Genomic DNA, 57,065 nt, shown 5'->3' on the forward strand with positions numbered 1-57,065 from the left:
TGTCGAAGGAGATTTTAAAATTGATACATTATATAAAATAAAGCTTATCTATGATGAATCAAGTAAGGAATATAAAAAAGATGATAAGGGGAAACTTGCAATTACTTATTTTAAAACCCTAGAATATAACGATAAATTTTCTCTTATAGAATGTGATATAAAAACAGGTAAAACACATCAAATTAGGGCAAGTCTTAAAAATTTAGGGCACCCTATAGTAGGTGATAAGCTTTATGGATCAGATTATGAATTTGATAGATTTCTTCTTCACTCATATTATTTGAAATTTACTGAATTTATCAGTCAGGAAAGTATTATCCTTAAGAATATTCCTGATTTCAAGCCTTTTTTGTCGGATTTATGAAAAGATTTATCTTGCAAATTCATGAAAAATATATTATAATTAAGGTATCCTAAGGTACAGGTCCAATTTAAACCTACAAACTTTATAAGGGATTGCGGAGTTTCAACTTTGATGACAAGCCTCCATTGAGTGGAAGTCAGAGATTTTGGACAGCTTGCCCACCTTCACATACGGGAAGGTCTTAAGTTAAGGACCACCTTAGGATTAAATTAAGTTTTAAAAAAATATTTTTGGGTAATAATTAGTAAGACTAAAATAAAAGGAGATTATATATATGTCACTATCAGATTATATTGAAAGCAAAGCAAAAGCAAAACAAAGAGAAATCAAATATGAAATTTGGAAAGCGAAAAATCATGATTCAAGAATGAGAGGTCAAGGCCTTTTAATAGGTGCTTTAGCTGGAGCGGCAGCAGGTATCTTACTTGCACCAAAATCAGGAAAACAAACTAGAGAAGACTTAAAAGAAGCTTTTAATGATACAGTAGAAACTGTAAGAGATACTACAAATGACGTAATTGACCAAGCTAAAGATGGTTATGAAGACTTAAAATACAGAGCTTATACAGATCTTCAACCAATCAAAGATGGTATTGAATATGGATCAGAAGTAGCAAAAGATACAGGCATACAAATCAAAGATGCTTCTAAAGGAGTAAAAGATTCACTAGCTGATGGCGCTAAAGACGTTAAAGAAATAGTAAAAGAAAGTGCCGGAGAAATATCTAAAGTTGCTGATGAAAAGAAAGAAGAAGTTTCAGCTGAAGCTAAAGATGCAAAAAAAGATGTAAAAGCAGGTGCTAAAGAAGTTAAAAAAGAAGCAAAAGATACAAAAGAGAAGGTAAAAGAGAACGATTTAAAAGTTAAACATAAAAATATTTAGTCAAGGAGATATAAATGAGTGTAACCATAGATTTTGATCTTCTGGGCAATATTATTATGACAGTCTTAGCTATACTAGCCCTTGTATTTTTAGTGCTAGTATTAGTTAAGGTGAACAAATTGTTGGGAAGCGTTCAAGGAATACTTGATAAAAATTCAAGTAACATTGATAATGTAATTACAAAATTGCCACATCTTACAAATGAAGCAAGTAGTTTAGTTGAGAATGTGAATAATGTAGTAACAGATCCAAACTTAAAGATGGCAATAGCAAAGGTAAACGACACTATGACAAGCGTAAATTCTATAGCTGACGATGTAAAAGATACAGTCAACTATGTAGGTATAACTGCTGTTGACAGTGTTGATACTTTCGGAGCTGGAGTTGCATCAATTACTGACTATTCATCATTAATCATAGATGTAATAGATATTGTGAAAAACGTAATTGCAGGTTAAGCTAAGGCCATCTATATGATGGTCTTTTCTATAATGGAGGAAATATGGGACAACCAACAATTAAAGACGTTGCTAAGCTTGCAGGCGTATCAATATCTACAGTTTCAAGGGTTATGAACAATTCAAAACCTGTAAGTCCAGAAGCAAGAAGAAAAGTAGTAGATGCAATTAACAAGCTTGACTTTAAACCTAATGAATTAGCTAGGTCTTTGGTAATGAGAAAATCAAACCTAGTAGGTGTCATTGTTAAGGATATCGGTATAGAATATATGGCTCAATTGATAAGAGGCATTGAAGAGATAGGTAGGGTTTATAAGTATGATATTTTACTTACAAGCTCCTATGGTGATGATAAACAAGTAGAAAATTCTATTGACTTTTTGGCTACCAAGCAAGTTGAAGGACTTGTAATCATTACTGAAGATATTTCTACAGAAATTCTAGTAAAACTAAGAGAAACTAGGATTCCTTTCGTCTTACTTGACAAATATCATAATTATAAAAATATAAAAACAGTAAAAGTTGACTATGAAAGTGAAGAATATAAGCTAGTAAATAGTTTAACCGAAGCTGGCCATGAAGACATTTTACTAATAGCTGGTAGCGAGCAAAATGTTATAAATGAATCAATGATTAAAGGATACGAGAAGGCTGTGGGAGAAGATAAGTCCCATATCCTTAGAATAGATGGCATGCTAAGCGATGATGGATATACTAACGCAGATAAGGCTATTGAAATTATTAAGAAAGAAAAAATAAGTGCAGTAGCTTGTGTTAATGATGAGCTAGCAATTGGGTTTATGAATTATTGTGTCGATCACGGAATAAAGGTTCCTGACGATCTTTCAGTCGTCGGTTTTGGAGATAATAAAATTGCAAGTATTTACAGACCAAAGCTAACAACAGTATCTATTCCATATTATGATATCGGCGCTATTTCAATAAGAGCTTTGATTAAAAGAATCAAGCATGAAGCAGAAATCTTAGAAAATGATTGGATTATTGAAGCGCAAATTCATGAACGAGAATCTAGTAAAGTTATTAGTTAAAGTATTGTTAAATTTCTAAAATATAGTAAAATATAAGTATAAATATAAATCAATTAGGAGGATTTTATGGCAGAAAGAACAGTAGTAGTTACAAATGAGACAGGTTTACACGCTAGACCAGCAGCATCATTAGTACAATTTGTAAAAAATTACCCAGGTGAAGTTACAATTATTAAAGATGAAAAAGAAGCAAACGCTAAGAGCATCTTCAATGTTATGAGCCTTGGAATTGCTAAAGGAACAGAAATTAAACTAATCGTTGAAGGCGATGATGAAGAAAAATTCGCTGATGAATTAGTTGAATTTGTTGAGAATTTAGCTGAATAAAATCAAGTCTATAAAGGATACTTTTACAGTATCCTTTTTTTAAAACATAATTATAAAGGAGAATAAGTTATATGACTGAAAGATATGAAGGAATTAAGGCTAGTAATGGTTATGCTATAGGTAATATTTATTTATTTACCAGAGAAAAAATAGATATTAACCAAGCTAAAATAAAGCCAGAAGTTGCTGATAGTGAATATAAAAAGGTAAAAGACGCTATTGACGCTTATTTCAACGATTTAAGCAATCTTGATAACCCAACTGAAGCTCAACAAAATATAGCAAATGCCCATAAAGAATTACTCCAAGACCCATACTTTTCAGATACCATTGAAGGCAAAATCAAAAATGAAAACAAAAATAGTGAACTTGCCTTAGATGAAACTATTAAGGAAATGGTAGAAATAATGAGTGCTCTAGACGATGAGTACCTAAAAGAAAGAGCAAGCGATTATCAAGATATCGGTTTCCAAGTAATGTATAAACTAAAGGGAATAAAACCAAAAGATCTATCAAATCTTGATAAGGGAAGCATAATTATATCAAAGGAACTTACTCCATCTGATACAGCTAACATGGATAAGAAAGCTGTTGTAGGTTTTGCAACCGACTTAGGTGGTAAAACAAGCCATACATCAATAATAGCTCAAACACTTGATATGCCAGCACTCGTAGGTATGGCGGATGTATCTACTAAACTAAAAGGTGGAGAAAAAGCTATTATAGATGGTTACGAGGGTATATTAATTATTGATCCAAGTGAAGAAGAACTTGCTAAATACGAGAAACTAATCGTTGAACAAAGAGAAAAGAAAGAAAGACTCAAAACTATAAAAGATAAAGAAGCTGTAACTAAAGATGGCAAAAAAATAGAAGTATCAGCCAATATAGGAAACATTGAAGATTTAAGACTTGCCATAGAAAATGGTTGTGACGGTGTTGGTTTATTTAGAACTGAATTCCTATACATGGAGAGTTCAGAATTCCCAAGTGAAGAAGTACAGTTTGAAGTTTATAAAGAAGCTACAGAAATGTTAGGTGAAAAACCACTAATCATAAGAACACTTGATATAGGTGGGGATAAGGGACTTGATTATTTTAAATTCCCAGAAGAAGAAAACCCATTCTTAGGATACAGAGCAATACGTCTTTGCTTAGATAAAGAAGATATCTTTAAAACCCAGTTAAGGGCCTTAGTAAGAGCTTCTGCCTTCGGTAACTTAAAGATAATGATCCCATTTGTAGTAAATATAGATGAACTGAAAAAATCTATCGACCTTATTGAGGAAATTAAAAAAGAATTTGATAAGGAAGGTATTGACTACAATAAAGATTTAGATGTAGGGATCATGGTTGAAACTTCAGCTTCTATAATTATGGCAGATAAGTTTATAAAATATGCCGATTTCTTCTCTATCGGTACAAACGACCTAACCCAATATACCTTGGCTGTAGATAGAGGAAATGAAAATATAGCTCATATGTACTCAAACTATAACCCAGCAGTTCTAAGAGCTATAAAACATGTAATTGATGTATCTCACAAAGCAGGTAAATGGACAGGTATGTGCGGAGCCTTCGCAGGAGATACTGAAGCAACTAAACTTTTATTAGGATTAGGTCTAGATGAATTTTCAGGATCTTCAGCAAAAATAGCTGAGATAAAAGATACTATCCTAAAATCCAATTTAGAAGAAGAAAAAGCTTTTGCAGAAAAGGCTGTTGATTTAGAACTTGCAGAGGAAGTTGAAACTTTAGTAAAAGAACATAATAAATAAGGAATGAAAAATGACTAGTGATATTAGAAATATCCTAGGTCATACTAATATTTTTAAAAATTTAGATGAGACCTATGAATTTCAAAAGATAGGTTCCAGTAAATATAAAGTAGATAAAAATGATAAATCTTATGTTTTCGCGGTTTATGATTTTGATCAACTCGATGAAATAGAAAATGAAGCATTTATAAACGAAGTATTAGAAAATGCTGGTCTTAACCCTTTAAAGATATATGAAAGAGGTTTAATGCCAGATATAGAGAAATCTTTTAAAGTTTACGAATATAGGGATGAGACTGCTTTAAAAGATTTTCTGGAAAAAGCAAGTGAAAAAGAGCAGGAAAAAATCGGTAGCAAATTTGGTCTTGCTCTTAAAAAGCTTCATAGTATAAAATCAAGTGAGAATATAGATTGGCAAAATTATTTTTTGATAAAGTCTAATAAGATTTTCTACAGACATGGCCTAAGTGAAATCGGTGATAGAGATTATATATTGGTCGATTTTATCAATGCCAATAAGTATCTAACAGAAAATACTGCAATAAATTTGCTTTATAAGAATATTAGTGATAAAAACATTAGGATATATAAGAAAAACTCTTTAGACTTAAGGGGAATTAAAAAGCTAGAATATGGGGATGGTATAATAGACTTCGTTGAAATAAACAAAATAGCTATTAAATATCCGATATTTGCAAGATCTGCCCTATCTTCTTACCATGAAGAAGGCAATCCTACTAGAAAATTTTTCCGACTATTAAGTCTTTATCAGGCAACAGCTGTCCTAGATAGCATCATAGATATAAGAAATAAAACGGAATCATATTTAAGTAGTGAAGAAATAGATTCTTTACTTCGAATGTATGATGACTTTAATGAGATAATTCCTAAGTGGCTAGATTGACAAAAGGGTGGCAATATGAAGTATAAGTCCCTAGCAATAGAATTATTAACAAAATATTTACTAAGATAAAAGTTTAATTCTAGTGGGATTTGTATTTATATTTGCTACCTTTTTTATTTGACTTTATTGAATAAATCTCCAATTTATGATACGATTTTATTATAATATAAGGAGTTTGTATGAAAAAATACCTTTGGATCTTTTTTGGATCCTTTCTTATAGCTAGCGGTTTTTTTCTATTAAGTCAAAATATAGCGGCTGGAGGACTTTATGGCTTTGCTTTAGTATTATCAAAAGCATTTCCGTTTGTAAACCTAGGAATAGTTAACCTAAGTTTAAATATTCTAGTATTATTAGCGGGTGTGATTTTTATTGGATTTGATTTTGCAAAAAAATCTTTAATATCCTCCTTAGCAGTTTCAGCCTACATCTTATTATTTGAAAAATTAATACCGAATGTTAGACTTGGTGAGGATAAGATAATAAACATTTTGTTTGGATCAATAATAGTATCCTTTGGACTTGCTATTGTATTTAATCATGAAGCCTCTTCTGGGGGAACTGATTTAATAGCAGCAATTTTCAATAAATACTTTAATGTTCCCCTCCATGTTTGCTTATTTTTTGCAGATTTTACTGTAGTTCTCCTTTCTGCTTTTATATTTGGTATTGAACTTGCCATGTATGCTACCCTTGCTATAATGATTTAATCCATGGGATTTGATTATTTTATGCAAGGATTTGGCAGAAAGATTTCAATTGTAGTTATTTCAATAAATACAAAGAAATAAATTATATGCTTATTAATAAACATGCTAGGGGGAGTTACCTTACTTGAAGCTGAGGGTGGATTTTCGCACAATAGTAAGAAAGTTGTAATGACTATAACCAGCATTAGAACATTTCCAGCTATAAAAGATGATATACTAGAGATAGATGATAAAGCCTTTATATTTACCTATACAATTTCGGAAGTTCTAGGAGAAGGCTTTATCTATAATGAGTTAAATTAGGAGAAATATTATAAAAGAATTTACAATTAAAAGATTTACAAAAAATAAAGCATACTTAAAAACAAAACTTGGTGATGCTGTAATAGATAAAGACCAGGTCAAAGACTTAAAACAAAATGATAAGGTTAAAGCGTATCTATATAAAGATTTAAATGAAGTTTTAAGGGCTAGTAGGGAACTTCCTTATAAACCAGGTGAGATATATTCTTTAAAGGCAGTAGAGGTAACAAAAAAAGGTGTTTACTTTGAAATAAAAGGAGGACATGTTTTTTTACCCTTTGAAGAAAGAACATATAAAATTATCAAGGATATGGTATATCCTGTAGCCTTTAAAGAAGAAGATGGATACTTATATTTGACAAGTAAAATAAGAGAACTTTTATCTATAAATCATAATTTTAGGGAAAATGATATAGTAAAAGGAAGGATTTACTCTATAAATAAGTCTATTGGAGCCTTTGTAGTTATAGATAACAAGTATGACTCTTTAATAAGGATAAAAGAATTAAAGGGTGTATATATTGAAGGTGAGGAAATAACTGCTAGAATAAAAGAAGTCAAAGAAGATGGAAAGATAGAATTAACTTTAAGAAAAAGAGCCTATTTAGAAATAGATAATGACAGCGATAAGATACTTGATTATCTATATCAAAATGGTGGGACATGTGATTTATCTGACAAATCATCTCCTGATAAGATATATTCTTATTTTGCCATGAGCAAGTCAGCCTTTAAAAGAGCCATTGGTCGTTTATACAAAAATAAGGATATAAAGATATATAAGAACAGAATTGAATTGAATGAAAGGTGAATATGGAAAATAATAACAAACTTTTAGCGGAAGTTAACGGAAAGAAAATTTATAGAAATGATGTCATTTCTTTTATGCAAAATATAGAAGAAGGACAAAGATTTCAAAATGAAGAGGGAATAAAAGTATTAACTGATGAAATGGTTAATCAAGAAATTGTTCTTGCTGATGCATACAAAAACAAACTAGATGAAGAAGAAGAATTTAAAAATGAACTAAGCCTAGTTAAGGATAATATGTTAAAAAATTATGCCATGCATAAGATTTTTGAAAGTGTAAATCCTACAGATGATGAGCTTAAGAAATACTATGAAGAAAATAAAGAAGTAATAACACCTAATAAAACATACACTGCAAGTCATATTTTAGTAGATGATGAAACTAAGGCAGAAGATATTTATAAGGAAATAGAAGATGGACTTGACTTTAAAGAAGCAGCTAAAAAATATTCAAAAGATCCTTCAGCTGCAAGTGGTGGTTCACTAGGAACTTTCCCAAAAGGTGTGATGGTTAAAGAATTCCAAGATGGGCTTGATAGTCTAGAGATAGGAGAAATATCTAAACCAGTTAAGTCTCAATTTGGTTATCATTTAATAAAATTAGAAGATATTAATGATGCTGAAGCTAAACCATTTGAAGAAGTAAAAGATCAAGTTTACCAAACATATCTAATGGTAAAAAGACAGGAAAAATATTTAGAAAAATTAAACGAAATCTCAAAGGATGCTGAGGTTAAAAAGTATTATTAGGCGGGCCTTATGGCAAGTGAAAGTGGAAATTCAAATTTAAAAAATTATATAGAAAAATTAAGAGCAACCAATGAAGATAGGATTACTTTACCTACTATAGTTGAAAATATACTTAATACAGCTAGAGAAAAAGAATGTAAATTAATAAGTTTTGAGAAGTCTTATTATATACAAAAGGGTAATAATCCTGTAGCTCTTTTTCATTTAAATATTGATAATCCATCAGATGTTTCTTTTTATTACTCAGATAGCCATAATAAAGAATCTGTTTATAGCGAAACAAATATAAATTTAGTATCATCCGCTCTGATAGTAAGTTATTTATTGATGTATTCAGACTCTTCTTTTGATATTTTGATTTCTTATAGCAATATTCAATCAAAAATTGAAGACTATAAGGAAATCACAAGTATGCTAAGGACTGATAATGTTATTAATTTAAATTTAAGACAGGCTGATGCACTTGCAGATGAATTTTCAAACCTGCTCTTATCTCTAACCACTATTCCAGTAAAAAGGTTTAAACCAGACTTTGCTTATAAGACTTATAAGTTATCTTTAGATAATCTTATGGGAGGGCATGCTGGGGATAATATTAATAAAGTAAGAAAAAATTCTATAAAAATGATAATAGGATTTTTTAGAAAACTAAAGTCAAAAGTAGATTTAGAGATGGTATCAATAGCTGGTGGAGATAGGTATGATAATATACCAGCCTTCGCCAGCCTGGAATTCATTATAAATACTGTTTTTGAAAACGACCTTATGAATGCTTTTGAAATATTTAAGAACGAAGCTATAGAGAAAAATTTACGTTATGAACCAGATATGGTATTCAGGTGTGAAGAAATAGAAAATAAAGAACTTCTACCTATTACTTCTGAGTCTTTTAGCCACCTTGCATCTTTTGTTGAACTTTGTCCATCAGGAACTTTTGCTGTAAATAGTATTGACAATCAAGTCATATCATCTTCAAACTTAGCTACAATTAGGAGCCTTAAAACGTCAATTAACATGATTGTAGTTTTAAGATCTTTGACTGAAGAAGGTATAAGGCAGATGCTAGAAAAAAGCAACCTAGCTGCTAATATAGCTAATTCAAAGTTTGAAGAAAAATTATTTATACCAAGTTTTAAAAATAAAGATAACAGTTTGACTAGAGTTTTCTCTAATGCTTATAAAGAATTATATGATTGTGATATAGAGGTTATTAAGAGCCAATACTCCTTAGATTCAAGTATCGTTTTTAAAAATCTAAATGTGAAGATGATATCATTAGGGGTAAAATATAAACAAGATGAAAAATATTTTTACAGTCAATTAGATGATATAAGCAAAATTATAAACCTAATTGAAAATGTATTATATAGAATAAGACAATCAAGGAGTGACTATGACAGAAACATTTGATATACACGGCCATGAAGTAATATTTAATAAAAATGAAGGTAAGGCAGTAATAGCTATCCAATTAGGTGAAGGTGAAGAAGAATGTATTTTAATCGATATTTTTAGTGTCGATGATAAAGAATACATTGCCTTATTATCTGGTGAATCAAAGGAAATTTATTTATTTAGATATACTGACATATATGGAGATGAGAATATAGAATTAACTATGATAGATGATGAAGATGAAATTGACGATGTATTCCACATCTTTAGCCATTATTGGACTGATGATAAGATAGACGAGCTAATCGAAGAATATGACTCAGAGGCTAATGGCGAAAATTACTAATGGCTGAGGTTTATTATAAGATTAGTGACTATTATAAAAAGATTTATAAGGAGAAAGTTTATAAACTTCCAATAAAACTTTCCTTAACATGTCCTAATAGAGATGGTGCCTGTGGCTATGGAGGATGTATTTATTGTTCTGAATTAGGTGGTTCCTTTGAAAATCTTCCGTCATTCCTATCTGTTGATAGCCAGTTAAATAAAAATAAGGACTATATATCTAAAAGATACAAAGCCAAGAAATTTATTGCCTATTTTCAAAACTTTTCTAATACCTATATGCCATTAGATCAGTTTAAGGAAATAATTAAAGTTTGTAATAAAGATTATATAGTAGGTGTATCAATCGCAACAAGGAGTGATTGTATTACCGAAGATAAGCTTAAATTTCTAAAAAAATGGCATGATGAAACTGGTAAGGACATTACTATAGAGTTAGGACTTCAAACAGCCAATTATAAAACTCTAAAGATTTTAAACAGAGGAGAGAGCCTAGCAGATTTTATTACTGCATGCAATCTTATAAACAAATATGGCTTTAGAATCTCGACCCATGTAATTTTAGCTTTACCTTGGGATGATATTAATGATACAATAGAGACAGCAAGGATATTAAATGCCTTGAATGTTAAGGAAGTTAAAATTCATTCGTTGTTTATTGCAAGGGGTAGCAAGCTTGCAAAAATGTATGAAGAAGGAAAAGTAAAACTTAAGACTAAAGAAGAATATCAGAAAAATGTTATCGAATTTTTAAGATACATTGATTCTGATTGTGCTATAGCAAGACTTGTAGGTAGGGCTCCAAAAGAAGAAACAATTTTTTGTAATTGGGATAGGTCATGGTGGCTTATCAGAGATGAAATTGTATCTTTTATGGAAGAAAACTCTATTATACAAGGTGATAAAAGTAAAAAAATAATTTATGAAAAAATTAAGGGGGATAAATTATGATTAATTTAGTAGTTGGAGAACAAGGAACAGGTAAAACAAAATATCTAGTGGAAGAAGCAAACCACGAAAAAGAACTTGGTAATGCAAATATTATCTTTGTAGACACAGATGATAGCCAAGTAAGAATCTTAGATCACAAGATTAGACTTATAAATGCAAAATCTTACAAGATTAATAACGTAGAATCATTAATAGGATTTGTATCTGGAATACTTGCTCGTGATTATGATATAGGAAAAATTTATATCGATGGTATCTACGATGTAGTTGATATAAATGAGGACAATATCAAAGACCTAATTGAAAGATTAGACAGTCTATCAGAATATTCTAAATCAGATATTTACTTAGGATTAGATTGGAAAAAAGAAGACGTTCCTCAAATAGGCCAAGCAGAAATTATTGAACTAAAATTAGAGGATTAATTTAAACCGTCTCTTTGAGACGGTTTTTTATTATGATTATTGAACAAAAAAAATTAGATATATTTGAGGATTGGAGAATAGAATCTATTGACTTGCTTTCAGATTCAAAGATAAATAAGGAAGAGTTTCTGGAAAGGAATTATAATTTTTTAATAGATTTGGGCCTTAAACCTTTTTCTAATATCAGACAGCTTGAAGAGGCTATATACAATTACCAGTATTATAATATAATGGCAAAATTTGCTAATGCTAAAGCTTTTAAATGTCAAAATTTGCCTAGGAAGAAAAAGATACATACAAGGCTTATAAACGATAGGGAAAATTATTATTATCTAAAGGATATAGCAACTGCTTCTCTTATTGACCTAGTTGGTTATGAAAATATAGAGTCATATTTTATAAATTTGAGGTCAAAAAGACTTACTGGACAAATTTTTGAGATATCTGTTAAGACTTGTGATAAATTAATTCTTCATTCTAAGAATAAAAAGATATTAGATAAATTAAGGCTCGAAAACGCCTTTTGCGAAGAAATTAGAGAATCACTTATAGATTCTTATGTAAATAGAAGTTATTAAAAATGATAGAAATAGAAATAAGTAAAAACCAGGGGAATCAGAGATTTGATAGGTTTCTAAGAAAATATTTTGAAAATGCACCTTTATCGGTAATTTCTAAAAATATAAGAAAAAAGAATTTTAAGATCAATGATAAGAGAGCTAAAAATAATGATTTTGTGTATGAGGGAGATAAGGTCAAAATGTATATCTCTGATCAAAATTATAATAAGCGGCTAACTAAAACTGATTTTATACCAGCAGACTTTAATCTAGATATTGTTTATGAAGATGATAATATTATAATAATGGATAAGGATTATGGCCAGCTCACCCATGCAGCAAGTAAAAAAGATTATGGCAAAAACTTAGTTGATAACATGCTTTCATATCTTTATAAAACTAGATCATTTGATATGTCAGATAAAACCTTTAAGCCTGCTGTTGTAAATAGACTTGATAGAAATACAGCTGGACTTGTGATAGGTGCTAAAAATAGTCAAGCTCTCAGGATTTTAAATAAATCTATGAGGGAAAATAATGTAGATAAATATTATTTAACTTTAGTAGCCGGAAATATTGATAAAGATTTTAAAATAGATAGTAGTATAAGTAAAAATGAGAATAAAAATAAGGTAAAAAAGAATAAGAATGGTAAGGATATTCTAACTTATTTTAAAGTTCTAGAAAACAATAAAAGATATACTTTTTTAGAGTGTAAGCTTATAACTGGAAGGACTCATCAGATTAGGTATTCCTTAAAAGAAAATAATACTCCAATCTTAGGAGATAGGAAATACGGATTAAGATCTGTTAACAAGGAAGTTAAAGATAAGTACGGTGTAAATAATCAAATATTATTATCATATAAGCTAGTATTTCCAAAAATAAAAGGTTTAGAATACCTAGAAGGAAAAGAGTTTGTATCAAAAAAATACGATGAAATGATAAAATTAAAGGAAAGAATAATAGGAAGGCAAATATGGCAAAAGTAATAGGAATTGATATTGGTGGAACAAAGATAAATGCATGTTTAGTAGATGAAGAAGGCAATATCATTGAAAGACATATGATGGATACAGAAGCTAGCAAGGGTAGGGATGTGGTATTAGAAAATATCAAAAAATCCATTCAAACTCTTTCATATAGGGAAGCTAGCGCTATTGGAATTGGTACTCCAGGTTTTATTGATTCAGAAAAAGGAATCATCACCTTTGCTGGTAACATAAATGGATGGACAGGATTAAACTTAAAAGAAGCCATAGAAGAATACGTTGATGTACCTGTATTTGTTGAAAATGATGCAAACATTGCCTTAGTTGCTGAAAAGTGGATTGGGGCATGTAAGGATTGTGATAATGTTGTTATGATTACACTTGGAACTGGACTTGGTGGAGCAGTAATCACAAAAGATGGAGGACTTTTATCAGGGGCTCATTTCCAAGGAGCTGAGCTTGGACATATCATGCTTCATCCAGGTGGAAATTATTGTACATGTGGTCAATATGGGTGTGCTGAGGCTTATTGCGCTGGTCCTGCTATTAGCGAAGATTATTTTAGGCTAACAGGTAAGAGACTAGAAGGTAAGGAAATTTTCTCGCTAGTTGATGAAGATGAAAAGGCTAAAGAAGTTTTAGAAAATTACCAATCAAACCTTGCATATTTCTTAACAAGTCTTAGAAATATTTTCGATCCTGAAGCAATTGTAATTGGTGGAGGAATCATTAACTCTAAAGAAATATGGTGGGAAGGCACTGTTGAGAAGTTTAAAAACTATTGTAATAAACCTTATAATATAGAAATTAGACCAGCTGAATTTTTAAACGACGCAGGTGTAATTGGTGCTGCTAAAATTGCCTTTGAGAGGATGGGTAATGAATAATAAAATCCTGATTTTAGATGATGAAGATCCTATTAGACAATTTATGAAAATAAACCTTGATTATCAAGGTTACCAAACTTATGAAGCAGCAAGCGGAGAAGAAGCACTTAGAGTTTTTGATGAGGTCAAACCTGCGGTAGCAATTTTAGATATAATGTTACCTGGTATTAGCGGTTATGATGTCTGTGAGAAAATAAGAGATAAGTCTCCTATGACTGGTATTATTATGGTTTCAGCAAAAAGTCAGGATATAGATAAAATCCTAGGTCTTGAAAAAGGTGCGGACGATTATATTATAAAGCCCTTTAACCCCCAAGAACTGATTTTAAGGGTTAAATCACTAATGAGAAGAGTAAATTTAAAAACAGAAAATGAAAGTGAAAAAGAAGTAAAAAGTCTAAAAGATGGACCTTTCACCTTGGATATTTACTCTAAGACATTCTATAAAGATGATAGGGAAATTGATGTAACACCGACTGAATTTACAATTCTTGAATATTTTATAAAAAATAAGGGAAAGGCTATGACCAGGGATGAAATTATGAAAGAAACCTGGGGAGAAAACTATAGCAACGATACCAAAATTGTCGATGTTAATATAAGAAGGATCAGGGCTAAGATTGAAGAAAACCCTGCTAAACCACAATTTATAGAAACGGTTTGGGGAACAGGATATAGATGGAAATAGGTAATAGTTTAAGAAAAACTACATCAACAACCAAAAAATTAATAGAGTCAAAAAGTGTGAAATATACTGTTGTTAAGATAATAATGCTTTTTGTACTCACTACAGTTATTGGTTTTGAGATTTTTGCCTATAACTCTATAAAAAACTATTATGAATCCTCGCTTATATCTTCTATGAAAAATCAAGCGAGGATTAGTCAACTTCAATATGCTTCATATATGTCAAGGTATGACCTCCAAGAAGTAATAATAGGAGATAAGAATTTATTTTATAGGCAAAACGATAGTCAGGTACAGATAATTGATAACTCAGGAGTTGTTCTTTTTGACTCTATAGCTTCTTCTCAAATAGGATCTGTCATAGACACTAAGGATGTAAAGGAAGCTAAAGAGGGAGCTACTGGTATAAGTAAGGATACAAATATATACTCTAAAGAGCAGGTTTTATCAATATCCTATCCCCTAAAAGCTTCTGAGCAACAAGTAGGGATTTTAAGATTAACAAGTTCTATGGATAGAGTTAATAAACAAATTAACGAGGATGTATTTATATATTTATTATTTGGAATTATTGTTAGTATTTTAGCTTTATTAGTATCATTTATAGCTGCAAATAGTTTTATAAAACCAATAAAAAAACTAATTGGTGTTTCAGAAGTTTTAGCTCAAGGTGATTATACAATAAAGGCTGACGATTCACGAGGAGATGAAATTTCAGAACTTGCTTCTACTCTAAATCTACTTAGTGAAAATATAGTAAAAAGAGAAGATATGAAAAATGAATTTATATCTTCTGTTTCACATGAACTTAGGACACCGCTAACTTCTATAAAAGGTTGGGCAATAACCTTACAGTCAGAAACTATACAAAAGGACCCGGATATGGTTAGTCAGGGCCTAAAGATAATAGAATCTGAAGGGGATAGACTATCCATGATGGTAGAAGATTTGCTTGACTTTTCAAGGTTATCTTCTAGTACATTTAAATATGAAAAAGAAAAAATAGATATAGTTGACCTAGTAAAGCAAGTTCACATTCAACTTTATCCAAGGTGTCAATCGGACGGTATAAAATTCACCTTTACAACCTACTATAAGAGCTTATTTATAAATGCTGATACTAATAGAATGAAAGAAGTGTTTATAAATATAATCGATAATGCAATTAAATTTACCGATTTGGGTGGAAAAATAGATATAGTAGTTGATGTAAATGAAGATAATATAGAAATAAGTGTAAAAGATGACGGTGAAGGCATTAAGGAAGATGAGATAGCATTTGTAGCTAGTAAGTTTTATAAGGGTTCTTCTTCTAAGTCCCAAACTGGTCTTGGTCTTTCTATATGTGAAGAGATTGTAAAAGCTCATGGAGGAAAACTTATAATTAAGTCTAAATATGGAGTAGGAACAGTCGTAAGTGTAGTATTACCGAGGTTAGAAGATGAAAAAAATATTTAATTTATTTATAATTTCAGTTTTAGCTATAATATTTTCTTCATGTGCAAATGCCAATAATGATGATTTGAGTGATTTGATTCAAACACCTAAGCAGGATAATCCTATAATTGAGGGAACGTGGGAGGTTATTGAAATAAAGAGCAATAAATTAGGAGAAAAATCTGATAACATTAACTTAGGTGATAAGCTCTATATAAATAAAAACTTAGTAGCAATAAATGATTCTTATGCTTTCCCTCCAACTTTTAATTCTAAGTATGTAAAATTATTGGATTATTTAAATAACAGGGGTATAGAAACAGATAATGACTTTAAAGATAGAAATGTTATAGTTATTAATGCTTCTCAGGGGCAATTATTTTCTAGAGACTTTATAATCACTGGAGATAAATATCTGTTTTTGATAAAAGATGAAAATATTATCAGTCTTAAGAAAATATCTGACAAGGTAGACTCTAAAGTACAAGATTCTTACGCTAAATTAGCTTCTAAGGAAAGAACAACAACTGATGAAGGTGAAGACATTGCTGAAGATTTATCTCTCCTCCTAGGAGTGAGAGAGAGGGTAGATCCAGAAAGTGACAATGCTCTATATAAATATTACACTTACCTAATAAGAATAGAACCTGATGAAACTATAAAATATCAAAAAGCTGAAGACATTTTTATCAAAAACAAGGATGAATATTGGAGAGTATCCCTTGATATAAATAATTTCACTGATCTTTATGATGAAATAAAGGCATATCCTGTAAAAATTAAAGATAAAGAAGATAATGAGGAATTACTTCTTAAAAATTATATTTTTAAGGATATCAATCTAGATATGAGAATGAATTTCATATCTAGGGACTTTATATCTATAGATTACACTAATGATGATAACACAAATCCTATTAGAAAATACGCGTTGATGGCTACAAATAATATAGCAGAGAATAAATTTATGTCTCTTGAAGAATTTACAGGGGAAGATCAAAGTGACTTAATTTTTAAGGAAAAAGTCAAAGATGAGATAATTAAAAACTTTTCAAAAACAGATGCTGATGATATAAACTTTGACAATACAAATTTCGGTATTGTTAGAGGTCAAGGTATTTGGACCTTCCAATCTTCAATCTCTAAAGGAGACGGAGATGAGTTTGTTCAAAACTTCTTTAATGTAGATATAGCCATAGGAGATTCTATCTTAAATCCTAATAATGCTTCAATAAATAGAGACCAAGTGTATAATATTAATACACAATTTAAAGATTATTTGGTACTAGCAAACCAAAGATATATTTTAATACAAACACCAGATGAAATATTGATTCATAGGATAAATGATGGAATAATAGAAAAATCGCCAGTCTATGCAATTGCGACAAGAGTTCCAGCCACTATAGTAAGTATCGATCAGTATTTGGGATCTAGTGCTGCTGATGTAGAAAAAGCTTTCGATAAGTATAACTATATTATTGAGAAATAAATTTTGACTACAAGGCTTAATATTTGATACTATTTTTATTAGGAGATGTTATGAAGTTAGTTTTTGCAAGCAACAATGTAAATAAATTAGAACAAGTAAAGTTACTATTAGATAACGATCAAGTTCTTATGCCAAAAGATATTGGAATAGATAATTTTGATGTAATAGAAGATGGTGAAACTCTAAAAGATAATGCTTTTAAAAAAGCAAATGAACTCTATAAGTTAAAAAAAACTAAGGTGTTTTCTGATGATACAGGTCTTTTTGTTAAATCTCTTGATAATAGGCCAGGTATCTATGCGCACAGGTATGCGGGTGAAAATGCAACAGATAAAGACAACAGGGATAAACTTTTAGCTGAATTATCTGGTAAGGATAACAGAGAAGCTTATTTTTTAACAGTAATATGCTTTATAGATGACGATGGTAAGGCTTACTATTTTGAAGGAAAACTTAACGGTACAATAGCTAAAAATGAACTAGGAGATGGCGGTTTTGGTTATGACAAGATTTTTTATGTAGATAAATATGATAAAAGTCTTGCCCAAATGGAAATAAATTTTAAAAATAAAATAAGCCATAGGGGACTGGCTATGAAAGAATTTAAAAAATTCTTGGAAGAAAAATATGAAAATTTTAATAACTAGCGATACCCATGGGTTCTATTCTAATATTTCTGATCTTATTTTAAGTCACGGAGATTTTGATCTTTTAATTCACGCCGGAGATGGCGTGGAAGATTGCAAGTCAATTAATTATGAGACAGGAATCCCTTATTATGTAGTAAAGGGTAATAATGACTATTTTTCAAATGAACCCTATAATAAATTTATAGATCTTGAAGGCTACAAAATACTTTTAACTCATGGCCATAAAGAAAGTGTTGATTTTTCCATAGGATCCTTAGTAGGGAAAGCTAGGGATAACTCTTGTGACATTGCTATATTTGGACATATCCATAGGTATGTAGAGCTTGAAAGTTTAGGAGTCTTAGTTTTAAACCCAGGATCACCCAGCCTTCCTAGAGATGGCCTTGCTTCCGCAATGATAATGACAATTGATAATAGTATAAGAATAGAAAAAGTCTTATTTGACTAAGGAGAGAAAATGAGTGGATTGATAAATTTAATAAGTGAATATTCTTCAAGGCTCGCGATATTACCTATTCTTGTAATAATGAGTGCTATAATAACAGTTATTATTCACTATATTAACAATAGTAGAAAAATACTTAAATTTTTACCATCCCTAATAATAGGAATTTTTGCCCTACTTATTGGTATTTATGCTATTACTAAGTTTAATACTCCAATGGGGCTAAATATGGCATGGATAGCAGTTTTTTTAGCCTCATCAGCCCTAGTAGGAATCTGTGTTGGATTTATTATTGATTTAATAGTTTCAATAAAAAGAACTACAGGTCATGAGGTAAAACAAGAGAAAAATAAATTAGGAACTTATAAAAATGGACAAAAGACATTTAAAGCGCAGAGAAAAAGAAAAAAGGTAAAAAATAATGAGTAGAGCTGCTTTTTTTGATATAGACGGTACACTTTTTAGAAATTCACTTTTAATAGAACATTTTCTAAAACTAGTAGAAGCTGGCATAGTAGATAAAAAAATTTGGACTGATGAAATTGGCCCCCTATATAGTAAATATGAAAATCGACAAGGGGCCTATGAAGATTACCTTGAAAAATCTTCCTTAGCCTACCAAAAATCAATGGTCGGGCTAGATAAGAAAGTAGTAGATCATTATGCCCAAATAGTACTTAAAGAAAATAAAAATAAGGTTTATAATATTACTAGAAACGCTGTTAAAAAACATTTAAAAAACGGAGATTTGATTTTCTTTATATCAGGTTCTCCAGATTTTCTGGTAGATGACTTTTCAAAACTATATCAGGCGACTGATTCTATATCAACAACTTATATTTTTGATGAAAATAATAAATTTTCTGGTAAAGTATTACCTATGTGGGATGGAAAAAATAAATTAAAAGCTGTTGGAAAGTTACAAGAAAAATATAACATTGATCTTGAAAAATCTTTTGCTTATGGAGATACAAACGGTGATATTACAATGTTTCAACTCGTAGGTAACCCGCATGCTATAAACCCATCCTTTGAACTTATTGATAATTTATATAGGGATATAGAATTAAGAAATAAGGCAGTAATTAATATTGAGAGAAAAGATGTAAATTATAATTTTTCCCTCAAGGATTTATCTTTAGAATTTATGAAATTTTAAAAAAAGTTTTAATGAATTTTAATAAATTTAATTTTTGATAAAAGCTAAAACAACTAGAAGAATATTCATTAATTAAAAATCAATGAATATTTTACCGACCATTTAGCTTTTTTTATTTTCTTTGCAAATATATCTAAATAAATGACATGGATTTTATGCTAAAATAGTAGTCGAGGTAGAATAATGAAGGCAGAATTAAGGAAGTCTATTCCAGTAATCGAAAAACTTGAATATAATTATTTAGTAGATGAAGATATATACTCTTTAAACACACTTATGTCTTTGTTATACGATAGAAATTTTATGAATTTCTCCAAGCATACTTACTATGCCAAAGAATATTGCTTTAAAAATTTAAAGAAATATTTTTGGAATCTGGTAGACATTGATGAAATAATCAATAGTTTGAGTAGAAATATAGGCGCAGATATAGATAGATATGAGTATCTTATATCTATAAAAGCTCAATATAGAGCTTTTAGATCAAAAAAATCAGTAGATAAGTTAGAATTTCTGTTGATAGACGCCTTTGGAGTTGATTTTCTATTAGATGGGGCAAATCTGTATTACAATAGAGATGATAAAGAAATTGTAAAGATTGGTCATGTTATGAAAGATATTATTTTTTCTAATAGAGATTTGGTTGCCTCCCTAAGAAGAGATTTATATAATTTTTCTGACCTTGTTTTAAAGAAAAAAATTTATGCTATAGATATGTTAACTCATAAACAGTTAACATTTAATACAGAGAGTATTTTTACAGAAGATATAACAACTAAACAGATCCAAAAAATATACGATAAAACAATCAACTACCTATATAGGTCCATGGTTGATACATACGCAGAGTATTATTATAGAGGTTTGATTAGAGAAGTATTTGAAAGGTATCAATAGGGCTAAACAAGCCCTTTTTATTTTGTTTATGATAGTTTTAGGAATAGATCCCGGCATAGCCATCATGGGTTATGGAGTGGTTGAATTTAAATCAAATAAGGTTAAAGTATTAGAAAACGGTGTACTTACAACATCATCAAAGACTAAAACACCAGAAAGACTTAAGATATTATATGATAATTTAGATAAGATTATCAAAGAATATAAACCGGATGAATTTGCTATAGAAGAGTTGTTTTTCAATCAAAATGTAAAAACGGCAATTACGGTTGGTCATGCTAGAGGTGTACAAGTTTTATGTGCCCAAGATAATAACTTGGATATTTTTGAGTATACACCGCTACAGATTAAGCAAGCAATCACAGGTTATGGGAGGGCTAGTAAAAAGCAGATGCAGCTTACTGTAACAACCCTTCTTAACTTAAAAAAAGTACCAAAGCCAGACGATGCTGCGGATGCTTTAGCGGTAGCTCTTTGTCATGTGCTTAGTCAAAGATTTAAAGAACAGTATAGGATGAATTAATGATTTCTTACATAAAAGGCGACATAAAGGCTATAAGTGATAATGGATTTATAATTGAAAATAACAATATAGGTTATTTTATAAATTCAACTCTTACTAGTCTTTCTAACATTCAAATAAATAACGAATATAAGATATATACCTCTATGCAGGTAAGGGAAGATGATATTTCCCTTTATGGTTTTTATTCTCAAGAAGAATTAGAAATGTTTTTACTTCTTATATCCGTATCGTCAATCGGACCAAAAATTGCTTTGGGTATGCTTTCATCAATAAGTAGCGACGAGATTAAAATTGCTATAGTAAATAACGATATAAATACCCTTACCAAAGCTAAGGGTATAGGTAAAAAAACTGCTTCAAGAATAATTCTTGAATTAGTAGATAAGGTCAAGAAAATGGCCCTACCAGAAGTAAGCAAAACTAATGAAGTAAAAACAGAAAGCAATGATAATTTAGAGGTAGCAAAAGAAGCACTTAAAAATCTAGGCTATATGGAAAATGACATAGCGAGGGTTTTAAATGAATTACGAGATTCTGAATTAAGCTTAGAAGCATTGATTAAAGAAAGTTTAAAGAGACTTATTTAGGTGGTTAAATGTTTGATGAAAATGCAAGAATAGTTGGGTCTAACGAGCAAATTGAGGACCTAAAACAAGAAAATTCTATAAGACCAAGATGGTTAAAAGATTATATAGGTCAAGATAAGGCTAAGGAGAAACTTGAAATTTTCATAAAGTCATCACTATCAAGAGAAGAACCTCTTGATCATGTTTTACTTCAAGGACCTCCAGGACTTGGTAAGACAACTCTATCGACAATAATTGCAAATGAACTTGGGGTAAACTTAAGAGTTACAAGCGGACCTGCTATTGAAAGACCGTCTGATCTTGCGTCAATTCTTACTAACTTGGCTGAAGGTGATGTATTATTCATAGATGAGATTCACAGAATAAATAGGTCTGTAGAAGAAATATTATATTCAGCCATGGAAGATTTTGTTTTAGATATAATTGTTGGCAAGGGACCAAACGCCCAGTCAATAAGAATAGACCTTGAGAAATTTACTCTTATAGGGGCTACTACGAGGGCTGGTATGCTATCAGCACCTCTAAGAGATAGGTTTGGTATCCTTCTTTCATTGAATCTATACGATAGTAAGGATTTAACGACTATAGTCAAAAGATCAGCAAATATCCTAGAAATACCAATTGATGAAAAGGGAGCAATAGAGATTGCAAAAAGGTCGAGAGGAACGCCTAGGATTGCCAATAGACTATTAAAAAGAGTAAGAGATTACGCTATTGTCATGGCTGACGATAAGATAGATTACGAAACAAGCAAGAAGGGACTAGAACTTCTTGAAATTGACTCTATGGGTCTTGACACTATGGATAAAAAAATAATACTAACCATGTATGAAAACTTCGCAGGTGGCCCTGTAGGTGTAGATACCATTGCAGCATCAACTGGTATAGAAAATGTCACAATAGAAGATGTTTACGAACCATATTTACTGCAGATTGGATTTATATCAAGGACACCAAGAGGAAGAGTTTTGACAAGAAAAGCCTACGAGCACTATGGCTTAAAATATGAGGAATAGATGAAAACAAGCGAATTTGATTATTATTTACCAGAAGAATTAATAGCCCAACATCCAAGTAGCAAAAGAGATGAAGCTAGGATGATGGTTTTAGATAAAAACACAGGAGAAAGCGAAGATAAGTATTTTTATGATATTATAGATTATCTCAACCCAGGAGATGTTCTTGTAATGAATGATACAAGGGTAATACCTGCCAGACTTTTTGGACATAGACCCGATAAGGAAGAAAAGATTGAAGTATTTTTATTAAATAATACTGAAGGGTCTAAGTGGGAAGTTCTAGTTAGACCAGGTAAAAAGATGAAAATCGGAACTGAGGTAATCTTTTCAGATGAATTATCTTGTAAGGTTATAGATATAAAAGAGGATGGAAATAGGATTGTAGAATTCTATTTTGAGGGGATTTTTAATGAAATCCTTGATAGACTGGGAAATATGCCTCTACCTCCATATATAAAAGAAAAATTAAAGGATAGCGAAGATTATCAAACTGTTTATTCTAAAAATCCAGGTTCTGTAGCAGCTCCAACTGCTGGTCTTCATTTTACCAAAGAATTACTTAAAAAAATAGAGGATAAGGGCATAAAATTAGCCTACTTAACCTTAAACGTCGGTCTTGGTACCTTTAGACCAGTAAATGAAGATGAGATAACTGACCACAAGATGCATTCAGAATTTTGCACCCTAAGTAAAGAAACAGCTGAGATTATAAAAAAAGCAAAAGGTGAAGGTAGAAGGATAATAGCTGTAGGAACTACATCTATTAGAACCTTGGAATCTGTATATAAAAAGAACGGTAAAATATGTGCTGATTCAGGTTGGACAGACATTTTTATCTACCCAGGATTTGACTTTAAGGTTGTAGATGCAATAATAACTAATTTTCACTTGCCAAAATCAACCCTAATAATGCTAATAGCAGCCTTTACAAGCAAGGATATAATCTTAAATGCTTACAATGATGCAGTAAGTAAGAAATATAGGTTTTTCTCTTTTGGAGATTGCATGTTCATAAAATAGGAGGAAAAATGCCTTTAAAATACGAGTTAATAAAAAAAGATAAATACACAAATGCTAGAGTTGGGGTAATTCATACAGCTCACGGAGATATACCTACCCCTATATTTATGCCAGTAGGAACTCTCGGCACTGTTAAAACAATGACAATAGATGATCTAAAGGAAATGGAAGCTAAAATAATTTTAGGAAACACCTACCATCTTTATCTAAAACCAGGAATGGATATCATGAAAAAAGCAGGTGGTCTTCATAAATTTATGAATTGGGATAGACCCATCCTTACTGACTCGGGTGGATTTCAAGTATTTTCTCTTGCAGATAATAGAAAAATTAGTGAAGAAGGTGTTATGTTTAGGTCTCACATTGATGGGTCAAAACACTTTTTTACTCCAGAAAAAGCAATAGAGATTCAAAATGATATTCACTCAGACATAATGATGAGCTTTGATGAATGTGTTGATGCTAACGCTGATTATGACTATGTCAAAAATTCAATGGAAAGAACTCTAAGATGGGCAAAACGAGGGCTTGAATATCATAAGGAAAATTCACACTCTGACCAATCTCTTTTTGGTATAGTCCAAGGTGGTATGTTTAAAGACTTAAGAGAAAAGTCTGCTAAGGAAACAGTAGCTATGGGTTTTGATGGCTATTCGATAGGTGGACTTTCTGTTGGAGAAACTAAGGAAGAGATGATTGACATCCTTAATTTTACAACTCCACTTCTTCCAGAAGATAAACCTAGGTATAACATGGGTGTTGGTACACCTGATTACCTTTTAGAGTCATTCGAAGCTGGTATTGACATGGCAGACTGTGTTCTACCAACTAGGATAGCAAGGAATGGTACCGCTCTTACATCTAAGGGTAGGGTTGTGGTTAAAAATGCAACTTATAAGGAAGATTTTTCACCACTTGATTCAGAGTGCGATTGCTATACTTGTTCAAATCACTCAAGAGCTTATCTGAGACACTTGATAAACGCTAAAGAAATTTTAGGGGCTAGACTACTTTCTTATCACAACTTATATTTTCTTTTAAAGATGTGTGAAAATGTAAGAGATGCTATAATGAATGATTCCTTCCTTGATTTCAAAAAAGAATTTTATGAAAAATACGGTTATTAATGAGACTTGAGTATATAATTTTAATAATTCTTGCGGTTGGATTTTTTCATACAAATATTATTGAATATAGAAAAGATAAGAATAGAGAAACTTTTGTAAACGATAATTTAAAAGTTTCTTCTAAAGTAATGACGAAATCAGGCCTTATTGGCTATGTAAGTAAAATAAATAAGAACGAAATTATTATTATAACAGGTGATGGTGAAAATACATCTCATATCACAATCGATAAGTCGTTTATAGATAACATTTTAGAATAGGGGCCTAGGCCTCTTTTTCTTTATAAAAGTATATAAAAGAGTATAATTTATCTGAAAGGAAATTATGGCAAACTGGTTTATTTATAACAAAAAACAAAATTATATAAACAATCTTAAAAATGGAAATATTGCTAAACTAGATGCACTAATCTTAGGAAATAGAGATATAATAGATCCTAAAAAAGTAGATATGTTTTTAAATCCAGATCTTAGCAAACTCCACGATCCATTTTTATTAAATGATATGGATATAGCTGTTTCTTTGGTAATAGAAACTATGAAAAAAGGTGGAGAAATAAGAATATTTGGTGATTACGACCAAGACGGGATAGCATCAGTCATGACCCTAATGGATGGTCTTTTGTTTTATTATGATAATATTTCTTATGATATACCACACAGGGTTGATGAAGGTTATGGGATATCTTCTAAAATGAGTGATAAGGCTATAAAAGATAAGGTTTCTTTAGTAATTACTTGTGACAATGGTATAACTGGCTTTGAACAAATAGATAACTTAAAAGAAGCTGGTATAAATGTAATAGTAACTGACCATCATCAAATCCACAAGGAAGAAAATGATGAATGGCTTGATCAGATCTTGCCAAATGCTGATGCAGTTATAAATCCTAAAAGACTAGATTCAACTTATCCCTTTGATGATTTATGTGGAGCAGGAGTTAGTTTTAAGCTAATAGAAGGGCTTTATCAAAAACTTGACGGTGATAAGTTTTATCTATATTCATTGCTTGAATATGTAGCTATGGGGACCGTTTGCGATATTGTCTCCCTAACAGATGAAAATAGAATATTTGTAATAGAGGGGCTTAAAAGATTAAATCAAACAGAAAAAATTGGTGTAAGGGCCCTTCTTGATGAATCAGGTTGGGATAGGGAAGTTGATGAGTACACCTTAGGATTTATCCTAGGACCTCTAATGAATTCTACAGGCAGACTAAAAAGTGCTAAACTTGCCATAAATCTGCTAATAGAAGAAGATATAGACAAAATTTATGAGATGGCAAGAGATTTGGTGAAGCTTAATAACGAAAGAAAGACCCTTACCGAAGATGCTTTTAATAAAACAATAGAAATCATTAAAGAAAATTCATACGATAAAAATGATGTGATAGTAGTTTTTGCCCCAGGTATAAATGAATCTATTTGCGGAATAGTAGCCGGTAGGATTAAGGAAAAGTATTATAGGCCAACTATCATTCTAACAAACGCAAAAGAAGATGGAATTGCTAAGGGATCAGGTAGGTCAATATCGGCATATAATATTTATGAAAATATAAATCCCTTTGCAGATAAACTTCAATCTTTCGGTGGCCACCCAATGGCGTGCGGTTTATCAATAGCTATTGATAAAATTGATGAATTTAGGAACTATCTAAATCAAAATTCTAAGTTATCAAAAACTGATAAGGAAAAATCCATAAACATAGATACTCAAATTCCTATCTCTAAACTATCTCTAGAATTTGCAGAAAGTTTAGATAAGTATAAACCCTATGGCAAAGATAATTCAAGGCCAATATTTGCAAACAAAGGTGTAGATATAGCATCCTTGTCAATGATAGGTAAGGATAAAAACACCTTAAAATTATCATTGTTCCAAAACGGAAAATATTATAACGCTATAAAATTTCAAGCTGAAGATGACTACAATTATTTAAAAGAAAAATTTGGTGGAGATATACTTGGAAAAAAAGTAGATATTGTTTATTATCCAGATGTAAATGAATTTAGAGGACAAAGATCTCTACAATTAAAAATTATAGATATTAGGTGATATTATGGCAACCGATTTTAATAAAGAATTTATAAAATTTAAAGAACTTATTCTAAGAAATAATCCTCAAGCGGATATAGACCTTATTAAAAAGGCCTATGATTTTGGTGTTCTACACCATGATGGGCAAAAGAGAAATTCTGGTGAAGACTATTTTATTCACCCAATAGCTGTTGCTTCTAATTTATCTAATATGAAACTAGATGATGAAACCATATGTGCAGGCCTTATGCACGATGTACTTGAAGATACAGATGTAACAAGAGATGAAATGAAAGTAGAGTTTGGCGAGGAAATAACATTTTTAGTTGATGGGGTCACTAAGCTAAAAAAGCTTAACTACACATCTAAAGAAGAAAAGCAAGCTGAAAATATCAGGAAAATGGTTATGGCTATGGCTAACGATGTTAGGGTAGTCCTAATAAAATTAGCTGATAGGCTTCATAATATGAGAACTCTCGAATATATGACAAGGGCTAAGCAGCTTCAAAAAGCAAATGAAACCATAGAAATATATGTACCTTTAGCTCATAGGCTTGGTATTTACTCTCTAAAATGGGAATTAGAAGATCTTTGTTTTAGGTATCAAGAACCGGAAAAATATTATGAACTAGCTGAAATGGTAAGTGTAAAAAGACGTGAAAGAGAAAATTACATCAATGAAATAATTGAAACTTTAACAAAATCTCTCAAACCTACCAAGATACATTTTGAAATTTCTGGTAGGCCGAAGTCTTTATATTCTATAAACAAAAAAATGGAGAGAAATAAGATAGCCTTTGAAGAAATTTATGACCTCACTGCTATAAGAGTAATAGTAGATACCATAGCAGAATGTTATGCTGTCTTAGGAAAAGTACACTCTCTATGGAGACCTATACCAAATAGGATCAAAGATTATATAGGCCAACCTAAGCCTAATGGCTACAGGTCACTTCATACGACAGTATTTGGAGAAGACTCAAAACCATTTGAAGTTCAAATTAGAACACGAAAGATGCATAGGGAATGCGAATTTGGTGTGGCTGCCCATTGGCGCTATAAAGAAAACAAGAAAAGTAAGTCAGAATTTGACGATGCTATGAGTTTTCTAAGACAGATTGTAGAATGGCAGCAAGAAGGCGGCAAGGATGTAAATAATGAAGAGTTTATGGAAACTCTTAAAACCGATTTTTTCTCAAGAGAGATTTACGTATATTCTCCAGCAGGAGAAGTCTATAACTTGCCTATGAATTCATGTTCAATCGATTTTGCCTATAAAATTCATACGGAAGTAGGAAATTCATGTGTAGGAGCTAAGGTAAATGGAAGTATGGTTCCTATAACCCATCCACTTAAGACAGGTGACTTGGTTGAGATTATTACAAGTAAAAATTCTCAAGGACCAAGTAGGGACTGGTTAAATATTGTTAAGAGTAACCAGGCTAAATCAAAAATCAAACAATTTTTTAAGCGCTACGATAAAGAAGAAAATATTGAAATAGGAAAAGCTTCTGTAGCTCGTGACTTAAAAAAATATAAGCAAAATTATAAGCACTTACTTAAAGAAGAATGGCTACTAGAGATTGCAAGTGATTTGGGTTTTCTAACAGAAGATGAGATGTATGCTTCAGTTGGCTATGGAAAAACAACTGCCGAGCAAGTTAGCCAAAAACTTATTAGAAAAGATAAGGAAGAACTTAAAAAGCAAGAATCAGAAAAGCCTTTTGACATTGGAAAAAAGGAAATTAATACTCAAGTTACTAACGAGATAAGAGTATCAGACCTTGATAGTGATGTAGAAGTTAAGTTTGCTAAGTGCTGCACGCCAGTACCAGGCGATCCAATAATTGGTTTTATTACCAAGGGAAATGGAATTTCTGTCCATGTTAAAACCTGTCCTAACATAATTAATTCTAAGTCTCCAGAAAGGTTAATAGATGTTTACTGGCAAAATTTATCTACTGATACTTTTCCAGTTAAAATTCAAATTATATCAGTCAATGGTCCATCTATTTTATATGAAGTATCAAAGATGATGTCTACAGTTGATGTTAATATTTTAAATATTAATGCAAGAACTGATAGTGACTCTGGCATTATGGACTTGGTTATAGAAGTTAAAAGTACAGAACAATTAGATGATGTTATAAAGAAACTAAAGACAATTAAAACTGTCTCAGATGTATTTAGGGTGAAAAGTTAATGAGAGCAATTATACAAAAAGTTACTAACGCAAGTGTCAAAGTTAGTGGTGAGCTAATCTCTGAAATAAGTGATGGTTACTTGGTTCTACTCGCAGTTAAAGAAACTGATGATAAGGATGACCTTGCCTATATAAAAAGAAAAATATCAAATCTAAGAATATTTGAAGATGAAGATGGAAAGATGAATCTAAGTTTAAAGGATACTGGAGGAGAAATTCTCTTAGTAAGTCAATTTACTCTTTATGGAGACGTGCGAAAAGGCAATAGACCATCTTTCACCGAATCTGCCGGCCTTAAAAAAGCAAATGACTACTATGAAAGACTTCGCGATGAACTTATAGATGAAGGATTTAATGTAAAAACCGGTAAATTCCAAGCCTATATGCAAGTAAGTCTAGTAAACGATGGGCCTGTTACAATTATTCTAGATAGTGAAAGGATTGTTTAATGGAAATTAATAAATTTACTCTAGGACCAGTTATGACAAACACCTACCTGGTTCATGAAGATGGTAAGGGTTTTATTGTTGATTGTCCCTACCCATCCAAAGCGCTTGATAAGTTTATAGAAGACAATAAAATAAAAATAGAATTTATTATACTTACCCATACACACTTTGACCATGTTACAGGTCTTAAATATTATAAAGACAAGTTTAAGGTTGATGTATATGCTTCAGAAGATGCTAAAGAATTGGCGGAAAATCCTAACTTTAATTTAGGTCACCATATTAGTAAGCTAGAGGTTCCAATAGATCATTATCTAAAAGATGGGGAAGTTTTTAGTAAGTATAAGATAAAGGCCATAAAAACACCTGGTCATACAAAAGATTCTATATCTTTTGTTTTAGGAAATGATATTTTTACTGGCGATACCTTATTTAGGCTATCAGTAGGAAGAACAGATTTTCCAGGTGGGTCCTTTGAAGAGATTAAAAGCTCTATTCTAAATAAATTGGGTAAATTTGATAGGAGTGCCAAAATTTACCCGGGTCATAACGAAGATAGCACTCTTGGATTTGAATTAGATAACAATCCATTTTTACAATAATGGGAGGAAGTATGGAATTTAAAAGAACACATATGTGTGGAAGCTTAAGAAGCGAAGACTTAGGCAAAGAAGTAGTTTTAATGGGCTGGGTAAGTAAAAAACGTAACCTAGGATCCCTAGTATTTATAGACTTAAGAGATAAGACTGGTATAAGCCAGATTGTAATAAGGGAAGATAATAAGGATAATTACGAAAAGGCTCGTGAAATATCTGCCGAATACGTCCTTGAGGTAAAGGGAAAAGTATTTGAAAGAGAAAGTAAGAATCCTGACCTACCAACAGGTGATATTGAAATCATCGCTGATAAGATCAATATTCTTGATAAGGCTAAAACTCCACCAATTTATATCAAGGATGATGATGATGTTAGCGAAAATCTAAGATTAAAATATAGGTATCTAGATATGAGAAAACCATCAGTTCAAAGAAACCTTAAGCTTAGATCAGATATAGTAAGAACAATGAGAGAATATTTCTATGACAATGATTTTACAGAAGTAGAAACTCCATTTCTAACAAAACCTACTCCAGAAGGAGCAAGGGACTATCTAGTGCCATCAAGGATAAATGAGGGTAAATTCTATGCTCTACCGCAATCGCCACAACTACTAAAGCAGATCTTGATGATAGGATCACTTGATAGGTACTTCCAAGTTGTAAAATGTTTTAGAGATGAAGATCTAAGAGCTAATAGACAACCAGAATTTACTCAGCTTGATCTTGAAATGAGCTTTTCAGATCAAGATAATGTTATAGCTATGAATGAAGGACTTTTGAAGGTACTATTTGATACCTACACAGACTATGATTTAAAATTACCTATAAATAGGATGGATTATAGCGAGGCTATGGAATCTTATGGTTCTGATAAACCAGACCTTAGGTATGGCTATAAGATAAAAGATGTGACAGAAGTTTTTGTAGATAGCGAATTTAAAGTATTTAGAGACAATACTTCAGAGGGCAGATCTGTTAGGGCTATCAATTTTACAGGACTTGCTGAATCATACTCAAGAAAACAATTAGATAAGTTAACTGATTTTGTAAAAGACTATGGCTTAAAAGGCCTATCTTATATTAAATTTAATGAAAACATGCAATCATCAATTAAAAAATTCTTAACTGATGAAGTAGTTGACCAACTAAAGGATAAATTAGATGCTAAAGAAGGTGACTTGGTATTCTTAGCAGCTGATAAGGATAGGACTGTTCTAGAAGGTCTTGGTGCTTTAAGGGTAAAGATAGCCAAAGAAAATGATCTAATTGAAAAAGAATATGCTCTAACATGGGTTGTTAACTTCCCAATGTTTGAATATAGCGAGGAAGAAGATAGGTATGTAGCCCAACACCATCCTTTCACTATGCCTAATGAAGAAGACATAGACTTGCTTTTAACTCATCCGGAAAAAGTTAGGACCCAAGCTTATGATATTGTTATAAATGGTGATGAAATGGGTGGTGGTTCTGTAAGAATAAATAATTCTGACTTACAAGAAAGGGTATTTGAAGCATTAAAACTAAGTGATGAAGATATTAAAAATAAATTTGGATTCTTTATAGAAGCGCTTAAATATGGTACCCCTCCTCATGCTGGACTTGCCTATGGGCTTGATAGGTTGTTGATGCTATTTGCGAAAACTGACAATATCAAAGACATAATAGCATTTCCAAAGACCCAATCTGCAACTTGCCCTCTTACAGAAGCTCCAGCAATAGTAGATGAAAAGGCACTTGAAGAACTTAATATAAAATTGAGGTGATATAATAAATGGCAATGACTAAAGAAGGTTTAGTACTTGAAAATAATAATGGCAATTTAAAAATAAAAGTAGATCGTAATGGCGCATGCGGGTCATGCGCTGCAAACGGATCATGTGCAGAAAGAAAATCCACTGTAATAGAGGTTTTTTCTGCTGATAATATAAATAAGGGAGATAAGGTAATCTTAGAAAGCGATGCTAATGAGATTAATAAAATGTCCGCATTGGTTTATGCAGTTCCAGTAGTTTTAGTAATGATAGGGGCTCTAGCACCTACATTTTTACTTAAAAATTCAGGTGTCGATACTAACCTAATAAGTTTGGTATCTATTAGCCTTATGCTTGCCTTATCTGTACTTTTTTTCAAAAAACTTGATAAGGGAGTCCAAAAAGAAAAACTTATGAAGGTTAGAAAAATCTACTAAAATTTTAAATTATAGAATTGGAGAAAATATATGGCTTTACCAATAGTAACCCTAGTAGGTAGGACAAATGTAGGTAAATCTACACTATTTAATCGCCTAGTTGGAAAAAGAAAATCAATAACAGAAGATGTATCTGGAGTAACCAGGGACAGAATTGTTGATAAGGCTGAGTGGCAAAACAACGAATTCTTACTTGTAGATACAGGCGGTATTGATATATCTAGCAAGGATATGATGGACGTTGAGATAAGAGGCCAAGTTGAGAAGGCCCTTATGGAAACTGACCTAATCTTATTTGTGGTAGATGGCAAGGAAGGTGTAAACCCTCACGATGTTGATATAGCAAATGAGATTAGAAAATATAATAAACCTGTAATCATAGTAGCAAATAAGGTTGATAATATGAAAACACCAGATGACCTATACGATTTTTACTCATTTGGATTTGACAATCTTATTATGATTTCAGCTGAGCAAGCCAAGGGTCTAGGCGACCTTTTAGATGCTATAGTTTCTTTTATAGATTTTTCAAAATATGAAAACCAAGAAGATGAAACTAGAATAGCAATCATAGGTAAGCCCAATGCAGGCAAGTCTTCTTTGGTAAATCTATTACTTAATGAAGATAGGATGATCGTAACAAATATAGCTGGTACAACCCGTGACGCGGTAGATAGTTACTGGACTTATAATGATCATAACTATGTTTTAATAGATACGGCAGGTCTTAGAAGAAAGGCAAAGGTTAGAGAAAATGTTGAATATTATGCTAACCAAAGAACCTTTGATGCTGTAGATAGCTCTGATATTTGCCTATTTTTAATAGATGCAACAGTAGGTGTGACTGAGCAAGATGCAAAAATAGCAGGTTATGCCCATAATAATAAAAAAGCTATAATAATAGCTGTAAATAAATGGGATTTAGTAGAAAAAGATACTAATACTATGGCAAATATGGAAAAGGATATAAGAAATACCCTATCTTTTGCCCTCTATGCACCAATAGTTTTTATATCTGTTAAGGATAATGCTAGAATCGATACCCTCCTTGAGATGATAGAAGTAGTTGATAGTAACTACAGGATGAGAATTAAGACAGGGGTATTAAATACTATCTTACAAGATGCTATGCTTTTGAATCAACCACCACAAGATAAGGGTAAAAGACTTAAGATTTATTATATGAGTCAGGTAGGAACATGCCCTCCAAAATTCCTTTTGTCAATCAACGATAGGGAACTATTACATTTTTCTTACACTAGGTATTTGGAGAATCAAATTAGACAAAATTACTCCCTAATTGGAGTCCCATTTAGCTTTGTCTTTAAGGAGCATAGGGATAAGAAATGAAATACTTAATAATTGCTTTACTATCTTATTTGTTGGGAAGTTTTCCTTTTGGTTATTATATTGGTAAGTACGCTTATAAAAAAGATATAAGAACCATGGGATCTGGAAACATTGGTACAACCAATGCCCTAAGAAACTTTGGGAAAATAGCAGGGCTTGCTACTTTTGCCTTAGATTTTTTTAAGGGATTTATAGCTTGTCTTATAGGAAATAAAATTGCTGGCACTAATGGTATGACTATAGCTATGTTATTTGTAGTACTAGGACATATGTATAGTTTCATCCTTAAATTTAAGGGTGGAAAGGGAATTGCAACTGTATTTGGAGCCTTGGTTTATATAAATCCAACTTTTGCTCTATGTATGTTTGGGGTATTTTTAGTTATTGTTCTAATATCAAGGATGGTATCTCTAGGTTCCGTATGTGTATGTCTAGTTGCTATAGTTGTGAGTCTTATTAAATTTGGATTTACTTATTTTAGCATAAGCTTATCTATACTAGCTATTATTATAGTTATAAAACATAGAACTAATATAAAAAGAATTATAAACGGTAAAGAAAGTAAATTATTCTAGGGGAAAAGATGACAATTTCTATTTTAGGGTCAGGTTCATGGTCGACAGCTATAGCTGATTTACTTGCTGAAAAGGAAAAAGTTTTAATTTACGCAAGGGATGAGAAAGTTGTTTCATCAATTAATAAGGATCATATAAATAAAAAATATTTTCCGAATATTAATATCAATGAAAATATAAAAGCTACTAGCAATCTAAAAGAAATTTTTGAAAATAAATATATAGTTAACGGCATACCAACTCAGCAAGTAAGAAATGTCTTAAATAAGGCGAATGAATTTTTAACTGATGATCATGTGATAATCAACTTATCTAAGGGTCTTGAGCTAAATACTCATAAGAGAATTTCAGAAATTTTCTATGAATTTAATAAAAATATTTCATTTGTTGCTTTAAGCGGTCCTTCTCACGCTGAGGAAGTTATCTTAAAAATGCCAACAACGGTAGTAGCGGCAAGTAAAGATTTAAACCTTGCTATTGAGGTACAAAATATTTTTGTAAGAGATTATTTTAGGGTCTATTCATCAAATGATCTTATAGGTGTTGAGTTAGGTGGAGCCATCAAAAACATTTTAGCTTTTGGAATAGGAATTGCCCAAGGGCTCGGATACGGAGATAATGCTAAGGCAGCGCTCATAACTAGAGGTATCCATGAGATGAGTAAGTTTGCTTGCGAGTTTGGAGCAGAGTTTAAAACTATAAACGGCCTTGCTGGAGTAGGGGATTTGATTGTAACAGCTACAAGTAAACATTCTAGAAATAACAGAGCAGGTATCTTAATTGGAGAAGGGCTAAGCATTGATGAGCTTAGTGATAAAATCAACATGGTTGTCGAAGGTATACCAACAACTAGGTCTGTTTACGAACTTGCAAAAAATAAAAATATTGAACTTCCTATTACTAATGAGATCTATCAAGTTCTTTTTAACAACAAAGATTGCAAGGATTCTGTAAATGATTTGATGATGAGAGACATAAAAAGTGAGTTTTAAATTTTTACTTTACTGTTAATTTAGTATATAATGATAATAAAGAAAACGAGCAAAGGATGATGTAAATGTTTGACAGATTTAAAGAATTCATTGGTATAGATGACAATTATGACGATTATGATGATGAACAAATGTATTATGATGATGAAGAAGTGGAAGATCTAGAAAAAAATAATAGCAGGACAACTTATAGTGATTTATTAGATGACGATAGTAAGGACAGCACTTACTCTATAAATTCATATAAATCTAATAAATCAAGTTTGACTGATTTTTCTGATGATTTTTCTCTAGGAAATTCACATAAATCAGAAAATACAGAAGATAATGTAGTAAGCATAAATAGTAGCAGTAGCTTTACCAGGAGTAGTAATATGAGAATATCAATACAAGAGCCTTTAGACTATGATAATGATGGTCCAGTGGTTATAGAAGAAATCCTTAAAAACAGAGTTGTAGTTTTAAATTTAGAAATGGTAGATAACGACCTAAGGATGAGAATATTTGATTTTGTAAGTGGAGCAGTTTATGCTCTTAAAGGTAATATGAGAAAGGTTACCAAGGGAATTTTTGTCATAACACCAAATGGTGTTGAAATAGATTCTTACGTAGCTGACCAAATTTCAGAAGGAAATTATAATCAATTATAGATCGATTAATTTCGGTCTTTTGTTTTTATGGCATTAGTATATAATTTAGATCATATAAGTGATAAAGGGAAAAAGACAAATATTAGAAAAGCCTTATCTATTTTAGAGAAGGCTTTTTATAAGAAAATAGAAACAAAGTCATTCTTTCTAGATCCCTTTGAACAAAAAATAATTGGTGAAATTGCGGAGAAAAATTCAATTGATATATGCTTTTTGGGAGGAAATCCAGATTCAGAGAGAAAAATATTTGTGGCAAACTATTACTACGAACCTCTCTACACCCCCAATTATATAAACGTATTAAGCTTTAAATCCGAAAATATAACTCATCCTGATGTCCTAGGTGCGCTTTTAAGTCTTGGTATAGATAGAAATGATATTGGCGATATTTCAATTCTTGAAGATAGGGTAGAGTTTGCTATTAGTATAGATCAGGCAAGTTTTGTTGAATTTAACCTCAACAAAATTAGAAATGAAAGTATAAAAATAAAGACTAAAGAAGGTAGCAAGCTTGATTTGATAAAACCTAGTTATGATCTCCTTAGTGGTTTTGTATCAAGCTTAAGGTTAGATAATATACTAAGTCTTTTTCTTTCAATTTCAAGAACAAAAGCTAAGGAAATAGTAAAATCTAAACTTGTTAAAGTTGATTTTCAAACTATTGAAGATCCCTCTTATCAAATTGATGAAGAAAGCTTAATTTCTGTTAGAAGATTTGGAAGATATATTTTTGACGGCATAGATGGCATAAGTAAAAAGGGAAATAACCACATAAGATATAGGAAAATAAAATGATATATATAATAATAATTATCCTTGGCCTTATTCTAGATAGGTTAAGTAAGGTATACGCAATCAACAATTTTATAGAAAACCCAATAGAAGGACCCTTAATAAACCTAACATATTTGGAAAATAGGGGAGCAGCTTTTGGTATTTTACAGGATAAGAGGGTTTTCTTTCTCCTAATAACAATAGCCATAGTCTGCTATCTTCTATATTATTTTTATAAATCATATAAGACTAATCCAACAATTTTAAATATAAGTCTTTCGATGATTATCGCAGGAGCTTTAGGTAATTTCTATGATAGGCTTATTAATGGGTATGTAGTAGACTTTATTGAATTTTCATTCTTTAATTTTCCAGTATTTAATATTGCTGACATTTTTGTAACCTTGGGCTGCGCCTTAATGATAATATATATAATTTTTATCCATGAAGATAAGTAATGATTGGGGCCTTATCCTAAAAGACGAATTTGAAAAAGATTACTTTAAAAAAATAGAAAGTTTTTTAGATAAGGCTTATAAAGAAAATGTGGTCTTTCCACCTAGAGATGAAATATATAAGGCTTTGGAATTATCAGCTTTTAAAGATACTAAAGTTGTAATTTTAGGTCAAGACCCTTATTACAATTACGGTCAGGCTCAGGGTTTATCTTTTTCAGTAAATGAAGGAGTAAAATTACCTCCTTCTTTAAAAAACATATATAAAGAACTGGGAACTGATCTTGGAATCAAATATCCCTCAAGTAGTTCTTTGATTGCTTGGGCTGAACAGGGAGTCTTATTATTAAATGCAAGTCTTACTGTTGAAGAAAAAAAGCCTAACTCTCATAGTAAGATAGGTTGGCAAATATTTACAGATAAGATTATATCTCTATTGAATAATAGAGAAAAGCCGGTAGTATTTATTCTCTGGGGCAATTTTGCTAGAAGTAAGAAAAATCTAATAACAAATCATAGGCATTTGATAATAGAATCAGTCCATCCATCACCGTTATCTGCTAGGCGTGGATTTTTTGGAACAAGGCCATTTTCAAGGGCGAATGACTTTTTAAAGTCAAATGGCATAAAAGAAATAAATTGGAAAATAGAGAATCAATAATGATTCTCTATTATTTTTTTGCATAAATTTAATAAGTTTTTGAAATTATAAGTAGAGTTTTCCCTAATTATGAGCAGGCCATCGTTGATATCAATCTCAGATTCATTTTTTATATCGAAAGTATTTATGCTGACAAAGCCATTATCTACCTCGTTAAATTTTCCATACAATACGTGAAGATTCAAAGTTATTGTCTTTTTTTTGATACTGATTTGGTAGTTATTTTCAGCAACAAAAAGATCATTTAAAATATTTTCTGACTGATATTCAAAATTTCCTATATCTTTATTAATATTTGCCCTGCTAAGCCAAAATTTTCCAATCTTACTTTCTATGCTCAATTTATTAATATATAAATTTTCTATATAAGATAAAGCTTCGGTTGCTATTAAATCATTTTCGTTATGTTTTAGGATAGGTTGTGGCCTGTCTCTTGTAATGATATCGTCTGTAAGTTTACTTATGACCTTATATCGGCTAGGATCATCTCTATTAATTCCTATAAGCTTTTCTATATTCACAAGCTTCATAGATTCATAAGAAAAAAACTTTGAATTCTTCTTAATAATTTTATAGATATCAAGACTTTCTTCTATAAAAACAGGCATTAATTGATGGGCTATGAGTCTTGAATTTAGAAAGGGAATATCAAAAGTATCACCGTTAAAGGTAATTAGCCTTTTTCCTTTTATTTCTCTTAGGAATATTTTTAATAGCCTAATTTCTTCATTATCATTTTCTGCAAAATATTGAAAAATATAGGACTTATTATTTTCCTTTTTAACTAGACCCAATAATACTAATTTATCTGTCTTAAAATCAAGTCCTGTAGTTTCTATATCTAAAACAAGGTCTTTATTATTTAGTTTTTCTCCTTTTATTCTTATTTTTTTACTAATCATAGCTACACTATACTATTTTTACCAACTAATATTAGTTATGAAAAAAGCAATCTTGTATTCTATAAAAGCTCTAATATAATGATATAATTGAGGTGTATATATGATATATTTAGATAATGCTGCAACAACTAAGATGTATGATGAGGCCCTAGAGGCCTATGTGGATGTTTGTAAAAACTATTTTGCAAATCCAAGCGCTCTTCACTCATATGGGATGGATGCAGAAAATTTAATTAAAGATACAAAAAAATATATAGGAAAATTAATATCAGCAGACGAGTCAGAAATATTTTTTACAAAATCAGCAACAGAATCAAATAACATAGCTATAAAGTCCTTTGATGGCCTAGCTCTTACAAGTAAAATTGAGCACTCTTCTGTTTTCAATACCTTTAAAAATGCAAATTTTAAAGAAGTAAGATATATAGCAAATGATAGGTATGGCTTTATAGATGAAGAAGACCTAAGAAATAAATTAGATAAGGATGTAAATTTTGTATCTTTTATCTATGTAAATAATGAAATAGGTACAATTCAAAATATAAAAAAATTAACTAAAATTATTAAAGATTTCAATAAAGATATAGTTATTCACATAGACGCTACCCAAGCTATGGGTAAAATTCCATGTGATGTAAACAATTTAGGTGTCGACATGATGAGCTTTTCTGCTCATAAATTTCATGGTCCTAAGCAATTAGGTGGCCTTTTTGTTAGAAAAGAGATTCAAGGTAAAATTAAACCTATTCTAGATGGGGGATACCAAGAGATAATATCATCTGGAACAAATAATCCACCTGCTATATACGCTTGTGGGATTGCTCTTAAAAAGCAAGCAGAGTCAAATGAATACCAATATATAGAAAAATTAAACCAATATTTAAGAAGTGAGATCGAAAAAAATATAGAAGATTCATATATTATTTCACCCTTAAAATCATCTTCTCCCTATATACTTGATGTAGCCTTTGCCAATATAAAGTCTGAAGTTCTGCTACATATGCTTGAAGAAGAAGAAATTTATGTATCGAGCGGTTCAGCTTGCTCAAAGGGTGATTATAGTAGGATTTTAACAGCTCTTGGCATTGATAAAAGATATATGGATGGGGCGATTAGATTTTCTTTTTCAGCTGAAATAACAAAAGAAGACTTAGACTTTACTTTAAAAATACTAAAAGATAGTATAGAAATGATAAGGATGGTAATTTAATGGAATGGATGTTAGCAGTAAGCTTTGGAGAAATATTTCTCAAAGGAAAAAATAGACATGTTTTTTATAGAACAGCTATAGATAACATAAAAAGAAATTTAAGAGATATTCCTTATGAAAAAATGTATTCAGAATCTTCTAAGCTTTATATTAAAGCTGATAAAAAAGATTTTGAAAAAATAAAGGATAATATCTTAAAAGTATTTGGCATATCTTATGTTGCCTATGTAATTAAAACAAATAAAAATATAGAAGACATATATAAGGCTTGTAGGATTGACCTAGAAGAATATTTTTCAGATAAGCCTTATACTTTTAAAGTTGAAACAAAAAGAACTGATAAGTCCTTTAAATATAAATCTCCAGAACTTTCCAGTAAGCTAGGGGGCTTTATTTTGAGAGACTTCCCAAATTTAAAAGTTGATGTGCATAATCCTGATTTTAGGGTATTTGTTGATGTAAAAGATAATGTTTACGTTTATTCTAAGAGGTTTGAAGGATTAGGAGGACTACCAATAGGTTCTTCTGGTAAGGGGCTTTTACTACTGTCAGGTGGAATTGATTCACCAGTTGCGGGTTTCATGGTTGGAAAAAGAGGTATGAAGATAGATTGTATTCACTTCCACTCATATCCATTTACCTCAAAAAGAGCCCTACAAAAAGCCTTAGATTTAGCAGAAATTATGTCAGCCTATACTGGTAGAATGAAGATTTATTCAGTGAATTTAGCAAACATTTATAAGGCGATAAACCAAAATTGTGACAGAAGAGAAACAACTATCTTATCTCGTAGGTTTATGATGAGAATTGCTAATAAGATTTCTGAAGAAAATAGCTATCAGGCCCTAATTACGGGAGAATCATTAGGACAGGTGGCAAGTCAAACTATAGAATCTGTATCTGTAATAAATGATTCATCAGAAAGACCTATCCTAAGGCCACTAATAGCAATGGATAAGAAGGATATAATAGAAATTTCAAAGAAGATTGGTTCCTATGAAAAATCTATCGAGCCTTATGATGATTGTTGTTCAATTTTTGCTCCAGATAGTCCAGTCACTAAACCTAAGCTTAAATATATAAAAAAGAGTGAAGAAAATCTTGATATCGAAGCTCTAGAAAATGAGGCTATAAGCAAGATGGAAATCATAGAAATTGCTTGACAAAATTATAATAAGGGAGTAGTATATATGAGTAGACCGCTCAGCTAGGGCTCTGATCCCCGAACGCTGGCGAGAATATAAGAATTAGGAGGCTTTCCATGTACGCAATTATTAAAACAGGTGGAAAACAATACAAAGTATCAGAAGGTGACTTGGTAAGAGTTGAAAAACTTGCTTACGAAGTTGGTGAGACTGTAGATTTTGATCAAGTACTATTAGTATCCAATGACGGTGAACTTAAAGTTGGTTCTCCATTAGTTGAAGGTGCTAAGGTATCAGCAACAGTTGAAGATCAAAATAAAGATAAGAAAATTGTTGTTTATAAATTTAAACCTAAAAAACAATACAGAAAAAAACACGGCCACAGACAACCTTATACTTTAGTAAAAATTAATAGCATAAGTCTTTAATGATCGTTATTGATTTATTAATCAATAAGAAAGACGAAATAGTAGGTTTTGAAATAAGAGGTCATGCCAACTATGATGAATACGGCAAAGACCTTGTATGTTCAGCTGTAACTATACTTGCCTATAGCTGTGTAAATACTCTTGATAAATATACAGATGATACTGAATTTTCTGATGATGAAGTAGTTATGTCATTAGAGATTTATAATCCAAATAGGGATACAAGTATTATCTTTGATTACTTTAAGACAGGTATAGAAACACTTTTAGGTAATTATAGCAGCTACGTAAAATTAAATTATAAGGAGAAATCATGATATTAAATATTAATTTACAAAGATTTGCAAGTAAAAAGGGAGTTTCATCTACAAAAAACGGTAGAGACTCAAGAGCTAAAAGACTTGGTGTTAAAAGAGCTGATGGTCAGTTTGTAAACGCTGGAACAATCATTGTTAGACAAAGAGGAACAAAAATTCACCCAGGTAATAACGTTAAAAGAGGTGCTGATGATACTCTTTATGCATCATGTGAAGGTGTTGTAAAATTTGAAAGAAAAGGCAAAAGCAGAAAACAAGTATCTGTTTATGCACAATAAGAGATAAAAATTAAGCTTGCCTTTGGCAAGCCTTTTTTTATGAAAGGAAACCTATGATTGATATAGCAAAAATAAGGCTTAAGGCAGGAGATGGTGGTAATGGTGCTGTTGCCTGGAGGAGAGAAAAATACGAACCTACCGGAGGTCCTGCAGGTGGAGATGGCGGTGACGGTGGCTCTATTTATATAAAAGCAACAAGAAACCTATCTACACTAGAAGAATTTAGATATAAGAAAGATTTTAAGGCTCAAAGTGGAGAACAGGGTGGAAAGAGTAAAAAATTTGGCAAAAAAGGCGAAGACCTTTATATACCAGTCCCTGTTGGTACACTAATTAGAGAAGCTGAATCTAATACCATAATCAAAGATATGAAAAAAGATGGGGAAGAATTTCTAATAGCCAAAGGCGGTAGGGGAGGACGTGGTAACGTCCACTTTAAAAACTCTATTAGACAGGCACCTAGATTTGCTGAATCTGGAAAAAAGGGTCAAGAAATTGATTTGGTTTTTGAACTAAAAGTCCTTGCTGATGTTGGTCTAGTTGGACTACCTAATGTAGGTAAATCAACTCTTCTATCCGTAATTACAAAGGCTAGGCCCAAAATAGCAAACTATCATTTCACTACCATTGATCCTAATTTGGGGGTTGTTAAAGTTGATAGAGAAAGAAGTTTTATAGTAGCAGATATAGCAGGACTTATTGAAGGTGCAAGTGAGGGCACTGGATTAGGACATGATTTTTTAAGACATATAGAAAGGTGTAGGGTATTAATTCATATAGTTGATATATCTGGCATTGAAGGACGAAATCCAATAGATGATTTTAAACTAATAAATAAAGAATTAGAACTCTACAATAAAAACTTGTCTAAAAAACCTATGATTGTAGCACTTAATAAATCAGAACTAGATAGCAATGACAATGCTAGTAAATTTATCGAAAATTTTGGAGATAAGTATAAAATTTTCAAAATTTCTGCTGCAACTACTTCGGGTATAAAAGAAATGATAGATTATGTTACAGAAGAACTTGAAAAATCAAGTGAAGAAGAATTTAGTTTATATGAAAAAGTAGATGAGGACTTTTTAGATGAGTTCTATAATAAAGAAGTAGATTTTGATCTAAATATAAAAAGAGAAAATGACATTTACCTTGTATATGGTAAGAGGGTTAATAATCTCTTAAAGAAAGTCAATATAGATGATTACGATTCAATGATTTACTTTGAGTCTACTCTACGAGAAATGGAAGTATTTGATAAACTAAAAAAAATGGGAATTGAAGACGGAGATAATGTTGCAGTAGGCGATATTGTCTTTGAGTATTATGAATAGGAGGAATTATGTTGACAGGTAAACAGAGAGCTATGCTAAAGCAAGAAGCTCACGATTTTAAACCGATAATAAATATTGGTAAGCTATCTATATCAGATAAACTACTTGAAGCCATTGATGAAGCTCTTGAAGCTAGAGAACTTATCAAGGTAAAAATTTTAAATAATAACCTAGATGATGCTGATTATATTATCGATACTATAATTGAAAAATTAAACTGTGAATTTATATCACATATTGGTTCAATAATAACTATCTATAGAAAAAACGATAATAATTTTTATAATCTATAATGAGAATAGGTTTATACGGTGGGACTTTTGATCCAATTCACTTGGGTCACTTAATAGTAATTGAAAATGCAATTAATGAATTAAATTTAGACAGGGTAATAATTCTTCCAAGTTCAAACCCGCCTCATAAAAAACACAAGGATAAAACCAAGGCAGATATTAGAGTAGAAATGGTAGCAGAGGCTATTAAGGATAATCCCAAAATAATTTTATCCAGCTATGAATCTGCCAATAATAAGGTCATCTATACCCACGATACCATGGAATATTTTATAAAAAAATTATCAAACCATGAGATATTTTATATTATGGGCGAAGATTCATTTGTGACCATAGATACATGGAAAAATTATAAAAAAATTCTTGATTATAATATCATCGTCTTTTCTAGAGAAAATATCGGAGATAATCAAGAACTTATTAAGAAAATTGAAAAAGTTAAAAAAGATAATCCAAATATATTTCTGATAGATTTATTAAATATCAATATATCTTCGACACTTATAAGACAACTAGCTAAGGAAGGGAAAAGTATAAAGTATTTAGTAAAAGATGAAGTTCAGTATATAATTAATAGCAGGTGTTTGTATGAATAAATTAGAAGAGATGAAAACTAAGTTGAGAAATGATATAGGAGAAAAAAGATATAAACATAGCCTAAGAGTAGCGGAGAAAGCAAGAGAACTTGCTGGGAAATTTAACGTAGATAGCAAAAAAGCCTATCTTGCAGGTCTTATTCATGACTGTGCAAAATATAACGAGAAAGCCTATATAAGAGAGCTTAAAATTGATCTTTCAAAATATCCTATCAATTCAACCAAGGACCCTGTCTTGCATTCATTTTTAGGAGCAGAAGTAGCAAAAAAAGTGTATAATATATACGATGAGGATATATTAAGGGCTATAAAATATCACACAACTGGAAGAGCTAATATGAGTGATTTGGAAAAAATAATCTTTATTGCTGATGCTATAGAACCAGGAAGAGATTTTAAAGGAATTAGTAAACTTCGTAGCATTTCCTATAGAAATTTGAATGAGGCAATGCTAGCCTTATTAGATAACAATATAATTTTTTTGATAGGAAGAAAAGCTTTAATAAATCCATTAAGCTTTGATGCGAGAAATTACTTTATTGAGGAGAAAAATGGAAAAATTAGATATAATAGTTAAAACATTAGAAGATAAGTTAGCTGAGGATATAAATGTTATAAAGCTTGAAGATTCATCTGTAGCTGATTATTTTGTAGTTGCTACAGGTAATTCTATTAATCAAACTAGAGCCTTAGCTGATTATATAGAAGAGGATCTTCACAAGGAAGGTTATGAACTTTTATCAAAAGAGGGACTCCGTGAGGGAGAATGGATTTTAATTGATGCAGGTGATATTATTATCCATATATTTACTCAAAAACAAAGAAAGTTTTATGATTTAGATAATTTGTGGGAGAATTAATCTCTCACACCTATTATAGGAGTTAGTATGCCTAAGGATAAGAAAGATAAAATAATTTTTGCAGGAGTAATAGTTCTAGTCTTTCTTTTAGCAAATATTTTGTCAAATGATAGTATAAAAGATATATTTACTAAAAATGAAGACGAGATTATAATGACAAATACTACAGAAGAAAAAGATGAAATCAGTGAAAAAATCGAAGAAAGTTCAAATAATTTATCTAATGAAGATAAAAAAATTTATATATCTGGAGAAGTAGTTAACTCTGGTGTGTATGATATTAAAGACGGAGATAGGCTAGATGATCTTGTTAAAAGAGCAGGAGGCTTTACTGAAAAAGCTGATTTAAATTCTATAAACCTTGCCATGAGGTTAGAAGATCAGATGAAAATATACATACCCAATATTGATGAAAATCAAAACAAAAGTACATCTGATACTAACCTAGCCATTGGCGAGATTAATACTAGTAATGCTCATACGCAAAGTCAAAAGATAAACCTTAATCTAGCGACTAAAGAAGAGCTTATGAGTCTTCCTAATATCGGAGAGAAAAGAGCTCAGGCTATCTTAGACTATAGGCAAGAAAATAAATTTCAAAAAATTGAAGATATAAAAAATGTTAGCGGAATAGGTGATAAGTACTTTGAAGCTATGAAAGATTTGATTACAGTATAGGGGTATATATGAAATTATCTACTAGAGGTAGGTATGGCTTAAGAGCAATATGTTATATAGCAGAAAATCAAGAAAAAGGGTTTATACCTGTCTCTGAAATAAGTGAAAATTTAAATTTATCAGAAAATTACTTAGAACAATTAGTAAGAATGTTAAAAAAAGACGGCTTGATCAAATCAAGCAGAGGCCCAAAGGGTGGTTATAAGATCAATAGGGATTTAGAAAGTATAACTATAGGTCAAATTCTAATAAGTTTAGAAGGAGATATGACTACAAGTGAATGTGTAAGTGGTAAGGTAAATTGTAATGATAAATGCGATGCCTATGATCTTTTCACCAAACTTGATTACCTAATAAACCAAGCTGTTGATTCCATTACTTTGGAAGATATTGTTAAGCATGAAATTTAAGGAGAACTAATGAATAACTTAGGAATGAATGAGCTTAGAAAAAGCTATTTAGAATTTTTTGGAAATGATAAAAACCATACAGTATTAAAATCATTTCCATTAACACCGATCGATGACGATACACTTTTATTAATAAATGCGGGTATGGCGCCACTTAAAAGATATTTTACCGGTGAACTTAAAATTAAAAATAACAGGGCTACTTCATCACAAAGATGTGTAAGAACTGGCGATATTGAAAGAGTTGGTAAAACAGAGCGTCATGGTACCTTCTTTGAAATGCTTGGAAATTTTTCGTTCGGAGATTATTTTAAAAGAGAAGCCATTACCTGGGCTTATGAATTCCTAACAACAAAACTAGAGATTAGCAAGGATGATTTATGGGTTACTGTATTCTATGAGGATGATGAGGCTTATAATATTTGGCATGATGAAATAGGAATGCCTGCCGAAAGAATCTTAAAACAAGGTAAAGAAGATAACTTTTGGGAATTAGAAGTAGGTCCTTGTGGTCCTTGTTCTGAAATTTTCGTTGACAGGGGTGTAGAGAAAGCTATTGATGAAAATGATAATAAACCTGGAAATGACGACTCAGATAGGTTTATGGAAGTATGGAATTTAGTATTTACTCAGTTTAATAAAGATAACCAAGGTAACTACACAGACTTAAGTCACCCTAATATAGATACAGGCATGGGTCTTGAAAGAATAGCTATGGTTCTTCAAGGTAAGGACAATATTTTTGAAATAGATGTAATGAAAGAAATCATATCAGAAATAGAAAAACTTTCTAATAAGACCTACAAAACTAACAAAGCTGATGATGTTTCAATGAGAGTAATTGCAGACCATGCTAAGGCGATGACTTTTTTAGTATCTGACGGTGTTATTCCATCAAATGAGAAACGCGGTTATGTTTTAAGAAGACTTATAAGAAGAGCCTATAGACACGGTAAACTTTTAGGAATAGAAGGAGCCTTCCTAAATAAAATTGTAGATAAGGTTATAGAAACATACAAGGCTGAATATGATGAACTAATTACCAATAAGGAAAATATCCATCAAATTATTAGTGATGAAGAAGACAGGTTCCAAAAGACAATAAACCAAGGTCTAGAAAAACTTGATGATCTTATTTCCGATATGGAAAAAAACAGTGAAAAAGTTTTAGATGGTAGTGAAGCCTTTAAGTTATACGATACTTATGGATTTCCACTTGACCTTACTAAGGAAATTTTAGAAGAGAAAAATCTAGATGTAGATGAAGATAAGTTTGAAACTGAAATGGAAAATCAGAGAAATCTTGCAAGAAATGCAAGAAAGACTGATAACAACCATAAACATGATAACTTAATTACTGACCACTTAGAAAAGACAGAATTTGTTGGATATGATAGTTTTGATATAAGTGCAAATGTTATAGCTATATTTGAAGAGGGCGAGGAAAAAACTTCGATAAAAGCTCCAGGTAAAGGTATAATAATAAGTAATAAGACTTCATTTTATCCAGAAGGCGGCGGAGAAGTTGCCGATACAGGATTCATCAAATCTTCTGATGGATACGCAAAAGTTGTTGATGTACAAAAGAAAAATGATATTATTTTTCACTATGTAGAACTTACAGAAGGTGAAATTAATAAAGATACTGAAGCTCAATTTGTTATAGATATAGAAAGAAGATTAGATATTCAAAGAAACCATTCTGCTACCCACCTTTTAGACAAAGCTCTTAAAAACGTCTTAAAACAAGACATCAAACAGGCAGGGTCTTTAGTAGATGAGAATAGATTAAGGTTTGATTTCACTTATAACAAGGCACTAAGCCAAGATGAATTAAAGGCTATAGAAGAAGAGATTAACATCAAAATCAGAGAACAATTACCTGTAAAAAAAGAATACATGGATTATAAAAAATCTGAAGAGTTGGGTGCAGTTGCTCTATTTGAAGATAAGTATAAGGATGTTGTAAGGGTGGTATCAATGGGAGACTACTCAATAGAACTTTGCGGTGGTTGTCACGTAAATAATACAGCAGAGGTTTTAATGTTTAAGATTAAATCTGAGACATCTGCTGCAGCTGGTGTTAGAAGAATAGAAGCTATAACCGGTAGGGCAGTTTATGAAGATTTAATAAGAAAAGAAACAACAATTAAAGAAATTGCAAAGAGTCTAGACACTAAAGTGAACACCATTTTATCTAGAATTAATTCTCTAAAATCTGATATTGATGAGAAAGATAGTGAGATTAAAAGACTAAAATCTCAATCAAATAAAGATGTATACGGCGAATTAAAAGATAAAATAAAAAATATAAATGGTGTTAACCTACTAATAGCAAAATTTGATAATGCGAGTATTGATGAATTACGTGATTTAGAAAACAGGTTTAAAACCGAATATGATAATTTAATCATTGTCTTTGCTACAGTTAGTGATAAGATTGTCTTTACTGTTTCGGTTGATGATAATTTAACTGATAAGTACAACGCAGGCAAAATAGTAAGAGAGATAGCTCAAATAACAGGTGGTAACGGTGGAGGTAGAAAGAATTTCGCCCAAGCCGGAGGAACTGATATTGATGCCTTAGCCAAAGCCTTAAACAGAGCTTATGAAATCATAAAGGAGTAAAGGATGACTGACAATAAGCTTAATGAAACTATGCTTTTCAAAAGAGAAGATATAGAGAAGAATAATATTAGAGAGATTCTTACAACAGTTTACAAGGCCTTAGAGGAGAAGGGTTATAAGCCAAATTCCCAGATAGTAGGTTATCTATTATCTGGTGATCCAACATATATAACAGGTCACAACAATGCTAGGAAGCTTATTAGAGCAGTAGATAGAGATAAGATTATAGAAGAATTATTAAATAATTACATCAATGACTAGGATAATGGGATTAGACGTTGGGGGTAAAACAGTAGGTGTCGCTATTAGCGACCCTTTGTTTATAACAGCCCAACCTTACGAAACAATAAAAAGAACTAAGGCAAAATTTGATATAGATAGGATTGAGGAAATCATTAAAGAAAAAGACATTTCTTTAGTAGTAGTAGGACTACCTAAAAATATGAATAATACTATAGGACCTCAATCTATGAAAGTTATGAGCTTTGTAGACCTTATAAAAAAGAGAATTGATATAAAAATTGTTTATGAAGATGAAAGGCTTACAACAGTTCAATCTGAGTCTGTGCTTATCGATATGAACGTTAGACGAGAAAATAGAAAGACACATATTGATAAAATAGCAGCCAGCTTTATATTGCAAAGTTATTTAGACAGGAGAAGTAATGGATAGTATCTTTTTACTGGATGAAAATAATAATGAAGTTGAATTTAATATAATAGATACATTCGGAATAGATGATAAAAATTATGCCGCACTAGAAGAAATTGGTGATGACATGATTATGATTGTGGAAGTTATAAATGAAAGTGACATTATAACATTTAAAACAATCGAAGATCAAAAAGAACTAGATGAAATAATAAAATTTTACGAAGAGATGAGAAGAGATAATGATAAATATTGAAGAAGTAAAGAAAATTTTCGAACGAAATAATCAAAAATTTACTAAGCAAAGAGAATTGATATTCAATGTTTTAAAAAACTCTTCAGAAAAACATCTAACACCAGAACAACTATTTTCTATAGTCCACCAAGATTATAAGCAAGTAGGTATAGCAACTATTTATAGAACCTTGAATATTTTTGAGGAACTAGGAATAGTAAATAAACAAGAGTTTACAGATCAAGCCTATACCTATGAGCTAATAGACCCAGAAAGTGATCACCATGATCATATAATCTGTACATCTTGTGGAAAAATTTTAGAAGATGAGTTTTTAAATGTAGAAGATGTTAAAAATTCGCTAAAGCAAAATTACGATTTTGATTTATCTTATTATTCTTTAAGGATTTATGGAATCTGTTCCGATTGTCAGAATAATAAGGAGAAATAATGGCAAATGAAAAAAAATTAAGAGTAATCCCTATAGGAGGATTACACGAAGTAGGAAAAAACTGTACCTTAGTTGAATACGGCAATGACATGATAATGATAGACTGTGGTCTAACATTTCCTGATGAAGAAATGTTAGGAGTAGATATAGTCATTCCAGATTTCACTTATGTAGAGGAAAATAAACATAAGCTTAGGGGTATATTTGTAACCCATGGTCACGAAGATCACGTGGGCGCTATCCCATATTTTTTAAAGAATGTGGATACCAATGTATATTGCTCTAAATTAACAAAAGGTCTTCTTGAAAATAAATTTAAAGAACATGGTCTTAATCCTAACAAGATTAAGATGGTAAATGTCAATAATACTGTAAAAGCAGGAACTCTAAGTGCTGAATTTATAAGAGTAAGCCACTCTATTCCAGATGCTTGTGCTATAGCAGTAAAATCACCATTAGGTACAATAATCTTTACTGGTGACTTTAAAATGGACTTTACACCAATAGATAATGACCCAACTGACATACAAAGACTAGCTGAACTTGGAAGAAGAGGAGTACTTGCCTTATTTGCAGATTCTACAAATGTTGAAAGAGAAGGCTTCTCACTAAGCGAAAAAGTAGTAGGGGAGACTTTCGTCAATATTTTTGGCCAGGCCAAATCTAGGATAATAGTTGCAACTTTTGCTTCAAATCTTCACAGAGTTCAGCAAATAATAACCGCAGCAGAAAAATATAATAGAAAAGTTGCCCTATCAGGTAGGTCAATGTTAAATAACTTTAGAATAGCAAATGAATTAGGATATTTAAAGATAAAAAAGAATACTCTTATAGATATGAAGTCTATTAAAAAATATGCTGATGATGAATTAGTTATTCTATCAACAGGGACCCAAGGAGAACCACTAAGTGCTCTTACAAGGATGGCTAATAGAGAACATAGACAAATTTCATTAAACGAAACTGATATGGTAATCTTATCCTCATCTGCTATACCAGGCAATGAGATGGCAATAAATACTACAATAAACAACCTAACAAAAATAGGCTGTAAGATTATTTATTCATCCCTAGCTAAGGTGCATGCTTCAGGCCACGCTTGTCAAGAAGAAATAAAACTAATGTACCAATTGATTACACCAAAATATTTAATCCCTGCCCACGGTGAAATTAGACAACTACAAAAGCATGCTGATATCGCTAAAGATATGGGTCAGCCTAAGGAAAATATCTTCCTATGTGAAAATGGAGATATAATTGAGTTTACTAAAAAATCAGCAGGTGTAAAGGGCAAGGTTCAAGCAGGTAATGTTCTTGTAGACGGATCTGGTATTGGTGATGTAGGTAATATAGTCCTTAAGGATAGAAAACACTTATCTGAGGACGGTCTAATGGTAGTTTCTATTACCTTTGATAGACATACCCAAGAATTATTAGCAGGTCCTGAGATAGTATCCCGTGGTTTTGTTTATGTAAAAGAAAACCAAGATATAATAGAAAATGCTAAGGATGTTGTGATAAGGTCTATAAGTAAATGTAAGAAACAAGATATTAAGGCCTTAAGTCAAATCAAATATCAAATCAGAGAAGATTTAAAATCATATATATATAACGAACTTGGTAGAGACCCAATGATTTTACCAGTTATATCAGAGATAGAAGATGGGAAATATTAATTATAAGCACACCTCCCTTTTCATAGAAGATTTGCTTAACGATACTGACTTTGTCGATTTGAGAAAATATGCTATAGAAAATGATGTTCCAATTATGAATAGCCAAACAAAAGAGCTTATAATCAGCATTTTGGAAATAGCAAAACCTAAAAAAATATTAGAAATAGGAACTGCTATTGGTTACTCTTCACTTTGCTTCAAAAAATATACTGGAGCAGATATCACAACTATAGAGCTAGATAAAGAAACTGCAGATATCGCTAGAGAGAATTTTAAAAAATACAATGTAGATATAAATCTAATAAATGATGATGCAATGAAAGCCTTGAGAGATATTAATCAAGGCTTTGATTTTATTTTTATAGATGCAAATAAATCTAGATACTTAGATTATTTTAAAATAACAAGCAAGCTTCTTAACAAGGGTGGAATAATAATTGCAGATAATGTCTTATTTAGAGGTGAAGTCTCTAATGATGACATAATGGAAAAAAGAAAGAATACTTTAGTTAAAAGGCTTAGAAATTTCCTAGCCTATATTACAGATTTAGAGGATTTTACCACATCTGTAGTACCTATAGGCGATGGTCTTACTCTAAGCGTTAGGAGAGATAATGATTGATAAAAAAGTAGAATTACTAGCCCCCGCTGGGGATTTTGAAAAATTAAAAACAGCAATTAAATTTGGTGCAGATGCTGTTTATCTTGCAGGAGATAATTTTGGATTAAGAGCAAATGCAAAAAACTTTGACAATGAAGAGTTAGAAAAAGCTGTTGCCTATGCTCACGAAAGAAACGTAAGAGTCCATGTAACTATGAATATTATGCCTCACGATGGAGACATGGATGGTATAGTTGAGTATCTAGAAAATCTTAATACTATTGAAATAGATGCACTTATAATATCAGATCCTGGTATCTTTTCCCTTGCAAAAAAACATACAGATATTGACTTGCACATATCTACTCAAGCTTCAGTAACAAACTCAGCTACTGTTAACTTCTGGTATGAAATGGGAGCTAAAAGAATAATTTTAGCTCGTGAGCTCTCTTTAAAAGAAATCACAGAAATTAGAAAAAATACACCAGACGATATGGAAATAGAATGCTTTATCCATGGCGCAATGTGTATTTCTTACTCAGGAAGATGCCTTTTATCAAGTTATATGACAGGTCGTGATGCCAATAGGGGGGATTGTGCACAACCATGCAGGTGGAAATACTCCCTTCAAGAAGAAACCAGACCTGGTGAGTACTTCCCTATAGAAGAAGACGGTAAAGGCGGAACCTTTATAATGAATTCTAAAGACTTATGCTTAATTGATGAAATAGATAAGTTAATAGAAGCAGGTATTGATAGTTTTAAAATTGAAGGAAGGATGAAAACTCCTTTTTATGTAGCTACTGTTATTAGATCATACAGACAAACTATAGATAGCTATTATGAAGGTAATTTTAATCAAGATATAAGTGAAAAATATTTTGATGAAATAAACAAAGCCAGCCACAGACATTTTACTAAAGGTTTCTTTTATAATAAACCAGATGAAAATGATCAAATTTATACTACATCTTCTTATATAAGAAATTATGATTTTATAGGCATTGTAAAAGGCTATGATGAAGAATCCAAGGTGGCAACAATTGAACAAAGAAACAGGTTCTTTAAGGGTGATGAAATAGAAATTTTTGGAAATAGTAAAGATTTTTACACTTATATTGTTTCTTATATGGAAGATGAAAAAGGCGATGAAGTAGAGATAGCTAATAGACCAAAACAAATTTTAAAAATAAAGATAGATCTACCTTTAGAAGAGGGCGACATTTTAAGAAAGAAAATAGAAGAACAAAAAAGCTAGCCAACAGGGGCTAGCTTTTTAAAATACAAATTAGTCTTCAGATGGATTTTCTGAGAAGTCAGCTCTAGTTCTTCTAGCTTCTGCGCCTACGTTAGAGTTTTCATCTGCTTCATCAGAAATTGATCTAAGGTTTTCTTGGTCAGGGCTTAGTTTCTTATCTAAAGATTCACCACCAGCTTCCTTATTTTCTTCTCTTACCTTTTTATCAAGTTCATCATTACCTCTGTATTGATTTTCATTTGAAATTTTTTGATTTGCCATAATATCTCCTTTTTTAATGATTTATATATTTCCTATATAATTATGATAACATATTTTTAGAAAATTTACAATCCTTTTCTTAGTTGGCTTCTTCTACTAACCTTATTATTTCTATAATTACCTCGCTTGCTTTTTTCATATGCTCTATTGGGATTAGTTCATATATACCATGAAAATTCATTCCACCAGTGAATATATTTGGACAAGGTAATCCCATAAATGATAATTTGGAACCATCTGTTCCGCCTCTAATAGGGCTTATAAGAGGTTTTATTCCTAGGTTTTCCATAGCCTTTTTTGCATTGTTTACTATATCCATGTGATCTTTTATGATATCACCCATATTGTAGTAGCTATCAGAAATTTTTATATCTACGATATTACCATATTTTTTATTTAAGAAAGCAGCATTTTCTTTAATTTCTTCTTTCATTTGTTCAAAAACTTCTCTATCATGGTCACGAATGATATAATCCATTTTTGTAGTTTCAATATCACCGCTTATATTTATAAGATGAAAAAATCCCTCATAGCCTTCTGTATGTTCAGGACGTCTTACATAGCCCAACAGTCTATCAAATTCATTTGCAACTGTTATAGAGTTAATCATTGTGTTTTTAGCTGATCCTGGGTGGATTGATTTACCGTGGATTGTAACTTTAGCATCAGCTGCATTAAATGATTCATATTCAAGTTCTCCAAGAATACCACCATCTATAGTATAAGCAAAATCAGCATCAAATTTTTCTACATCAAAACTGTCACATCCAGTTCCAATTTCTTCATCTGGAGTAAAGGCAATACTAATATCTCCATGCTTAAAATCATCATTATTTACTATATACTCACAAGCATTCATTATAGCAGCAATTCCAGCTTTATCATCTGCACCAAGGAGAGACTCACCTCTAGTAGTAATTAATGTAGTTCCTTTAAGCTTATCTAAATAAGGAAAATCTTCTACTTTTATGGATTTTTCCTCGCTTAGTTTGATATCTCCACCTTTATAATTTATTATCAGGGGATTATCGATTTTACCATACATCTCTGGAGATGTGTCCATATGAGAAATAAAACCGATTTTAGGTAGGCTTTTACTAGTATTAGCTGGGATTTTTGCAAATACAAATCCTTCATAGTTAATTTCGGCTTTTATACCTAAGTCTAATAATTCCTTTTTAAGTTCTTTAGCAAGCACTAACTGTCCTTCAGTCGATGGTTTTTGTACTTCACCCTTTTCTGGATTACTTTTAGTATCAAATGAAATATACTTTAAAAAACGTTTTGTTAAATTTTCCATAAACACTCCTTTACATATATTATACTTGCAATTGTAATATGTGGCTAAAATTGGTATATTAATTTAAGAAGGTGAGTAAATGAAAAAGAATATTTTAAAGATAAAAACAGACGGAAAAATTCCAGCTTATGCAACGGAGCATTCTGCTGGTATAGATTTATATTGTAAAAGTGATGATAAAATTATTATAAAACCTAAGGAGACCCAAAAGATTCATACAGGTATTTATGTAGAGATTCCTGAAGGATATTTTGGTGCAGTTTATCCAAGATCTTCAACAGGAGTAAAAAAACACCTTATGCTTGCAAACTCCGTAGGTATAATTGACTCTGACTATAGGGGTGAGTTAATGATATTTTTCTATAATTATGGTGAAGAAGACCAAGTTATAGAAAATGGTGATAGACTTGCCCAACTAGTAATAACACCATATCTAAAATGTGAAATTAAAAAAGTGGATGACCTTGCTGAAAGTGAAAGAGGTAAGGGCGGATTCGGTTCAACTGGTAAGTAAGACTATGAATAAATTTTTGAGGAAAAATAAGTATAACCTATATCTTTTAGTTATAGGACTTGTTTTAATATTATTCTTAGGTATCTTTGCAAAATCAAAAATAGATAATTCCAAGATGGCTAAGTATGATAATGATATAGTCATAATTAAGGGAAATGGTGATGAAATAAAATCTTTTTCCATAAAGGAACTTACAAAACTTGCTAGTAAGAAAGACGTGTATGTAAATAATGGTCTAGAAAAAGTAAAAATTGAGGGCGTATCACTTGAAAAACTAGTAGGAAATCTTGATTATAATTTAAGAGAGAGACCAATAATATCTATTGAAGATACAGATGGCAACTCAAGTAGATTTCCAATGTCAATCGCCCTAGAAGTTGATAGAGTCTACTTGGTTTATAAAATAGATGGAGAACCAGTATCAGAGTATAATCCTTCTTATGGTACGCTTGCTATAATAGATACAACTACCAAGAGTGCTAATAGCTGGATTACAAATGTAAAAACTCTTAATATTCAATAAAAAAGCTGTTGCATTAATTGTAACAGTTTATTTTATTAAAATAGAAATTAGGTAAATAATGACTAGTAAATTTAAATACGAAAAATTAACACCAATGTTAAAGCATTATGTAGATGTCAAAAATGACTTTAAAGATGCACTTTTACTATATAGAGTTGGTGATTTTTATGAAACATTTTTTGATGATGCAATTATAACAGCCAAAGTTTTATCTCTTACCTTAACAGGTAAGGAGTGTGGCCATGTCGATAGGGCGCCTATGTGTGGCGTCCCACACCATGTTATAGATACTTATGTGAATAGGCTTGTAAAAAAGGGTTATAAAGTAGCCTTATGTGACCAGATAGAAGATCCAAAAGAGGCAAAGGGTCTTGTAAAAAGAGCCATTACCAGAGTAATTACTCCTGGTACCCTTACGGATATTGAAAGTCTTGAAAATAAGGAAAATAATTATCTCTTATCAATTTTTGAAAACGACTATGGACTTGCTATGGCCTATTGTGATATTTCCACAGGTAAGCTTGTAGGTCTTGAAATAAAAACCTTGAGTGAAAATATAGGGAAAAAATCAATTGATCAAATAGAAAAGATAAATCCCTCTGAAATAGTTTTATCAAGTAATTTTAAAAATGAAGATATAAAAAA

Annotated in this window: 71 protein-coding genes (1 of these 71 running past the window's edge); 68 read left to right on the forward strand and 3 right to left on the reverse strand. The window is 31.1% G+C overall.

The window, feature by feature from the left end; translation table 11 throughout:
- The 45 genes from Q0410_RS02595 to Q0410_RS02815 all read left to right on the forward strand — a co-directional run.
- Positions 1-364, forward strand: a 364-nt coding sequence (locus tag Q0410_RS02595; RefSeq protein ID WP_299032558.1) for an RNA pseudouridine synthase, incomplete at its 5' end; no start/stop codon positions are given.
- A gap of 274 nt (positions 365-638) precedes the next feature.
- Positions 639-1,247 carry a YtxH domain-containing protein gene (locus Q0410_RS02600; RefSeq protein WP_299032560.1) on the forward strand — a complete coding sequence of 203 codons (609 nt, stop codon included), beginning with the start codon at positions 639-641 and terminating at the stop codon, positions 1,245-1,247.
- Between the two features lie 227 nt (positions 1,248-1,474).
- A complete protein-coding gene (locus Q0410_RS02605) occupies positions 1,475-1,705 on the forward strand; it encodes a hypothetical protein (RefSeq protein ID WP_299032562.1) in 231 nt (76 codons plus the stop codon).
- A gap of 44 nt (positions 1,706-1,749) precedes the next feature.
- A complete protein-coding gene (locus Q0410_RS02610) occupies positions 1,750-2,754 on the forward strand; it encodes a LacI family DNA-binding transcriptional regulator (protein WP_299032564.1) in 1,005 nt (334 codons plus the stop codon).
- 66 nt (positions 2,755-2,820) lie between these two features.
- Positions 2,821-3,081 (forward strand): HPr family phosphocarrier protein, encoded by a 261-nt coding sequence (locus tag Q0410_RS02615; protein WP_209771828.1) that lies wholly within the window; start codon positions 2,821-2,823, stop codon positions 3,079-3,081.
- 71 nt (positions 3,082-3,152) lie between these two features.
- On the forward strand, positions 3,153-4,859 hold the full coding sequence (gene ptsP / locus Q0410_RS02620; RefSeq protein ID WP_299032569.1) for a phosphoenolpyruvate--protein phosphotransferase: 1,707 nt from the start codon (positions 3,153-3,155) through the stop codon (positions 4,857-4,859).
- A 10-nt stretch (positions 4,860-4,869) separates the two neighbouring features.
- Positions 4,870-5,763, forward strand: coding sequence for a phosphotransferase (locus tag Q0410_RS02625; protein WP_299032571.1), 894 nt, complete (start codon positions 4,870-4,872; stop codon positions 5,761-5,763).
- Between the two features lie 179 nt (positions 5,764-5,942).
- Positions 5,943-6,473, forward strand: coding sequence for a YitT family protein (locus tag Q0410_RS02630; protein ID WP_299032573.1), 531 nt, complete (start codon positions 5,943-5,945; stop codon positions 6,471-6,473).
- Between the two features lie 102 nt (positions 6,474-6,575).
- Entirely contained in the window at positions 6,576-6,776 is a 201-nt protein-coding gene (locus Q0410_RS02635; RefSeq protein ID WP_299032575.1) for a YitT family protein, read from the forward strand.
- Positions 6,777-7,086: 310 nt separating this feature from the next.
- On the forward strand, positions 7,087-7,587 hold the full coding sequence (locus Q0410_RS02640) for a S1 RNA-binding domain-containing protein (protein WP_299032577.1): 501 nt from the start codon (positions 7,087-7,089) through the stop codon (positions 7,585-7,587).
- 2 nt (positions 7,588-7,589) lie between these two features.
- On the forward strand, positions 7,590-8,336 hold the full coding sequence (locus tag Q0410_RS02645) for a peptidylprolyl isomerase (RefSeq protein ID WP_299032579.1): 747 nt from the start codon (positions 7,590-7,592) through the stop codon (positions 8,334-8,336).
- 9 nt (positions 8,337-8,345) lie between these two features.
- Positions 8,346-9,746, forward strand: a complete 1,401-nt coding sequence (locus Q0410_RS02650; protein WP_299032581.1) for a hypothetical protein — start codon at positions 8,346-8,348, stop codon at positions 9,744-9,746.
- On the forward strand, positions 9,730-10,077 hold the full coding sequence (locus Q0410_RS02655; protein WP_299032583.1) for a DUF1292 domain-containing protein: 348 nt from the start codon (positions 9,730-9,732) through the stop codon (positions 10,075-10,077). The genes Q0410_RS02650 and Q0410_RS02655 overlap by 17 nt, the downstream gene beginning before the upstream one ends.
- On the forward strand, positions 10,077-11,027 hold the full coding sequence (locus Q0410_RS02660) for a TIGR01212 family radical SAM protein (protein ID WP_299032585.1): 951 nt from the start codon (positions 10,077-10,079) through the stop codon (positions 11,025-11,027). Before Q0410_RS02655 ends, Q0410_RS02660 begins: the two co-directional genes overlap by 1 nt.
- A complete protein-coding gene (locus tag Q0410_RS02665) occupies positions 11,024-11,452 on the forward strand; it encodes a hypothetical protein (RefSeq protein WP_299032587.1) in 429 nt (142 codons plus the stop codon). Before Q0410_RS02660 ends, Q0410_RS02665 begins: the two co-directional genes overlap by 4 nt.
- 32 nt (positions 11,453-11,484) lie before the next feature.
- Entirely contained in the window at positions 11,485-12,030 is a 546-nt protein-coding gene (locus Q0410_RS02670; protein ID WP_299032589.1) for a DUF6648 family protein, read from the forward strand.
- Between the two features lie 2 nt (positions 12,031-12,032).
- Positions 12,033-13,004, forward strand: coding sequence for an RluA family pseudouridine synthase (locus Q0410_RS02675; RefSeq protein ID WP_299032591.1), 972 nt, complete (start codon positions 12,033-12,035; stop codon positions 13,002-13,004).
- On the forward strand, positions 12,992-13,891 hold the full coding sequence (locus Q0410_RS02680; protein WP_299032593.1) for an ROK family protein: 900 nt from the start codon (positions 12,992-12,994) through the stop codon (positions 13,889-13,891). Before Q0410_RS02675 ends, Q0410_RS02680 begins: the two co-directional genes overlap by 13 nt.
- Positions 13,884-14,579, forward strand: a complete 696-nt coding sequence (locus Q0410_RS02685) for a response regulator transcription factor (RefSeq protein ID WP_299032595.1) — start codon at positions 13,884-13,886, stop codon at positions 14,577-14,579. The genes Q0410_RS02680 and Q0410_RS02685 overlap by 8 nt, the downstream gene beginning before the upstream one ends.
- Positions 14,570-16,036 carry a HAMP domain-containing sensor histidine kinase gene (locus Q0410_RS02690; RefSeq protein WP_299032597.1) on the forward strand — a complete coding sequence of 489 codons (1,467 nt, stop codon included), beginning with the start codon at positions 14,570-14,572 and terminating at the stop codon, positions 16,034-16,036. The genes Q0410_RS02685 and Q0410_RS02690 overlap by 10 nt, the downstream gene beginning before the upstream one ends.
- The gene (locus Q0410_RS02695) at positions 16,020-17,507 is read left to right on the forward strand and encodes a hypothetical protein (protein ID WP_299032598.1); all 1,488 of its coding nucleotides are present in this window, start codon (positions 16,020-16,022) and stop codon (positions 17,505-17,507) included. The genes Q0410_RS02690 and Q0410_RS02695 overlap by 17 nt, the downstream gene beginning before the upstream one ends.
- Positions 17,508-17,557: 50 nt before the next feature.
- Positions 17,558-18,154, forward strand: a complete 597-nt coding sequence (rdgB, locus tag Q0410_RS02700) for an RdgB/HAM1 family non-canonical purine NTP pyrophosphatase (RefSeq protein WP_299032599.1) — start codon at positions 17,558-17,560, stop codon at positions 18,152-18,154.
- Entirely contained in the window at positions 18,135-18,605 is a 471-nt protein-coding gene (locus Q0410_RS02705; RefSeq protein WP_299032601.1) for a YfcE family phosphodiesterase, read from the forward strand. Before rdgB ends, Q0410_RS02705 begins: the two co-directional genes overlap by 20 nt.
- A 9-nt stretch (positions 18,606-18,614) precedes the next feature.
- Positions 18,615-19,031, forward strand: a complete 417-nt coding sequence (locus Q0410_RS02710) for a hypothetical protein (protein ID WP_299032603.1) — start codon at positions 18,615-18,617, stop codon at positions 19,029-19,031.
- On the forward strand, positions 19,024-19,761 hold the full coding sequence (locus Q0410_RS02715) for an HAD family phosphatase (protein ID WP_299032605.1): 738 nt from the start codon (positions 19,024-19,026) through the stop codon (positions 19,759-19,761). Before Q0410_RS02710 ends, Q0410_RS02715 begins: the two co-directional genes overlap by 8 nt.
- Positions 19,762-19,944: 183 nt before the next feature.
- Positions 19,945-20,658, forward strand: a complete 714-nt coding sequence (locus Q0410_RS02720; protein WP_299032607.1) for a hypothetical protein — start codon at positions 19,945-19,947, stop codon at positions 20,656-20,658.
- 28 nt (positions 20,659-20,686) lie between these two features.
- A complete protein-coding gene (ruvC, locus tag Q0410_RS02725) occupies positions 20,687-21,181 on the forward strand; it encodes a crossover junction endodeoxyribonuclease RuvC (RefSeq protein WP_299032702.1) in 495 nt (164 codons plus the stop codon).
- Positions 21,181-21,771 carry a Holliday junction branch migration protein RuvA gene (ruvA, locus tag Q0410_RS02730; RefSeq protein ID WP_299032609.1) on the forward strand — a complete coding sequence of 197 codons (591 nt, stop codon included), beginning with the start codon at positions 21,181-21,183 and terminating at the stop codon, positions 21,769-21,771. The genes ruvC and ruvA overlap by 1 nt, the downstream gene beginning before the upstream one ends.
- A gap of 8 nt (positions 21,772-21,779) precedes the next feature.
- The gene (gene ruvB / locus Q0410_RS02735) at positions 21,780-22,787 is read left to right on the forward strand and encodes a Holliday junction branch migration DNA helicase RuvB (protein WP_299032611.1); all 1,008 of its coding nucleotides are present in this window, start codon (positions 21,780-21,782) and stop codon (positions 22,785-22,787) included.
- Positions 22,788-23,810 (forward strand): tRNA preQ1(34) S-adenosylmethionine ribosyltransferase-isomerase QueA, encoded by a 1,023-nt coding sequence (gene queA, locus Q0410_RS02740; protein ID WP_299032613.1) that lies wholly within the window; start codon positions 22,788-22,790, stop codon positions 23,808-23,810.
- 8 nt (positions 23,811-23,818) lie between these two features.
- Complete coding sequence (gene tgt / locus Q0410_RS02745; protein ID WP_299032615.1) at positions 23,819-24,937, forward strand: tRNA guanosine(34) transglycosylase Tgt; 1,119 nt, start codon at positions 23,819-23,821, stop codon at positions 24,935-24,937.
- On the forward strand, positions 24,937-25,197 hold the full coding sequence (locus Q0410_RS02750; RefSeq protein WP_299032617.1) for a preprotein translocase subunit YajC: 261 nt from the start codon (positions 24,937-24,939) through the stop codon (positions 25,195-25,197). Before tgt ends, Q0410_RS02750 begins: the two co-directional genes overlap by 1 nt.
- Positions 25,198-25,261: 64 nt before the next feature.
- Positions 25,262-26,992, forward strand: a complete 1,731-nt coding sequence (gene recJ, locus Q0410_RS02755; RefSeq protein WP_299032619.1) for a single-stranded-DNA-specific exonuclease RecJ — start codon at positions 25,262-25,264, stop codon at positions 26,990-26,992.
- A 4-nt stretch (positions 26,993-26,996) separates the two neighbouring features.
- A complete protein-coding gene (locus Q0410_RS02760) occupies positions 26,997-29,177 on the forward strand; it encodes a bifunctional (p)ppGpp synthetase/guanosine-3',5'-bis(diphosphate) 3'-pyrophosphohydrolase (protein WP_299032621.1) in 2,181 nt (726 codons plus the stop codon).
- Positions 29,177-29,626, forward strand: a complete 450-nt coding sequence (gene dtd / locus Q0410_RS02765; protein WP_299032623.1) for a D-aminoacyl-tRNA deacylase — start codon at positions 29,177-29,179, stop codon at positions 29,624-29,626. Before Q0410_RS02760 ends, dtd begins: the two co-directional genes overlap by 1 nt.
- On the forward strand, positions 29,626-30,228 hold the full coding sequence (locus Q0410_RS02770) for an MBL fold metallo-hydrolase (protein ID WP_299032625.1): 603 nt from the start codon (positions 29,626-29,628) through the stop codon (positions 30,226-30,228). Before dtd ends, Q0410_RS02770 begins: the two co-directional genes overlap by 1 nt.
- Positions 30,229-30,239: 11 nt before the next feature.
- Positions 30,240-31,988 (forward strand): aspartate--tRNA ligase, encoded by a 1,749-nt coding sequence (aspS, locus tag Q0410_RS02775; protein WP_299032627.1) that lies wholly within the window; start codon positions 30,240-30,242, stop codon positions 31,986-31,988.
- A gap of 8 nt (positions 31,989-31,996) precedes the next feature.
- The gene (locus tag Q0410_RS02780) at positions 31,997-32,413 is read left to right on the forward strand and encodes a SoxR reducing system RseC family protein (RefSeq protein WP_299032629.1); all 417 of its coding nucleotides are present in this window, start codon (positions 31,997-31,999) and stop codon (positions 32,411-32,413) included.
- A gap of 30 nt (positions 32,414-32,443) precedes the next feature.
- The gene (gene der / locus Q0410_RS02785) at positions 32,444-33,763 is read left to right on the forward strand and encodes a ribosome biogenesis GTPase Der (RefSeq protein WP_299032631.1); all 1,320 of its coding nucleotides are present in this window, start codon (positions 32,444-32,446) and stop codon (positions 33,761-33,763) included.
- Positions 33,760-34,338 (forward strand): glycerol-3-phosphate 1-O-acyltransferase PlsY, encoded by a 579-nt coding sequence (gene plsY / locus Q0410_RS02790; protein ID WP_299032633.1) that lies wholly within the window; start codon positions 33,760-33,762, stop codon positions 34,336-34,338. Before der ends, plsY begins: the two co-directional genes overlap by 4 nt.
- Positions 34,339-34,346: 8 nt before the next feature.
- Positions 34,347-35,330, forward strand: a complete 984-nt coding sequence (locus Q0410_RS02795) for an NAD(P)H-dependent glycerol-3-phosphate dehydrogenase (protein ID WP_299032635.1) — start codon at positions 34,347-34,349, stop codon at positions 35,328-35,330.
- A 65-nt stretch (positions 35,331-35,395) separates the two neighbouring features.
- Positions 35,396-35,980, forward strand: a complete 585-nt coding sequence (locus tag Q0410_RS02800; protein ID WP_299032637.1) for a cell division protein SepF — start codon at positions 35,396-35,398, stop codon at positions 35,978-35,980.
- A 27-nt stretch (positions 35,981-36,007) separates the two neighbouring features.
- Positions 36,008-36,775, forward strand: a complete 768-nt coding sequence (locus Q0410_RS02805; RefSeq protein ID WP_299032639.1) for a YlmH/Sll1252 family protein — start codon at positions 36,008-36,010, stop codon at positions 36,773-36,775.
- A complete protein-coding gene (gene lspA / locus Q0410_RS02810) occupies positions 36,772-37,212 on the forward strand; it encodes a signal peptidase II (RefSeq protein ID WP_299032641.1) in 441 nt (146 codons plus the stop codon). Before Q0410_RS02805 ends, lspA begins: the two co-directional genes overlap by 4 nt.
- Positions 37,199-37,870, forward strand: coding sequence for a uracil-DNA glycosylase (locus Q0410_RS02815; RefSeq protein ID WP_299032642.1), 672 nt, complete (start codon positions 37,199-37,201; stop codon positions 37,868-37,870). Before lspA ends, Q0410_RS02815 begins: the two co-directional genes overlap by 14 nt.
- Here the strand turns inward: Q0410_RS02815 and Q0410_RS02820 are convergent.
- Positions 37,864-38,772: a ribonuclease H-like domain-containing protein gene (locus tag Q0410_RS02820; RefSeq protein WP_299032644.1), complete on the reverse strand. Its 909-nt coding sequence runs from the start codon at positions 38,770-38,772 to the stop codon at positions 37,864-37,866. The genes Q0410_RS02815 and Q0410_RS02820 overlap by 7 nt on opposite strands.
- A 100-nt stretch (positions 38,773-38,872) precedes the next feature.
- Here Q0410_RS02820 and Q0410_RS02825 point away from each other — a divergent pair, with 100 nt between their 5' ends.
- From Q0410_RS02825 to Q0410_RS02920, 20 genes are all read left to right on the forward strand, one after another.
- Positions 38,873-39,982 (forward strand): cysteine desulfurase family protein, encoded by a 1,110-nt coding sequence (locus Q0410_RS02825; RefSeq protein WP_299032646.1) that lies wholly within the window; start codon positions 38,873-38,875, stop codon positions 39,980-39,982.
- Entirely contained in the window at positions 39,982-41,145 is a 1,164-nt protein-coding gene (thiI, locus tag Q0410_RS02830; protein WP_299032648.1) for a tRNA uracil 4-sulfurtransferase ThiI, read from the forward strand. The genes Q0410_RS02825 and thiI overlap by 1 nt, the downstream gene beginning before the upstream one ends.
- Before the next feature lie 98 nt (positions 41,146-41,243).
- On the forward strand, positions 41,244-41,555 hold the full coding sequence (gene rplU / locus Q0410_RS02835) for a 50S ribosomal protein L21 (RefSeq protein ID WP_299032649.1): 312 nt from the start codon (positions 41,244-41,246) through the stop codon (positions 41,553-41,555).
- Entirely contained in the window at positions 41,555-41,872 is a 318-nt protein-coding gene (locus Q0410_RS02840) for a ribosomal-processing cysteine protease Prp (RefSeq protein ID WP_299032651.1), read from the forward strand. The genes rplU and Q0410_RS02840 overlap by 1 nt, the downstream gene beginning before the upstream one ends.
- The gene (rpmA, locus tag Q0410_RS02845) at positions 41,869-42,150 is read left to right on the forward strand and encodes a 50S ribosomal protein L27 (RefSeq protein ID WP_367178691.1); all 282 of its coding nucleotides are present in this window, start codon (positions 41,869-41,871) and stop codon (positions 42,148-42,150) included. Before Q0410_RS02840 ends, rpmA begins: the two co-directional genes overlap by 4 nt.
- Before the next feature lie 53 nt (positions 42,151-42,203).
- On the forward strand, positions 42,204-43,484 hold the full coding sequence (gene obgE, locus Q0410_RS02850) for a GTPase ObgE (RefSeq protein ID WP_299032653.1): 1,281 nt from the start codon (positions 42,204-42,206) through the stop codon (positions 43,482-43,484).
- An 8-nt stretch (positions 43,485-43,492) separates the two neighbouring features.
- Positions 43,493-43,777 carry a ribosome assembly RNA-binding protein YhbY gene (yhbY, locus tag Q0410_RS02855; RefSeq protein WP_299032655.1) on the forward strand — a complete coding sequence of 95 codons (285 nt, stop codon included), beginning with the start codon at positions 43,493-43,495 and terminating at the stop codon, positions 43,775-43,777.
- The gene (gene nadD, locus Q0410_RS02860) at positions 43,777-44,373 is read left to right on the forward strand and encodes a nicotinate (nicotinamide) nucleotide adenylyltransferase (RefSeq protein ID WP_299032657.1); all 597 of its coding nucleotides are present in this window, start codon (positions 43,777-43,779) and stop codon (positions 44,371-44,373) included. The genes yhbY and nadD overlap by 1 nt, the downstream gene beginning before the upstream one ends.
- Complete coding sequence (yqeK, locus tag Q0410_RS02865) at positions 44,366-44,950, forward strand: bis(5'-nucleosyl)-tetraphosphatase (symmetrical) YqeK (RefSeq protein WP_299032659.1); 585 nt, start codon at positions 44,366-44,368, stop codon at positions 44,948-44,950. The genes nadD and yqeK overlap by 8 nt, the downstream gene beginning before the upstream one ends.
- Complete coding sequence (rsfS, locus tag Q0410_RS02870; RefSeq protein ID WP_299032661.1) at positions 44,925-45,233, forward strand: ribosome silencing factor; 309 nt, start codon at positions 44,925-44,927, stop codon at positions 45,231-45,233. Before yqeK ends, rsfS begins: the two co-directional genes overlap by 26 nt.
- Before the next feature lie 27 nt (positions 45,234-45,260).
- Positions 45,261-45,911, forward strand: coding sequence for a helix-hairpin-helix domain-containing protein (locus Q0410_RS02875; protein WP_299032663.1), 651 nt, complete (start codon positions 45,261-45,263; stop codon positions 45,909-45,911).
- Positions 45,912-45,919: 8 nt separating this feature from the next.
- On the forward strand, positions 45,920-46,321 hold the full coding sequence (locus tag Q0410_RS02880) for an Rrf2 family transcriptional regulator (RefSeq protein ID WP_299032665.1): 402 nt from the start codon (positions 45,920-45,922) through the stop codon (positions 46,319-46,321).
- Between the two features lie 9 nt (positions 46,322-46,330).
- Positions 46,331-48,949: an alanine--tRNA ligase gene (gene alaS / locus Q0410_RS02885; protein WP_299032667.1), complete on the forward strand. Its 2,619-nt coding sequence runs from the start codon at positions 46,331-46,333 to the stop codon at positions 48,947-48,949.
- Positions 48,950-48,952: 3 nt separating this feature from the next.
- Positions 48,953-49,210, forward strand: coding sequence for an IreB family regulatory phosphoprotein (locus Q0410_RS02890; protein ID WP_299032669.1), 258 nt, complete (start codon positions 48,953-48,955; stop codon positions 49,208-49,210).
- The gene (gene ruvX, locus Q0410_RS02895) at positions 49,203-49,622 is read left to right on the forward strand and encodes a Holliday junction resolvase RuvX (RefSeq protein ID WP_299032670.1); all 420 of its coding nucleotides are present in this window, start codon (positions 49,203-49,205) and stop codon (positions 49,620-49,622) included. Before Q0410_RS02890 ends, ruvX begins: the two co-directional genes overlap by 8 nt.
- Positions 49,615-49,857, forward strand: coding sequence for a DUF1292 domain-containing protein (locus tag Q0410_RS02900; protein WP_299032671.1), 243 nt, complete (start codon positions 49,615-49,617; stop codon positions 49,855-49,857). The genes ruvX and Q0410_RS02900 overlap by 8 nt, the downstream gene beginning before the upstream one ends.
- A complete protein-coding gene (locus Q0410_RS02905) occupies positions 49,847-50,287 on the forward strand; it encodes a Fur family transcriptional regulator (protein WP_299032704.1) in 441 nt (146 codons plus the stop codon). Before Q0410_RS02900 ends, Q0410_RS02905 begins: the two co-directional genes overlap by 11 nt.
- Complete coding sequence (locus tag Q0410_RS02910) at positions 50,287-51,963, forward strand: ribonuclease J (protein WP_299032672.1); 1,677 nt, start codon at positions 50,287-50,289, stop codon at positions 51,961-51,963. Before Q0410_RS02905 ends, Q0410_RS02910 begins: the two co-directional genes overlap by 1 nt.
- The gene (locus tag Q0410_RS02915; protein ID WP_299032673.1) at positions 51,950-52,585 is read left to right on the forward strand and encodes an O-methyltransferase; all 636 of its coding nucleotides are present in this window, start codon (positions 51,950-51,952) and stop codon (positions 52,583-52,585) included. The genes Q0410_RS02910 and Q0410_RS02915 overlap by 14 nt, the downstream gene beginning before the upstream one ends.
- Positions 52,578-53,822 carry a U32 family peptidase gene (locus Q0410_RS02920; RefSeq protein ID WP_299032674.1) on the forward strand — a complete coding sequence of 415 codons (1,245 nt, stop codon included), beginning with the start codon at positions 52,578-52,580 and terminating at the stop codon, positions 53,820-53,822. Before Q0410_RS02915 ends, Q0410_RS02920 begins: the two co-directional genes overlap by 8 nt.
- A gap of 30 nt (positions 53,823-53,852) precedes the next feature.
- Here the strand turns inward: Q0410_RS02920 and Q0410_RS02925 are convergent, their stop codons facing one another.
- Both Q0410_RS02925 and pepT read right to left on the reverse strand, forming a co-directional pair.
- On the reverse strand, positions 53,853-54,083 hold the full coding sequence (locus Q0410_RS02925) for an elastin-binding protein EbpS (protein WP_299032675.1): 231 nt from the start codon (positions 54,081-54,083) through the stop codon (positions 53,853-53,855).
- A gap of 79 nt (positions 54,084-54,162) precedes the next feature.
- Positions 54,163-55,383 (reverse strand): peptidase T, encoded by a 1,221-nt coding sequence (pepT, locus tag Q0410_RS02930; RefSeq protein ID WP_299032676.1) that lies wholly within the window; start codon positions 55,381-55,383, stop codon positions 54,163-54,165.
- A gap of 79 nt (positions 55,384-55,462) precedes the next feature.
- Here pepT and dut point away from each other — a divergent pair, with 79 nt between their 5' ends.
- The 3 genes in view from dut to mutS are tightly spaced (at most 58 nt apart) and all read left to right on the forward strand, a layout consistent with a single transcriptional unit that may run on beyond the window.
- Positions 55,463-55,897 carry a dUTP diphosphatase gene (gene dut, locus Q0410_RS02935; RefSeq protein ID WP_299032677.1) on the forward strand — a complete coding sequence of 145 codons (435 nt, stop codon included), beginning with the start codon at positions 55,463-55,465 and terminating at the stop codon, positions 55,895-55,897.
- A 4-nt stretch (positions 55,898-55,901) separates the two neighbouring features.
- Positions 55,902-56,420, forward strand: coding sequence for a hypothetical protein (locus Q0410_RS02940; protein ID WP_299032678.1), 519 nt, complete (start codon positions 55,902-55,904; stop codon positions 56,418-56,420).
- A gap of 58 nt (positions 56,421-56,478) precedes the next feature.
- A protein-coding gene (gene mutS / locus Q0410_RS02945; protein ID WP_299032680.1) for a DNA mismatch repair protein MutS crosses the window boundary here: on the forward strand, positions 56,479-57,065 show its 5' end (the start). It continues 2,023 nt past the right edge of the window; the window shows 587 of its 2,610 coding nt (coding positions 1-587); the start codon lies at positions 56,479-56,481; its stop codon lies beyond the right edge, outside the window.

Origin of the sequence: uncultured Anaerococcus sp., from assembly GCF_937934665.1 — a bacterium.
Lineage (GTDB): Bacteria > Bacillota > Clostridia > Tissierellales > Peptoniphilaceae > Anaerococcus.

Bases quoted from the DNA above. Each gene is read 5' to 3' on its own strand.
- Q0410_RS02760 (WP_299032621.1), top strand. From the start codon at position 26,997: ATGGCAACCGATTTTAATAAAGAATTTATAAAATTTAAAGAACTTATT.
- ruvC (WP_299032702.1), top strand. From the start codon at position 20,687: ATGATAGTTTTAGGAATAGATCCCGGCATAGCCATCATGGGTTATGGA.
- Q0410_RS02825 (WP_299032646.1), top strand. From the start codon at position 38,873: ATGATATATTTAGATAATGCTGCAACAACTAAGATGTATGATGAGGCC.
- aspS (WP_299032627.1), top strand. From the start codon at position 30,240: ATGGAATTTAAAAGAACACATATGTGTGGAAGCTTAAGAAGCGAAGAC.
- Q0410_RS02720 (WP_299032607.1), top strand. From the start codon at position 19,945: ATGAAGGCAGAATTAAGGAAGTCTATTCCAGTAATCGAAAAACTTGAA.
- Q0410_RS02910 (WP_299032672.1), top strand. From the start codon at position 50,287: ATGGCAAATGAAAAAAAATTAAGAGTAATCCCTATAGGAGGATTACAC.
- plsY (WP_299032633.1), top strand. From the start codon at position 33,760: ATGAAATACTTAATAATTGCTTTACTATCTTATTTGTTGGGAAGTTTT.
- Q0410_RS02715 (WP_299032605.1), top strand. From the start codon at position 19,024: ATGAGTAGAGCTGCTTTTTTTGATATAGACGGTACACTTTTTAGAAAT.
- Q0410_RS02615 (WP_209771828.1), top strand. From the start codon at position 2,821: ATGGCAGAAAGAACAGTAGTAGTTACAAATGAGACAGGTTTACACGCT.
- Q0410_RS02705 (WP_299032601.1), top strand. From the start codon at position 18,135: ATGAAAATTTTAATAACTAGCGATACCCATGGGTTCTATTCTAATATT.
- Q0410_RS02655 (WP_299032583.1), top strand. From the start codon at position 9,730: ATGACAGAAACATTTGATATACACGGCCATGAAGTAATATTTAATAAA.
- Q0410_RS02780 (WP_299032629.1), top strand. From the start codon at position 31,997: ATGGCAATGACTAAAGAAGGTTTAGTACTTGAAAATAATAATGGCAAT.
- Q0410_RS02805 (WP_299032639.1), top strand. From the start codon at position 36,008: ATGGCATTAGTATATAATTTAGATCATATAAGTGATAAAGGGAAAAAG.
- Q0410_RS02610 (WP_299032564.1), top strand. From the start codon at position 1,750: ATGGGACAACCAACAATTAAAGACGTTGCTAAGCTTGCAGGCGTATCA.
- Q0410_RS02630 (WP_299032573.1), top strand. From the start codon at position 5,943: ATGAAAAAATACCTTTGGATCTTTTTTGGATCCTTTCTTATAGCTAGC.
- Q0410_RS02695 (WP_299032598.1), top strand. From the start codon at position 16,020: ATGAAAAAAATATTTAATTTATTTATAATTTCAGTTTTAGCTATAATA.
- Q0410_RS02670 (WP_299032589.1), top strand. From the start codon at position 11,485: ATGATTATTGAACAAAAAAAATTAGATATATTTGAGGATTGGAGAATA.
- rdgB (WP_299032599.1), top strand. From the start codon at position 17,558: ATGAAGTTAGTTTTTGCAAGCAACAATGTAAATAAATTAGAACAAGTA.
- Q0410_RS02770 (WP_299032625.1), top strand. From the start codon at position 29,626: ATGGAAATTAATAAATTTACTCTAGGACCAGTTATGACAAACACCTAC.
- Q0410_RS02840 (WP_299032651.1), top strand. From the start codon at position 41,555: ATGATCGTTATTGATTTATTAATCAATAAGAAAGACGAAATAGTAGGT.
- alaS (WP_299032667.1), top strand. From the start codon at position 46,331: ATGAATAACTTAGGAATGAATGAGCTTAGAAAAAGCTATTTAGAATTT.
- Q0410_RS02645 (WP_299032579.1), top strand. From the start codon at position 7,590: ATGGAAAATAATAACAAACTTTTAGCGGAAGTTAACGGAAAGAAAATT.
- yhbY (WP_299032655.1), top strand. From the start codon at position 43,493: ATGTTGACAGGTAAACAGAGAGCTATGCTAAAGCAAGAAGCTCACGAT.
- Q0410_RS02625 (WP_299032571.1), top strand. From the start codon at position 4,870: ATGACTAGTGATATTAGAAATATCCTAGGTCATACTAATATTTTTAAA.
- Q0410_RS02665 (WP_299032587.1), top strand. From the start codon at position 11,024: ATGATTAATTTAGTAGTTGGAGAACAAGGAACAGGTAAAACAAAATAT.
- Q0410_RS02635 (WP_299032575.1), top strand. From the start codon at position 6,576: ATGCTAGGGGGAGTTACCTTACTTGAAGCTGAGGGTGGATTTTCGCAC.
- rplU (WP_299032649.1), top strand. From the start codon at position 41,244: ATGTACGCAATTATTAAAACAGGTGGAAAACAATACAAAGTATCAGAA.
- rsfS (WP_299032661.1), top strand. From the start codon at position 44,925: ATGGAAAAATTAGATATAATAGTTAAAACATTAGAAGATAAGTTAGCT.
- Q0410_RS02675 (WP_299032591.1), top strand. From the start codon at position 12,033: ATGATAGAAATAGAAATAAGTAAAAACCAGGGGAATCAGAGATTTGAT.
- Q0410_RS02925 (WP_299032675.1), bottom strand. From the start codon at position 54,083: ATGGCAAATCAAAAAATTTCAAATGAAAATCAATACAGAGGTAATGAT.
- Q0410_RS02900 (WP_299032671.1), top strand. From the start codon at position 49,615: ATGGATAGTATCTTTTTACTGGATGAAAATAATAATGAAGTTGAATTT.
- Q0410_RS02600 (WP_299032560.1), top strand. From the start codon at position 639: ATGTCACTATCAGATTATATTGAAAGCAAAGCAAAAGCAAAACAAAGA.
- ruvA (WP_299032609.1), top strand. From the start codon at position 21,181: ATGATTTCTTACATAAAAGGCGACATAAAGGCTATAAGTGATAATGGA.
- Q0410_RS02640 (WP_299032577.1), top strand. From the start codon at position 7,087: ATGGTATATCCTGTAGCCTTTAAAGAAGAAGATGGATACTTATATTTG.
- queA (WP_299032613.1), top strand. From the start codon at position 22,788: ATGAAAACAAGCGAATTTGATTATTATTTACCAGAAGAATTAATAGCC.
- Q0410_RS02800 (WP_299032637.1), top strand. From the start codon at position 35,396: ATGTTTGACAGATTTAAAGAATTCATTGGTATAGATGACAATTATGAC.
- Q0410_RS02680 (WP_299032593.1), top strand. From the start codon at position 12,992: ATGGCAAAAGTAATAGGAATTGATATTGGTGGAACAAAGATAAATGCA.
- ptsP (WP_299032569.1), top strand. From the start codon at position 3,153: ATGACTGAAAGATATGAAGGAATTAAGGCTAGTAATGGTTATGCTATA.
- Q0410_RS02820 (WP_299032644.1), bottom strand. From the start codon at position 38,772: ATGATTAGTAAAAAAATAAGAATAAAAGGAGAAAAACTAAATAATAAA.
- pepT (WP_299032676.1), bottom strand. From the start codon at position 55,383: ATGGAAAATTTAACAAAACGTTTTTTAAAGTATATTTCATTTGATACT.
- rpmA (WP_367178691.1), top strand. From the start codon at position 41,869: ATGATATTAAATATTAATTTACAAAGATTTGCAAGTAAAAAGGGAGTT.
- Q0410_RS02915 (WP_299032673.1), top strand. From the start codon at position 51,950: ATGGGAAATATTAATTATAAGCACACCTCCCTTTTCATAGAAGATTTG.
- Q0410_RS02920 (WP_299032674.1), top strand. From the start codon at position 52,578: ATGATTGATAAAAAAGTAGAATTACTAGCCCCCGCTGGGGATTTTGAA.
- Q0410_RS02875 (WP_299032663.1), top strand. From the start codon at position 45,261: ATGCCTAAGGATAAGAAAGATAAAATAATTTTTGCAGGAGTAATAGTT.
- Q0410_RS02815 (WP_299032642.1), top strand. From the start codon at position 37,199: ATGAAGATAAGTAATGATTGGGGCCTTATCCTAAAAGACGAATTTGAA.
- Q0410_RS02880 (WP_299032665.1), top strand. From the start codon at position 45,920: ATGAAATTATCTACTAGAGGTAGGTATGGCTTAAGAGCAATATGTTAT.
- Q0410_RS02750 (WP_299032617.1), top strand. From the start codon at position 24,937: ATGAGACTTGAGTATATAATTTTAATAATTCTTGCGGTTGGATTTTTT.
- tgt (WP_299032615.1), top strand. From the start codon at position 23,819: ATGCCTTTAAAATACGAGTTAATAAAAAAAGATAAATACACAAATGCT.
- dut (WP_299032677.1), top strand. From the start codon at position 55,463: ATGAAAAAGAATATTTTAAAGATAAAAACAGACGGAAAAATTCCAGCT.
- dtd (WP_299032623.1), top strand. From the start codon at position 29,177: ATGAGAGCAATTATACAAAAAGTTACTAACGCAAGTGTCAAAGTTAGT.
- Q0410_RS02660 (WP_299032585.1), top strand. From the start codon at position 10,077: ATGGCTGAGGTTTATTATAAGATTAGTGACTATTATAAAAAGATTTAT.
- ruvX (WP_299032670.1), top strand. From the start codon at position 49,203: ATGACTAGGATAATGGGATTAGACGTTGGGGGTAAAACAGTAGGTGTC.
- yqeK (WP_299032659.1), top strand. From the start codon at position 44,366: ATGAATAAATTAGAAGAGATGAAAACTAAGTTGAGAAATGATATAGGA.
- Q0410_RS02890 (WP_299032669.1), top strand. From the start codon at position 48,953: ATGACTGACAATAAGCTTAATGAAACTATGCTTTTCAAAAGAGAAGAT.
- Q0410_RS02795 (WP_299032635.1), top strand. From the start codon at position 34,347: ATGACAATTTCTATTTTAGGGTCAGGTTCATGGTCGACAGCTATAGCT.
- nadD (WP_299032657.1), top strand. From the start codon at position 43,777: ATGAGAATAGGTTTATACGGTGGGACTTTTGATCCAATTCACTTGGGT.
- Q0410_RS02940 (WP_299032678.1), top strand. From the start codon at position 55,902: ATGAATAAATTTTTGAGGAAAAATAAGTATAACCTATATCTTTTAGTT.
- obgE (WP_299032653.1), top strand. From the start codon at position 42,204: ATGATTGATATAGCAAAAATAAGGCTTAAGGCAGGAGATGGTGGTAAT.
- Q0410_RS02685 (WP_299032595.1), top strand. From the start codon at position 13,884: ATGAATAATAAAATCCTGATTTTAGATGATGAAGATCCTATTAGACAA.
- der (WP_299032631.1), top strand. From the start codon at position 32,444: ATGGCTTTACCAATAGTAACCCTAGTAGGTAGGACAAATGTAGGTAAA.
- Q0410_RS02650 (WP_299032581.1), top strand. From the start codon at position 8,346: ATGGCAAGTGAAAGTGGAAATTCAAATTTAAAAAATTATATAGAAAAA.
- Q0410_RS02710 (WP_299032603.1), top strand. From the start codon at position 18,615: ATGAGTGGATTGATAAATTTAATAAGTGAATATTCTTCAAGGCTCGCG.
- Q0410_RS02690 (WP_299032597.1), top strand. From the start codon at position 14,570: ATGGAAATAGGTAATAGTTTAAGAAAAACTACATCAACAACCAAAAAA.
- ruvB (WP_299032611.1), top strand. From the start codon at position 21,780: ATGTTTGATGAAAATGCAAGAATAGTTGGGTCTAACGAGCAAATTGAG.
- thiI (WP_299032648.1), top strand. From the start codon at position 39,982: ATGGAATGGATGTTAGCAGTAAGCTTTGGAGAAATATTTCTCAAAGGA.
- recJ (WP_299032619.1), top strand. From the start codon at position 25,262: ATGGCAAACTGGTTTATTTATAACAAAAAACAAAATTATATAAACAAT.
- lspA (WP_299032641.1), top strand. From the start codon at position 36,772: ATGATATATATAATAATAATTATCCTTGGCCTTATTCTAGATAGGTTA.